The organism is Candidatus Binataceae bacterium, assembly GCA_035508495.1.
Classification (GTDB): Bacteria; Desulfobacterota; Binatia; order Binatales; family Binataceae; genus JASHPB01.
The window spans coordinates 1-53,576 of sequence record DATJMX010000065.1; the positions used below are offsets into that span (position 1 = coordinate 1).

Annotated in this window: 50 protein-coding genes, 1 tRNA gene and 1 riboswitch; of the genes, 26 read left to right on the forward strand and 25 right to left on the reverse strand. The window is 62.4% G+C overall.

All coding sequences use genetic code 11. The annotated features are described in order from the left end of the window. Window positions 1-237 precede the first annotated feature (237 nt). From fliD to VMA09_19405, 4 genes are read left to right on the forward strand one after another with little or no spacing between them, the layout of a single operon-like run. A complete protein-coding gene (fliD, locus tag VMA09_19390; GenBank protein HUA35783.1) occupies window positions 238-1,899 on the forward strand; it encodes a flagellar filament capping protein FliD in 1,662 nt (553 codons plus the stop codon). Window positions 1,900-1,920: 21 nt separating this feature from the next. After that, window positions 1,921-2,334 (forward strand): flagellar protein FliS, encoded by a 414-nt coding sequence (locus VMA09_19395; protein HUA35784.1) that lies wholly within the window; start codon window positions 1,921-1,923, stop codon window positions 2,332-2,334. A gap of 30 nt (window positions 2,335-2,364) precedes the next feature. Beyond that, window positions 2,365-4,482, forward strand: a complete 2,118-nt coding sequence (locus tag VMA09_19400) for a tetratricopeptide repeat protein (protein HUA35785.1) — start codon at window positions 2,365-2,367, stop codon at window positions 4,480-4,482. Then, window positions 4,479-5,780, forward strand: a complete 1,302-nt coding sequence (locus VMA09_19405) for a methyltransferase domain-containing protein (GenBank protein HUA35786.1) — start codon at window positions 4,479-4,481, stop codon at window positions 5,778-5,780. The genes VMA09_19400 and VMA09_19405 overlap by 4 nt, the downstream gene beginning before the upstream one ends. 58 nt (window positions 5,781-5,838) lie before the next feature. Here the strand turns inward: VMA09_19405 and VMA09_19410 are convergent, their stop codons facing one another. Further along, the gene (locus tag VMA09_19410) at window positions 5,839-6,627 is read right to left on the reverse strand and encodes a FecR family protein (protein ID HUA35787.1); all 789 of its coding nucleotides are present in this window, start codon (window positions 6,625-6,627) and stop codon (window positions 5,839-5,841) included. A gap of 138 nt (window positions 6,628-6,765) precedes the next feature. Beyond that, window positions 6,766-7,998 (reverse strand): AmmeMemoRadiSam system protein B, encoded by a 1,233-nt coding sequence (amrB, locus tag VMA09_19415; GenBank protein ID HUA35788.1) that lies wholly within the window; start codon window positions 7,996-7,998, stop codon window positions 6,766-6,768. A 123-nt stretch (window positions 7,999-8,121) separates the two neighbouring features. Between amrB and VMA09_19420 the strand changes: the two genes are divergently transcribed. Both VMA09_19420 and VMA09_19425 read left to right on the forward strand, forming a co-directional pair. After that, on the forward strand, window positions 8,122-8,886 hold the full coding sequence (locus VMA09_19420) for a fumarylacetoacetate hydrolase family protein (protein HUA35789.1): 765 nt from the start codon (window positions 8,122-8,124) through the stop codon (window positions 8,884-8,886). Further along, window positions 8,853-9,281: a Rieske 2Fe-2S domain-containing protein gene (locus VMA09_19425; protein HUA35790.1), complete on the forward strand. Its 429-nt coding sequence runs from the start codon at window positions 8,853-8,855 to the stop codon at window positions 9,279-9,281. Before VMA09_19420 ends, VMA09_19425 begins: the two co-directional genes overlap by 34 nt. A 31-nt stretch (window positions 9,282-9,312) precedes the next feature. Here VMA09_19425 and VMA09_19430 read toward each other — a convergent pair whose 3' ends face one another. Both VMA09_19430 and VMA09_19435 read right to left on the reverse strand, forming a co-directional pair. Then, window positions 9,313-9,564 (reverse strand): hypothetical protein, encoded by a 252-nt coding sequence (locus tag VMA09_19430; GenBank protein ID HUA35791.1) that lies wholly within the window; start codon window positions 9,562-9,564, stop codon window positions 9,313-9,315. Between the two features lie 74 nt (window positions 9,565-9,638). Continuing rightward, a complete protein-coding gene (locus VMA09_19435) occupies window positions 9,639-10,865 on the reverse strand; it encodes an RsmD family RNA methyltransferase (GenBank protein HUA35792.1) in 1,227 nt (408 codons plus the stop codon). A gap of 142 nt (window positions 10,866-11,007) precedes the next feature. On the opposite strand from VMA09_19435, the gene VMA09_19440 reads away from it, so the two are divergent. Next, on the forward strand, window positions 11,008-15,759 hold the full coding sequence (locus VMA09_19440; protein HUA35793.1) for an NAD-glutamate dehydrogenase domain-containing protein: 4,752 nt from the start codon (window positions 11,008-11,010) through the stop codon (window positions 15,757-15,759). Here the strand turns inward: VMA09_19440 and VMA09_19445 are convergent. Continuing rightward, window positions 15,734-16,831, reverse strand: coding sequence for a hypothetical protein (locus VMA09_19445; protein ID HUA35794.1), 1,098 nt, complete (start codon window positions 16,829-16,831; stop codon window positions 15,734-15,736). The genes VMA09_19440 and VMA09_19445 overlap by 26 nt on opposite strands. Between VMA09_19445 and VMA09_19450 the strand changes: the two genes are divergently transcribed. The 4 genes from VMA09_19450 to VMA09_19465 are packed head-to-tail and all read left to right on the forward strand — an operon-like array spanning window position 16,830 to window position 20,310. After that, window positions 16,830-17,081, forward strand: coding sequence for a hypothetical protein (locus VMA09_19450; GenBank protein ID HUA35795.1), 252 nt, complete (start codon window positions 16,830-16,832; stop codon window positions 17,079-17,081). The genes VMA09_19445 and VMA09_19450 overlap by 2 nt on opposite strands. 15 nt (window positions 17,082-17,096) lie before the next feature. Continuing rightward, window positions 17,097-18,197, forward strand: coding sequence for an N-acetylglucosamine-6-phosphate deacetylase (gene nagA, locus VMA09_19455; protein ID HUA35796.1), 1,101 nt, complete (start codon window positions 17,097-17,099; stop codon window positions 18,195-18,197). 34 nt (window positions 18,198-18,231) lie between these two features. After that, a complete protein-coding gene (locus VMA09_19460; GenBank protein ID HUA35797.1) occupies window positions 18,232-19,077 on the forward strand; it encodes a MaoC/PaaZ C-terminal domain-containing protein in 846 nt (281 codons plus the stop codon). 15 nt (window positions 19,078-19,092) lie between these two features. Next, a complete protein-coding gene (locus VMA09_19465; protein ID HUA35798.1) occupies window positions 19,093-20,310 on the forward strand; it encodes an ABC transporter substrate-binding protein in 1,218 nt (405 codons plus the stop codon). Window positions 20,311-20,451: 141 nt separating this feature from the next. On the opposite strand, the gene VMA09_19470 is transcribed toward VMA09_19465, so the two are convergent. Together VMA09_19470 and VMA09_19475 are read right to left on the reverse strand one after the other, a co-directional pair. Further along, on the reverse strand, window positions 20,452-21,735 hold the full coding sequence (locus tag VMA09_19470; protein ID HUA35799.1) for an alkyl sulfatase dimerization domain-containing protein: 1,284 nt from the start codon (window positions 21,733-21,735) through the stop codon (window positions 20,452-20,454). Window positions 21,736-21,790: 55 nt separating this feature from the next. After that, on the reverse strand, window positions 21,791-22,531 hold the full coding sequence (locus VMA09_19475; GenBank protein ID HUA35800.1) for an HAD family hydrolase: 741 nt from the start codon (window positions 22,529-22,531) through the stop codon (window positions 21,791-21,793). A gap of 132 nt (window positions 22,532-22,663) precedes the next feature. Between VMA09_19475 and VMA09_19480 the strand changes: the two genes are divergently transcribed. From VMA09_19480 to VMA09_19495, 4 genes are all read left to right on the forward strand, one after another. Then, complete coding sequence (locus VMA09_19480) at window positions 22,664-23,278, forward strand: riboflavin synthase (GenBank protein ID HUA35801.1); 615 nt, start codon at window positions 22,664-22,666, stop codon at window positions 23,276-23,278. Window positions 23,279-23,321: 43 nt separating this feature from the next. Next, window positions 23,322-23,792: an Rrf2 family transcriptional regulator gene (locus VMA09_19485; GenBank protein HUA35802.1), complete on the forward strand. Its 471-nt coding sequence runs from the start codon at window positions 23,322-23,324 to the stop codon at window positions 23,790-23,792. Window positions 23,793-23,885: 93 nt separating this feature from the next. After that, window positions 23,886-25,070, forward strand: a complete 1,185-nt coding sequence (locus VMA09_19490) for a GNAT family N-acetyltransferase (protein ID HUA35803.1) — start codon at window positions 23,886-23,888, stop codon at window positions 25,068-25,070. Window positions 25,071-25,081: 11 nt separating this feature from the next. After that, a complete protein-coding gene (locus VMA09_19495; GenBank protein HUA35804.1) occupies window positions 25,082-26,830 on the forward strand; it encodes a phospholipid carrier-dependent glycosyltransferase in 1,749 nt (582 codons plus the stop codon). Here the strand turns inward: VMA09_19495 and aroA are convergent. Next, entirely contained in the window at window positions 26,760-28,037 is a 1,278-nt protein-coding gene (gene aroA, locus VMA09_19500; GenBank protein ID HUA35805.1) for a 3-phosphoshikimate 1-carboxyvinyltransferase, read from the reverse strand. The genes VMA09_19495 and aroA overlap by 71 nt on opposite strands. A gap of 87 nt (window positions 28,038-28,124) precedes the next feature. Then, window positions 28,125-29,162: a BMP family protein gene (locus VMA09_19505; protein ID HUA35806.1), complete on the reverse strand. Its 1,038-nt coding sequence runs from the start codon at window positions 29,160-29,162 to the stop codon at window positions 28,125-28,127. A 125-nt stretch (window positions 29,163-29,287) separates the two neighbouring features. On the opposite strand from VMA09_19505, the gene VMA09_19510 reads away from it, so the two are divergent. After that, entirely contained in the window at window positions 29,288-30,382 is a 1,095-nt protein-coding gene (locus VMA09_19510; GenBank protein ID HUA35807.1) for a lytic transglycosylase domain-containing protein, read from the forward strand. Window positions 30,383-30,425: 43 nt separating this feature from the next. Here the strand turns inward: VMA09_19510 and VMA09_19515 are convergent, their stop codons facing one another. Then, a complete protein-coding gene (locus VMA09_19515) occupies window positions 30,426-31,097 on the reverse strand; it encodes a glutathione S-transferase family protein (GenBank protein HUA35808.1) in 672 nt (223 codons plus the stop codon). Window positions 31,098-31,182: 85 nt separating this feature from the next. On the opposite strand from VMA09_19515, the gene glnE reads away from it, so the two are divergent. Beyond that, complete coding sequence (gene glnE, locus VMA09_19520) at window positions 31,183-34,143, forward strand: bifunctional [glutamate--ammonia ligase]-adenylyl-L-tyrosine phosphorylase/[glutamate--ammonia-ligase] adenylyltransferase (GenBank protein HUA35809.1); 2,961 nt, start codon at window positions 31,183-31,185, stop codon at window positions 34,141-34,143. A 6-nt stretch (window positions 34,144-34,149) separates the two neighbouring features. Here the strand turns inward: glnE and VMA09_19525 are convergent, their stop codons facing one another. Beyond that, window positions 34,150-36,249 carry a TonB-dependent receptor gene (locus tag VMA09_19525; GenBank protein HUA35810.1) on the reverse strand — a complete coding sequence of 700 codons (2,100 nt, stop codon included), beginning with the start codon at window positions 36,247-36,249 and terminating at the stop codon, window positions 34,150-34,152. A 122-nt stretch (window positions 36,250-36,371) separates the two neighbouring features. Further along, a riboswitch (cobalamin riboswitch) is annotated at window positions 36,372-36,533 on the reverse strand. 83 nt (window positions 36,534-36,616) lie between these two features. Here VMA09_19525 and cobU point away from each other — a divergent pair. After that, window positions 36,617-37,138, forward strand: coding sequence for a bifunctional adenosylcobinamide kinase/adenosylcobinamide-phosphate guanylyltransferase (cobU, locus tag VMA09_19530; protein ID HUA35811.1), 522 nt, complete (start codon window positions 36,617-36,619; stop codon window positions 37,136-37,138). 6 nt (window positions 37,139-37,144) lie between these two features. On the opposite strand, the gene cobS is transcribed toward cobU, so the two are convergent. From cobS to VMA09_19600, 14 genes are all read right to left on the reverse strand, one after another. Then, entirely contained in the window at window positions 37,145-37,927 is a 783-nt protein-coding gene (gene cobS / locus VMA09_19535; GenBank protein ID HUA35812.1) for an adenosylcobinamide-GDP ribazoletransferase, read from the reverse strand. Continuing rightward, complete coding sequence (gene cobT, locus VMA09_19540) at window positions 37,924-39,066, reverse strand: nicotinate-nucleotide--dimethylbenzimidazole phosphoribosyltransferase (GenBank protein HUA35813.1); 1,143 nt, start codon at window positions 39,064-39,066, stop codon at window positions 37,924-37,926. Before cobT ends, cobS begins: the two co-directional genes overlap by 4 nt. After that, complete coding sequence (locus tag VMA09_19545; protein ID HUA35814.1) at window positions 39,011-40,081, reverse strand: histidinol-phosphate transaminase; 1,071 nt, start codon at window positions 40,079-40,081, stop codon at window positions 39,011-39,013. The genes cobT and VMA09_19545 overlap by 56 nt, the downstream gene beginning before the upstream one ends. Further along, window positions 40,078-41,040 carry an adenosylcobinamide-phosphate synthase CbiB gene (gene cbiB, locus VMA09_19550; protein HUA35815.1) on the reverse strand — a complete coding sequence of 321 codons (963 nt, stop codon included), beginning with the start codon at window positions 41,038-41,040 and terminating at the stop codon, window positions 40,078-40,080. The genes VMA09_19545 and cbiB overlap by 4 nt, the downstream gene beginning before the upstream one ends. 3 nt (window positions 41,041-41,043) lie before the next feature. Beyond that, on the reverse strand, window positions 41,044-41,709 hold the full coding sequence (locus VMA09_19555; GenBank protein HUA35816.1) for an adenosylcobinamide amidohydrolase: 666 nt from the start codon (window positions 41,707-41,709) through the stop codon (window positions 41,044-41,046). A gap of 4 nt (window positions 41,710-41,713) precedes the next feature. Further along, window positions 41,714-42,457: a 5,6-dimethylbenzimidazole synthase gene (bluB, locus tag VMA09_19560; GenBank protein HUA35817.1), complete on the reverse strand. Its 744-nt coding sequence runs from the start codon at window positions 42,455-42,457 to the stop codon at window positions 41,714-41,716. Between the two features lie 81 nt (window positions 42,458-42,538). Then, window positions 42,539-43,060: a thiol peroxidase gene (tpx, locus tag VMA09_19565; protein ID HUA35818.1), complete on the reverse strand. Its 522-nt coding sequence runs from the start codon at window positions 43,058-43,060 to the stop codon at window positions 42,539-42,541. Between the two features lie 135 nt (window positions 43,061-43,195). Beyond that, window positions 43,196-43,507, reverse strand: a complete 312-nt coding sequence (locus VMA09_19570) for a hypothetical protein (protein ID HUA35819.1) — start codon at window positions 43,505-43,507, stop codon at window positions 43,196-43,198. 69 nt (window positions 43,508-43,576) lie between these two features. After that, entirely contained in the window at window positions 43,577-44,044 is a 468-nt protein-coding gene (locus VMA09_19575; protein HUA35820.1) for a glycine/sarcosine/betaine reductase selenoprotein B family protein, read from the reverse strand. Between the two features lie 14 nt (window positions 44,045-44,058). After that, the gene (locus VMA09_19580) at window positions 44,059-45,069 is read right to left on the reverse strand and encodes an LLM class flavin-dependent oxidoreductase (GenBank protein ID HUA35821.1); all 1,011 of its coding nucleotides are present in this window, start codon (window positions 45,067-45,069) and stop codon (window positions 44,059-44,061) included. Window positions 45,070-45,088: 19 nt separating this feature from the next. Next, window positions 45,089-45,868 carry an SDR family NAD(P)-dependent oxidoreductase gene (locus VMA09_19585; protein HUA35822.1) on the reverse strand — a complete coding sequence of 260 codons (780 nt, stop codon included), beginning with the start codon at window positions 45,866-45,868 and terminating at the stop codon, window positions 45,089-45,091. A 105-nt stretch (window positions 45,869-45,973) separates the two neighbouring features. Beyond that, entirely contained in the window at window positions 45,974-46,504 is a 531-nt protein-coding gene (locus VMA09_19590) for a CBS domain-containing protein (protein ID HUA35823.1), read from the reverse strand. Window positions 46,505-46,583: 79 nt separating this feature from the next. Next, window positions 46,584-47,459 carry a G1 family glutamic endopeptidase gene (locus VMA09_19595; protein ID HUA35824.1) on the reverse strand — a complete coding sequence of 292 codons (876 nt, stop codon included), beginning with the start codon at window positions 47,457-47,459 and terminating at the stop codon, window positions 46,584-46,586. A gap of 507 nt (window positions 47,460-47,966) precedes the next feature. Then, a complete protein-coding gene (locus VMA09_19600; protein ID HUA35825.1) occupies window positions 47,967-48,209 on the reverse strand; it encodes a hypothetical protein in 243 nt (80 codons plus the stop codon). Between the two features lie 386 nt (window positions 48,210-48,595). On the opposite strand from VMA09_19600, the gene VMA09_19605 reads away from it, so the two are divergent. The 8 genes from VMA09_19605 to VMA09_19640 form a co-directional block, all read left to right on the forward strand. After that, window positions 48,596-48,976, forward strand: coding sequence for a hypothetical protein (locus tag VMA09_19605; protein ID HUA35826.1), 381 nt, complete (start codon window positions 48,596-48,598; stop codon window positions 48,974-48,976). A 367-nt stretch (window positions 48,977-49,343) separates the two neighbouring features. Next, a complete protein-coding gene (locus VMA09_19610; GenBank protein ID HUA35827.1) occupies window positions 49,344-49,598 on the forward strand; it encodes a hypothetical protein in 255 nt (84 codons plus the stop codon). Between the two features lie 4 nt (window positions 49,599-49,602). Further along, window positions 49,603-50,649: a radical SAM protein gene (locus VMA09_19615; protein HUA35828.1), complete on the forward strand. Its 1,047-nt coding sequence runs from the start codon at window positions 49,603-49,605 to the stop codon at window positions 50,647-50,649. 4 nt (window positions 50,650-50,653) lie between these two features. After that, window positions 50,654-51,382: a DUF6065 family protein gene (locus VMA09_19620; protein ID HUA35829.1), complete on the forward strand. Its 729-nt coding sequence runs from the start codon at window positions 50,654-50,656 to the stop codon at window positions 51,380-51,382. Continuing rightward, window positions 51,379-51,942, forward strand: a complete 564-nt coding sequence (locus VMA09_19625; protein HUA35830.1) for a 2OG-Fe(II) oxygenase — start codon at window positions 51,379-51,381, stop codon at window positions 51,940-51,942. Before VMA09_19620 ends, VMA09_19625 begins: the two co-directional genes overlap by 4 nt. A gap of 106 nt (window positions 51,943-52,048) precedes the next feature. Then, window positions 52,049-52,852 carry an acyl-ACP desaturase gene (locus VMA09_19630; protein HUA35831.1) on the forward strand — a complete coding sequence of 268 codons (804 nt, stop codon included), beginning with the start codon at window positions 52,049-52,051 and terminating at the stop codon, window positions 52,850-52,852. 47 nt (window positions 52,853-52,899) lie between these two features. Next, window positions 52,900-52,995: transfer RNA gene (locus VMA09_19635), tRNA-Sec, on the forward strand. A gap of 122 nt (window positions 52,996-53,117) precedes the next feature. Beyond that, window positions 53,118-53,576: hypothetical protein (locus tag VMA09_19640; protein ID HUA35832.1), on the forward strand; the 459-nt coding region annotated here is incomplete at its 3' end.

The window sequence follows — 53,576 nt, forward strand, 5'->3', positions numbered from 1 at the left end:
GCATTGTCGACGATTCAGGACGCAAATATCGCGCAGACCTACGCGACCTTCACCAAGGAGACGGTGCTCCAGCAGGCCGGCGTCCAGGTGCTGAAACAGGCGGATAACACGCCGTCGCAGCTCCTCGCGCTGTTCCAGTAGAGCGTCATCGACCGTTAGCCGGGTGAGGACCGCCTCACCCGGCCCGAGTGGAAGGAGCCGGGGGAACTGGCGAAGAGCTGAACCAAGGAAGAATCTATGTCGTCAACGTCGGCAACATCACCGGTCACTTTCTCCAACTTCACGGGCATCGATTTCAATCAGATCATCAGCGCGATCACGGCCGCGGACCAGGTTCCGATCAACAATCTTCAAAACCAGGTTGTGGCCGAGAACACGGCCATCAGCACGCTCGGCACGATCGGCGGCGATTTCACGTCGTTCCAGACCGCGCTCAACAACCTCAATACCAGCACCGCGATCGCGCCGATGGGCGTCACGGTTTCAAGTGGCGCGCCGTTCAGCGCCTCGGTAATCGGCGGCCCGACGGCGGGAACCTACAGCGTCAGCGTCAATCAGCTGGCCTCGGCAGAATCGCTCGCCTCGCAAGGTTACGCGAGCGACACCGATTCGGTCGGCAGCGGCACGATCACGATCACTTCGGGCGGCACGCCGTACCCGGTCACGATCGACTCGACGAACAACACCCTCGACGGCGTGGCCTCAGCCATCAACGCGGCCGGCGCGGGCGTGACCGCGCAGGTCGAAAATACCGGCATCACGGGCGCCCCTTATCGCCTCGTCATCACGAGCAACGAAACCGGAACCGCAAACGGCTTCACAGTCAGTCAATCGCTGAGCGGTGGCACCTCACCCGATTTCACCGACAACGAGATCGGCCCCGTCAGCTCGGCGATAACGGGAACTTCCACGGCCACTATCGGCGGCTCTTACACCGGCAGCCTCTCGCAAGGCTACCAGTTCACCGTGACCTCGGGCGGCACGCTCGGCACCGATCCGATAACGATCGCGTACACCTCGGACTCCGGCGAGCAAGGCTCGATCGTGGTCCCCGCCAATTATTCCGGCGGCGCGCTCACCGTCGCCGATGGACTCACGCTCTCGCTTGCCGGCGGCACGCTCAATACCGGCGATAGCTTCGCGGTGGGCGCCTTCGTTCCGCAGCTCAGCGCTGCGCAGAACGCGCAGGTCCAGATCGGTAATCAGATTGTCACATCGTCGACCAATGCGGTGAGCAACGCGATACCGGGGGTGATGCTCGCGCTCGGCAACACGGGAGGTCCCGCAACGGTCAGCGTTGCTCCGGATCAAGTGGCGCAGGGCAACGACATCAACGCGGCGGTGCAGGCGTACAACACTCTGGTCAATGACATCACCACCAATACGCAGGCGGTTCCAAATCAGACCGCGCCGCCGCTCGCCAGCGACGGCGGCCTGCGCGAGGTCCTGTTCAATCTGCAAATGCAGCTCGGGAACATCAACCTCTCCAACCTCGGCATCACGGTCAACCAGACCACCGGGCAGTTGAGTTTCAGCCAGGCGAGCTTCGCGACCGCGCAGGATTCCAACCCGAGCGCGGTGAGCTCGGCGACGCAGCAGCTCTATTCGGCGATGAATCCAATCGTCAGTGGGGCGCTGCAACCGAACGACGGCGTGATCGCGAGCGAGACTGCTTCGGATCAGACCCAGGTCACGAGTCTCGACGCCCAGATCACCAATATGAACAACGAGCTCAACCAGCAGACCGAGCAGCTGCAGGCACAATACGCGCTGCTCCAGGGCACCATCGCATCGTACCAAAGTCTCGCCGCGCTGTTCACCGACAGCTCGAGCAGCGACTCATCGACAACGTCGAGTTCGACCACCATACCGGGGACCAATCTCACGATGTCGGCCTAAATCAAGCAAGGAAACAGACTCATGCGACACATGGCAGCATACGCACAACTCCAGACCGTCACGCTCGGCGGCGAACAGGCGTTCGAGGAACTCTACACCCGCCTGGCGCGCTGGACGGGCGAGGCCGCCGACTGCCTGCGAGGCGGCGACGCAGCGACCGCGGAGACGCGCCTGGAGAAGTGCGTGTCGCTGCTCGGCTACATGGATCGCGTCATCGATCTCTCGCAGAACTACGAGATCGCCGCCGCCATCCTGAGCCTGCATCGTTTTGCAATCGGCGCGCTGGTGAAGGCCAAGGCGCAGCGCACTGCGAGCGATCTCGCCGGGCTGCCGCAGGTCTTCCTCGGACTCGCCGAGATCTTCGCGGCGATGGCGGCCAAGTGCATTCCACACCTGGAGAGCGAGTACGGCGTCAACGCGCCGGCGCTCGAGTAGCGCCCCCGCGTAGTCCGCGAGGTCCAGGTTATGAAGGCCGGTCAGCGCAAAGCAGAGGTCAGAGCCCGCGAGTGGCGCTCTCCCCTCGCACAGGCTCACACCCTCCCGGCCTTATGCGATGCGCGCCAGCCGGACCTCGCGGACACTTTCATCGCACGTGCGAATGCGGCGGCGGTGCGCAGCGATTTCGCGACCACGGTCAGATACTACAAGCGGGCGTTGGAGCGGCGGCCGCGCGACGCCGAATTGTGGTCCAATCTGGGCTGCGCACAGACCCGCCGCGGCCGCGCTCGCGATGCGCTCAAGTCGTTCGTGCGCGCGCTCGAAATCGACCCCGACTCGGCGCGCGCCAATTCGAATCTCGCCACCGCGCTGGAAGCCGCGGGCCGCGTTGACGACGCGATCGTGCTCTATCGACGCGCGGTCGCGCTCGATCCGCGCTACGCGCTCGCGCACTGCAACCTCGGCGGAGCCCTGCAGCGTGCGAACCGGCTCGACGAAGCAATCCGTCATTACCTCCTCGCACTCAAGATCGACCCGGAAATGGCCGACGCGTGCTCCAACCTCGGCTGCGCGATGCAGGCGCTCGGTCATATCGAAACCGCCGACGCATGCTTTCGACGCGCGCTGACGATCCGCCCCGATCATCACGAAGCGCTCATCAATCTAGGTGACGTGTGGCGTGAGCAGGGGCGCTTCAACGAAGCGCTCGGATGCTATCGGCGTGCGATTGCGCAGCGTCCGCAGGAGTGGGGCGTGCGGGTCAAGGAAGCGCTGACGCTGCCGGTGGTGCTCGAGTCGAGCGATCAAGCCGAACAACTGCGCGCGCGAATGGTCAGCACGCTCGAAGCGCTCGAACGCGAGGGCGCGCGGCTTGACGATCCGAACCGCGAAGTCGGGATGGCGAACTTCTATCTCGCGTACCAGGGTCACAACGACGCGCCCCTGCAGGCGCGGATCGCGCAATTCTATCTTCGAGCCTGCCCTGATCTCGCGTGGAGCGCGCCGCATTGTCACGTTCCGCGCGCGCCGCGCCGGCGGCTCAAAGTTGGCATCGTGTCCGCACACCTGGGCGATCACACGGTCGGCAAGCTCTATCTCGGCATCATTCAAAAGCTGTCGCGCGAGCGCTTCGAGGTCATCGTGATGCGCCCGGGGCGCAAGAACGAAGCGGCGGCGAAGGCGATCGGCGCGGCTGCCGATCGCGATGTCGAGCTGTCACTCGATCTGCGCACGGCGCGCCAGCAGATCGCGGCCGAAGAGCTCGACATCCTGTTCTACCCCGATATCGGGATGGGCTCGCTAACGTATTTTTTGGGCTTTGCGCGGCTGGCCCCGGTGCAATGCGTCAGTTGGGGGCACCCGGTTACGACCGGCATTCCGAACATCGACTATTTCCTCTCGGCGCGGGGCCTTGAGCCGGCCGCTGCGCAGGCGCACTACACCGAACAATTGGTGGAGCTCGATTCTCTGCCGGTTTACTACAGGCGTCCCGAGCGCGACGTCGAACCGCTGACGCGCGAGCAGCTCGGACTGCCGGCGGCGGCCACGCTCTACGTATGCCCGCAGAGCATCTTCAAGTTTCATCCCGCTTTCGACCTCGAGCTGGCGGCGCTTTTGCGGCGCGATCCAGACGGGCACCTGGTCCTGATCGCGGGCCAGCGCCCGTATTGGAGCAAGCTGCTCGGCGCGCGAATCGCGCGCAACTGCCCCGATATCGCGGGCCGGGTCGTATTTGTGCCGCGGGTCAGCCAGGCGCTCTTCCCACGATTGCTGAAAACCGCGGACGTCCTGCTCGATCCACCTTATTTCGGTGGTGGTAACACCAGCTTCGAGGCCTTCGCGGCGGGGCTTCCGATCATCACGTGGCCGGCGCCCTTCATGCGCGGCCGCGTCACCGCAGGCTGTTACGAGCGGATGGGCATCACGGAGTTGATCGCGGACAGCATGGAGTCATACGTCGAACTCGCGTACCGCGTCGCTCATGACCGCGAGTATCGCGAGCGTGTTTGCGCCGAGATCAAACGGCGCGCCGACGTGCTGTTCGAGGACAGGGCCGCGATCGCCGATCTTGAGCGCTTCTTCATCGCCGCGGCAGATGCCGCCGGCGAGGGCCGTAAAATCGCCACTCCGGGAGTCCAACCATGAACGAACATATCGATGATGCGCGCGAGGCGACCTGTCCGGCCTGCGGCTATCATATCGCGGTCGCTTTTTTTGATGGCGGAGTACAGCCGCTGGCGACCCTCGGATGGCCCGCCAACGCCGAGGCGGCGCTTACGATGACGCGTTTGCCGGTAAACTTCGTGCGCTGCGTCGAATGCGGTCATGTGTACAATCCCGATTTCCAATACGCGCAGGTGCCATACACCGACAAGCCGAATCTGATGTTCAATCGCGGCACGCGATGGTCGGAATTCGTGACCGAGACCGTCGACAACATTTTGGGCATGGTTCCGGAGCGGCCGGTGGTGGTCGAGATCGGTCATGGCGATGCGAGCCTGCTGGCGGCGATGTCCTCGCGATGCTCGCGGGGCCGCTTCGTCGGTTTCGATCCGCATGGCGCGCGCGGCACGCACAAGAACGTCGAATTGCGCGCCGAGCTGTTCAATCCGGGCGAGCACCTCGCCGAGCTGGCGCCCGATATTGTGGTCAGCCGCCACGTGCTGGAGCATCTGGCCAACCCGCTCGCCTTTCTCGAGCACATTGCGTTCGCCGCGGCGCGACTCCATCGCGCGCAGCTCTGCTACTTCGAGGTCCCATGCATCGACCGCGCGCTCGAGACGCGCCGCACCGTCGACTTTTACTATGAGCACAACTCGCAGTTTACGACAGAGTCGTTCAAGCGGATGCTGGGACGATGCGGCGCGGGATTGTCGAGCATCAGCCACGGCTACGACGGCGAGGTGATCTTCGCCTACGTCAGCCTGGGCGCGCCGCGCAGGCATCTGGCGTCCGCCGTTGAAGCGCGCGAGTTCCGCGTCGCAACCCACGAGGCGGCGGCGGGAATTCGCCGCAAGCTGAAAGAGCTGCTCGCTTCGGGACTTTCGATCGCGATCTGGGGTGGCACCGGCAAGTCCGCCGCTTTCATTAATCGCTTCGGCCTCGATGCCGCACGCTTTCCGATCGTGGTCGATTCAGACGCGGCCAAGGCCGGCACGTTCGTGCCGGGCACCGGACAGGAAATCCGGTCCGCGTCGTGGTTGAAGGATCGGCCGGTCGATGTCGTGATCATCCCACCCCAGTGGCGCGCCCGCGATATCATCGCCGAGATGGAAAGAACGGGCATCAGGTTCGATCGCGTTCTGATCGAGCATCAGGGTGAGCTGATCGACTTCTTCACCGATCCGCATCCATACCTCGAATACAAACCGCGCCAGGCACGCGGCCGATCACGCGAAGCGCATCGCGGCACGCCCGCGAGCGCTCTCAACGCCGTTCACTAGAAAGAAAAAGAGCGGTGGCCTTGTCAGCCACCGCTCCGTTCGATCCGGTCTGCGTCAGTTATTTCGAGGAACTCGGCGGTGGCGTGTTGTTGCTTCCACCACCAGTCGTGCCCGCGACTACCCCGCCAGCGATCGCACCACCGGCGGCAATCACGCCGAGAGTTGTAAGAGTTGCGGGTCCGAGTCCAGCTCCGGCCGCAGCCGCTTCGGCGCCAGTCGGAATGTAGCCGCAAGGAACGATCACATACTGACCCTTGCCCACGTCCTGACCGGGGTCGTTTGGCGTGGCCGGATTGGTCACGTGCACTACGCCGTCCTCGACCCAGACTTCCGTGATCTGCCGGCAATCGGGATATTTCTTGGATTTCGGCGTACCCTCTTCGTAGTCCTCATCCCACTCGGTGCCGCGGACCGCTCCAACTGCGTTGGGAGTGTGAACTTCGAAAGCGTTGGGCGACCCGGTGCGCATCGCCCCGACGATCAGAGTATGCAAACGTCCGCCGAGGAGGCCGACCTTGCTCGGCGCTTCGGCGCCGCCGATGTTCTGGCTTTCATCGATCGAGAGACTGCTGTTCGACGACAGTGTCATTGCGCTGCCGCCGAGCATCGAAATAGTCAAAAAGGAGTTGGCTCCCGTGTTCACCTTGTCATGAAGCTGAACCGGCATCGACAAGGTTGCGGGGGTCGTCGCGGCACCGCGAGTAACCGTCGCCGTGCCTTGCAGAAGTGAAATTGTGCCGACCGTCTGCGCGAATACCGCCGACGACGAAACAGCCAATCCTGCTGATATCAGCGCAGCTGTGACGAAACCGCGCGGCGTATTGCTCGGAAACCGGGGCAACCGCATGCTAAATCGACCTTCCTAAAGAATTTCCCGCCCGCTCGAACTTGTCACAATTTTCGAGCTAAAAGCAAACGTCGCGCTAGCTTAGCAACCGAAATCTATTGTTAGAAGGCCTAGACACAGCCACGCGCACTGTATCCCTCACTCTATAGCGAGGCTGGCAAACGACACCGCCGACTCGGTTTGCGGCTCCATCGCGATTCCATACTTGAGCAGGCGCGCGGATTTGCCTTTAAGCAGCTCCAGCTGGGTGTACATCGGCGCCAGCCCGCAGATCCGGCGCGCATCGCGATCCTTAGCGACATCGGCAAAGAATCCCTCGGGATCGCCACGCTTGATGTGCTCGATTAACTGGAAGTCTTCGCGCTGTACACGCGAGGCTACATCCTGGTCGACTGCGAATGGGTCGCCGAACTTCTTGCCGACGTGCGCGAAATCAACACCCGCGATCACGAGCGCCTGGCGTTCCTCGGCGGCGAGCTCCTCGCGCAGCGCGTTTATAAATGACGCGACGCGCTCGTCGCGCGCCGGAGCCTCACCGCGCGCGACCATTTCGTGAAACGAGCTGACGAGAATCGGCACCACTTTGTAGCCGCGCGTACCGAGGGTCCACGCCAGGAACAAGATCTGAAACTCGATCGAGTGCTCGCTGCGATGCAACAATTCGTCGGCAAAGAGATCACCGGCGGTATAGCGCTCGGAGAGGCGGTCGATGAAGGCGGCGTCGGTTTCGACGGGCCCGAATGGCGTCGCATAGTTCTTGCGCGTCGCGGTGAAAAGCTCCGGACCGCCGCCATAGTGCGAGGTGCCCAGGATCACGACCAGCTCGGGCAGCTCGTGCGACATCAGCTCGTGATAAGCGTGGGCATAGGCGGCGGCGCCGCGTCGCGGATCGATATGAGGTGAAATAAGCCCGGAAAGCGTGGCGCTCTTCTTGTCGGCCGGCGCACGTCCCGGTCCCTCCGGCGCATCGAAGAACGCTGCAAGCTCGAGTCGCAGCTTGGCCGGATCGCTCTCGTAACAAAGTCCGGCCAGCGCGGCTGGCCGATCGGGTGCGGCGAGAAATTCCTGGCGTACCTGCCGCATGCGCTCGGCGAACGCAGGCGAGTCGAGGAAAAATCCCTGGTCGAGCGCGTTTACCAGCTCTTCGAGCTTTTCGATCGGTATGATCTCGCCATTGAAGCGCCGCGCAAACGCCGTCTGGATGTCGCGCAGCGAATGCTCGCCGTCGAAAAGCGTGACCAGGTGATAGGCACCCATCCCGAGCAGTATCGGCTGCGGCGCGTAGCCCGCGGGATCGCGCAGACCGATAAACGTCTGACCCTGCTGTTCGACCGGAAAAGCTTCGAGCGGACGAATTTTGGGATTTTCCATTGTGGATCGCGCCCGCGTCTGGGCGTTGAAATCGATGCGCGTTTACAGATGCTAGGGGCTTTGGCAGACTGCGGCAAGCGTGCTCATCGCACGCGGCATGAAAATCCGCACGCAGGTCAGAGCATGAAGATTGTCCGCTATCTGCAGGATGGCTTCGCGCGTTACGGCGCGCTCGAAAACGAATCGATCGTCGCGCTCGAAGGTCCGCTCGAGGCACTCAGGAAGTCTCCCGACGCCAAACCGCTTCGGAGCGCCGACGTCAAGCTGCTCGCGCCCGTCGCGCCGAGCAAGATCGTCGCGGTCGGCGTCAACTATCGCGATCACGCCAAGGAGATGGGCCGCGAGCTGCCGGCCGAGCCGCTCATCTTTATAAAGCCCTCGACCTGCGTGATCGGACCCGCCGATCCGATCGTCTATCCGCCGCAGTCGCAGCTCGTTCACTACGAGGGCGAGCTCGCGATCGTGATCGCGCGCAAAGCCTCGAAGGTGAGTGAGAAAGACGCGCGCAAATACGTGCTCGGCTACACGATCCTCAACGATGTCACCGCGCGCGATCTCCAGCGCCGCGACGTCCAGTTCACACGCGGCAAGGGCTTCGACACCTTCGCGCCAGTCGGCCCCCTGATAGCGACGGACATCGATCCGCGCGACCTCGGGATCGAAACCCGCGTCGGCGGCGAGGTGCGCCAGCACGGCCGCACCTCCGATATGATCTTCGGGTGCGACTTCGTGTTGAGTTATATCTCGCACATTATGACGCTGCTGCCGGGCGACGTTGTCTCGACCGGAACACCGGCTGGAGTCGGCGCGATGAAACCGGGCGATTCCGTCGAAGTCGAAATCGAAAAGATCGGATGTCTGACCAACACCGTCATCGCGCCCAGCTGACGCGCTCGAGTCCGCGCCGCAACCCTTCCGCCGTGCGGCGCTTTCGCGTCGCGAACGCCGATGACCTCGCGCCGGGACAGTCACTCAAGTTCATGCTGCCGATTCGCGGCGCCGACGAGGAATGCTTCCTCATCAATTTCAATGGCGAGTTCCACGCCTACGTGAATCGATGCCGGCATGTGCCGATGGCGATGGACTGGGTCGACAACCAGTTTTTCACCGACGAGGGCAACTACCTGATGTGCCAGACGCACAACGCGTTCTACGAACCGGTCTCAGGTGAGTGCGTCGCCGGTCCGCCGAGCGCGTGCGGAAAGTTGCTCTATCGGGTGCCGTTGGAAGTCAAGGACGGCGTGATATACGCGCGTCCGAACGTCGAGGAATTCGAGGACTAGCTCTGCGCGGCGCGTGCCGCGCGATTTGATCTTATTCGTACTCGTCGCCGAAATGCGCGCGAACGATCCGCGCCTTCAGATACTCGAGCGTGCCAAGGTCTTCGACGATGTCGCCGCCGGTGTCGTAAAAGAACAGCTCACCATTCTTGGTGCGCCCAACGGCTATGATCCATTCCAGGTCGTCGCGGTCTTCGAGCAGATAATTGATCGTCTGCGCCACTCCGCGTCCCGGAATGATCGTAATCTTCGGCCGCGCGAGCTTTTCCTTTTCCTGCTTGGGCATCGCCTTGATTAACCCTCTGGCGGGGGAAGGTCCGTAAACCGACCACTGCTCTTACATTAAGAACGCCCCGTGATTTAAGTCAATAGTACCTGAGCCGCAACCTCAATGTGATGCGTGTTGGGAAAGAAATCATACGCGCGAACGCTGCCGATTTTGTAATCACTTTTCGTCAGCACGCGAAGATCGCGCGCCAACGTGCTCACGTCGCACGACACATATACGACCATGCGCGGCCGCATTCGAACAATTTGCTCCATCAACTCGGCCGCACCAGTTCGCGGTGGATCGAGGATCACTATATCAGGTTTGTAGCGCGCGCGGCGGAGGAACTCCGCGGTCTCCGACGCTTTCATCGCGATAAACTGGCTGTCGCGCAAGCCCAGACGCGATGCGTTGCGGGCGGCCGCCGCAATCGCCGGCGCGTCTGCATCGACGCCCGTCACCCGCGCGCCGCGCCGCGCCACCGGCAGACTGAAATTTCCCGCGCCGCAGAACAGATCGAGCACCGCAGCTCCTTCGAGCGGCGCCGCCATCGCGATCACCGCGGCAACGAGCTTCAAGTTCTGCGCCCGATTCACCTGGCTGAACAGGTCAGCATCAGCCTCGAGCCAGAGACCATCTTCGAGCTCGATCCTGGTCGTGGCGTCGCCGATCACGTCGCGCTTATCGCCGGAGCGCAGAACGATGCCCGCGATCCCGCGATCGTCGGCGAGAACCTTGCGCGCGCGCTGCAACTCCTCCGCGCCCGCCGGCTTCTTCAAATATCCCACCAGCACGTTGCGATCGCCCGCGCGCACGACTTCGATCTCGTCGAGCTTGCGCGCGAGCGTGCGCGCCAGATGCACCGGCATTTTCATCCCGGGCTCCGCCACCATGCACGATTCAATCTCGACCATCGCGTCCGAGCCTGACTCGCGAAAGCCGAGCGCTCCGTGCGCTGCGGCCTTGAGCCTGATCCGCGCGCGATAACCAAACTCCTCGGGCGCAGGCTCAATGAGATCACGCGGCTCGAGCTTGATGTCGAGGGCATGCCCGAGCGTGCTCGCAACCAGCTCGGCCTTGATGCGAACCTGCGCGGGATACGTCAGATGTTGCCAATCGCAGCCCCCGCATCGCGGAAGATACGGGCACGGCGCAACGCGACGATCCGGTCCTGGCGCAACGATCGCGCGAATCTTGCCCAGCGCACTTCCGCGCCGCTGCCCGGCGACCTCGACCTCCAGGCGATCGCCCGGCGCCGCATGCGGAACCATCACGGTTAGGCCGTCGAGATGGCCAACGCCATACGGTCCGAAACTCATCGCACTGATTTCGATCTCGGGCATCCCGCCAATTCTAACTGGTTAGGTCGGCTGATGCTGGCACTCCTACCCACCAATCGCGCGCACTATAATGTGACGCTGGCCCAGCGCCACCATCTCCAACCCGATCCTGGTGACTCAATTGGCGATTGAAACTGAAGCAGACCTTCGCAACCTCATCGAGAAAAACGGCGCCTCCGACGATTCGCGCCGCCTCGCGGAATTCGCCGAGCAGCTTTTCGCGCGCGAGACACCCGACACTCGCGATCGGATTTCGGCGGCCGACCGCCTGACGCTGGCGCGCTCCGCATACGAATTCTTCTCCCTGCGCACCGAGCCGATCGCGATTCGCGTGATGCCCGGGTCAAGTGGCGAAGACACCGTCGCGATCGAAACGATGATGGTCGATCGCTCGTTCATCATCGACAGCCTGCTCGAATACTTCCGCAGCCGCGGCATCGAAGTCCGCATGATGCTGCATCCGGTGTTCCACGTGACGCGCGACGCCGAGGGACGCATCGCAAGTTTCGAACAAACGCACGCATCCGAGCACGCCGAATCCTTCACGCACGCCGAAATCGAGCTGCCATACTCAGCGAAGGCGGGCGAAGAAATTCGCCGCGACATGCTCGCGGTTCTGCGCGAGGTCCTTCAGGCGACCGACGATTTCTACGCGATGCGGTCGCAGGCGCTGCGCATCTGCGAGGAAACGGCGCCAATGCGCGAGCTGGTCGAGGTGCGCGACTTCCTCAGATGGCTGGTGCAAGGCGGCTTCGTCTTCCTCGGCTATCGCCGTTATCGCATCACCGGAGCGGGCGCGGCAGCGCGGTTCTCGGTCGAGCCGGGCACTGAGCTCGGCATCATGCGGGCGCACGATGAATCGCGTTTTCGCGAATCGGGTCTGCTCGACGAAATTGAACCCGCGCGGCGCGAGCTGTTCTTCGACGGTCCGCCGCTCGTCGTCGGCAAAACACTCGCCGAATCGCACGTGCATCGCCGCCGCCCGATGGACACGATCACGATTCGCCGCGGCGATCGTTCCGGACGCGTCAATCACTTCGACAACTTCGTCGGGATGTTCACGTCGAAGGCATATGCGGAAGAGTCGGAACACATTCCGATCCTGCGCGCCAAGCTGCGCGAGCTGCTCGACGCCGAAGGGGCGCGCCCCGGCTCGCACGATTACAAGACGCTGGTCGCCGCCTTCAACAGTTTTCCGAAAGATGAATTGTTCCGCGCGCCGCTTGAAGAGCTGCGCGATCAGCTCCGCTTAGTGCTCGACGTTAAGAGCGAGGCCGCCGTGCGGGTTGCGACGATCGTCGATGAGCATCGCGGCCACGTTGTCGTACTGATCGTGATGCCGCGCGAGGCCTTCTCCGCCGAAGTGCGCCTGCGAATCCAGGAGATGCTCGCGAAACGGCTCGACGGTCCGCTGGTGTACTACTATCTCGCAATCGGCGACAGCTACACGGCGCGGCTCCATTTCGCATTCGCGGCGAAACCGCCGCGGCCCGCTCTTCTGCGCGAGCTCGACAACGAGATCTCGCGGATGGCGCGGCGATGGGAAGATCGACTGCGCGATCAACTGATTAAAAACTACGGCGCGCCCCGCGGCCGCGAAGTCGCGATGCGGTGGGGCACCGCGTTCGACGCGGAATACAAGGCCGCGATCGGCACGACTCGCGCCGCTGCCGATATCGAGCAGATCGAGAAACTCGCGAGCGAAGGAAAATGGTTCAGCGTCGAGGCCAACGCACCAAGCTCGACCACTGAAGGCCTTTCCGAGCTGCGTATTATCGGATTGGGCGAGCCGCCGATGCTTTCCGATCTGATGCCGACGCTGCAGGATTTTTCGATCGAGGTCGTCGCCGAGCATTCTCACGAGTTGAAACCCGAGCTCGGCGGCGAGCACACGCGCGCCTATGTGCAGGCCTTCACGGTGCGCGGCCCCGAGCGTCAGCCCTTCGCTGCGATGCGCGGCGCGGCGCTCGTTGCCGATGCGATCGTCGCGGTGCGAACGGGACTTTCAAGCGACGATCCGCTGAACGCGTTGACGCTGACCGCCGGTCTGAGCTGGCGCGAGGTCGCGCTCCTGCGCACCTATCTCGTCGTCGCCTTCCAGATGCGCCTGGCGCCGGCGCGACTCGGATTGCAGCGGCTGTTGCTCTCGAACCCTGAGCTGGCGCGGCTGGTTGTCGCGTTGTTCCAGGCCCGCCTCGATCCCACCGCGGATCGATCGATCGACAAGGTCGCCGAGCTACGCAAAAGCTACCTCGAACTCGTCGGCAAAATCGAAAACATCGTCGATGACCGCACGGCGCGCGCGCTACTCTCGATGGTCGAAGCGACCGTGCGCACCAACTTCTTCGCGCCGATGCCGGAGCCCGACCCCTACATCGCGCTCAAGTTCGACAGCGGCAAGATTCTCGGCCTGCCCGACACCGCGCCGCTCTACGAGATTCATGTGAACAGCCCGCGCATGGAGGGATGCCATCTGCGCGGCGGCCGCATCGCGCGCGGCGGAATTCGCTTCAGCGATCGCCACGACGACTACCGGACCGAAATTCTCGACCTCATGAAAACACAAACGGTCAAGAATTCGATCATCGTCCCGATGGGCTCGAAGGGCGGCTTCATCGTGAAACGCACCGGCATGGCCGGCGCCGGAATCGAAGCCTACAAGACGCTGATGAACGCGATGCTCGATCTCACCGACAACCTTAGCGAGCAGGGCGTCGTTCATCCGGAACACGTGAAGGTGCTCGACGACGACGGCGCCTACCTCGTCGTCGCAGCCGACAAAGGCACCGCGACCTTTTCGGATATCGCCAACGGAATCGCGATGGCGCGCGGCTTCTGGCTGGGCGACGCGTTCGCGTCGGGCGGCGAGCACGGCTACGACCACAAAGAGCTTGGCATCACGGCGCGAGGCGCGTGGGAATCGGCGCGGCGGCATCTGCGCGAGATGGGCCGCGACATCGAGCGCGGTGCGCCCGTGACGATCGCGGGAATCGGCGACATGTCGGGCGACGTTTTCGGCAACGGGCTTTTGCGTTCACACAATGTCAAGCTCGTTGCCGCCTTCGACCATCGCCATATCTTCATCGATCCGGATCCCGATCCCGAGGCGAGCTTCAACGAGCGCAGGCGCCTCTACGATCTGCCGCGCTCGTCATGGGCCGACTACGATTCCAGGCTCATCAGCGCGGGTGGGGGCGTGTTCCGCCGCGGCCAGAAGCAGATCGAGCTGAGCGAGCGCGCTCGCGCCGTGCTCGGATGCGACGCCAGCGAGCTCGACGGCGAGTCGCTGATAAGTGCGATCCTGCGCGCACCCGTCGAGCTGCTCTACAACGGCGGCATCGGCACCTACGTACGCGCGGCGTCGGAGACCGACGCCGCGGTCGGCGACCATGCCAACGACGCCTGCCGCATCACTGCATCGGAGCTGCGCGCCAAGGTTGTGGTCGAGGGCGGCAACCTCGGGTTCACGCAGCAGGCGCGCATCGAGTACGCGCTCGCGGGCGGACGGATCAACACCGATGCGATCGACAATTCGGCCGGCGTCGATATGTCGGACCACGAGGTAAATCTCAAGATTCTCTTGCAGCCGGCCGTCGCGCGCGGCGATCTGAAGCAAGACGATCGCAATGCGGCGCTCGCCTCATGCGGCGACGACGTGGCCGAGCGCGTCATCACCGACAATCGCGAGCAGGTGCTGTCGCTCAGCCTCGAGCAGGTGCGCAGCCGCACGGGAATATCGCTCTTCTACGATCTCATGAAGGCGATCGAGGAGCGCGGCCTGTTGCGCAATCACGACCCGGTCCTGCCGACGCGCGAGGCGCTCGACGAGCGTCGGCTTCAATATACCGGCCTCACGCGGCCCGAGCTCGCGATGGTCACGGCTTTCACCAAGATCGATCTCGTGCAGTCGCTCGAAACGACGCGGCTGGTCGATGACGCGTACCTGGTCGAACGCTTTCTGCGCCCGTATTTTCCCGTGACGATCGCAAACCGATTTGAGTCCGAGATTCCGGGCCATCGTCTGCGGCGCGAGCTGGTCGCGACCGAGATGGCCAATGAGCTCGTCGATTTGATGGGCTCGACGTTCGTGCACTCTCTGGTGCGAGAATACGGCGTAAGAGCGCCGCAGGCTGTGCGCGCGTGGCTGATAGCGGCCGATACGATCGGTATCAAAGACCGCGCGGCGGCTCTGAAAGCGGGCGCGGCCGCGATGTCCGCCGACGCCGAGCTCGAGGCGTTCCTCGCGCTGGAGCGGGCCTGCCGTGCCGCGACGGGCTGGGCGTTGGGCAATGTGGATTCCGCGACGCCAGTCGGCGACGCCCTCGCGCATTTCAAGCCACCCTTCGATGCGCTTCTCGAATCGTTCGAGGATTTCCTCGTTGGCAGCGAGCGCGCGCGCTTCGAGCTCGTCTATCGCGAGCTGCGCAATACGGTAGCCGATGGCGAGCTGGCCCATGCCCTCGCGCGGCTCGCATTCGCCGATCATCTGCTGACGATTTTAGGAATCGCCTTCGAGCGCCAGGTCACCCCGGCGCGCGTGATGGAAGCGTATTTCGGACTTTCCAATCAGCTCGACTTCGCGACACTGGAGCAGGGGATCATGTCCGTCGCCAGCGACGACCGCTGGATTCAGCGCGCCATGCAGGAACTCGGCGCTGAGCTGCGCGCCTCACGCGTGACGTTGTGCGGCGCGGTGCTCGACATCGACGGCACGAATGTCGACGATGCGATCAAGCAATTGAAGGCGGCGCGCGAAGAACGATTGGCCGAGGTCGAACGATTGTTTGCGGAGCTCGCCGCCTTGCAGCCGCTCACTCCCGCCGCGATGCACGTCACGGTACGGGCGCTTACACGGCTGGCGCGGGCTGAGTAGCAACGTTGCCGTCGCTCAGCGGCGCGGTGGCCTGAAGCTCGGCCCCTTCCGGAACGAGATCCTGGTAGAGCCTGAGGCCCGCGGCGGTGAAGAACGCTGAGGTGCCGAAGGCGATCACCACACCGAGCAGATAGAAAACAACAATCGCGCCGGAAATCGAACCCGTCAGCGCAAGCCCGATCGGAAAGAAGAGCTTGGCCGCCACGTCCGGCACGGTCCAGGCGAAGGAAAAATATCCCCACCACACGATGAGAAATACCGTTATCCGCAGCGATACCTGGAAGAACCGCTTGCGCAGCAAGTCGCGGCTGAAGAGCAGTGCATGGAAGCTGCGGCGCGCGCCGAAGATCAATGCGTACTGCGCGAAGTAGAGCCACATGTAGCTGAGCGCAACCCCCGCCGCCATCGCGATAAAAAACAGGTAGACAATAATCGCGCCGAAACCCGAAGCGTAAAAGTGAATCAGCCCGACCATCCAGAAGACAAAGATCGGGGTAAGCCGCAAAAGAGAGACCCACAGAAACGCCGGCGCCATCTCGGTCGAGCGCTTGAGTATCGCGACCGCCTCGCCCATGTCGGTGGCTTCGCGTTGTCCTGCGCGCATTCTCATCAGCGTGCACAAAGTGACGAGAATCGTTACCTCCAGGATGACAAGGCTCACCAGGTAGAGCGTCTCGATGAGCCACGGGGGATACTTGTCAGGCTTCTGATCTTTCTCGGGCGCGTAAGGTTCCTGCACCGGCCGCGCGTGATTGTAAATGACGCTCTGCCCGCCCGAGGGAGCGTTCTGCAGCACGCGTTCCTGGAAGTTGATCGCATCGGGGAGCAGGCACAGCGCCGAGGCGAGGATCAGCGGCGCCAGCACGATCGCCAGCACTTTCCAACTGCTGCGCAGATCGGTCACCGAATTCGCCAGGTAGATGAAGCTGCTCTTCAGACGCTGCTGAGCCATCGGGTACAAGAGGTTGGCATCACGTTGACCCGGAGACAAGTCCGGCCACTGCCCGGTTCCGCCAATCGTGCCTGATGCTATAATCGTGCGCAGCGACATCCGCTCTGACGAGGTAGTCATGGCTGACGACGACCGCGCAGCGAAAATCGAGCTCGAAAATAAACTCATGCGTCGCCTGCGCTTCCTGGTCGAGCTAACCTTCGCCACCATTGCACAAGACAACGACCTGACCCTCGAGCAGGCCTGGGAGCACGTCATCGCGCTCAAGGGTGCGGCGGTCGCGATGTTCCCCGGCAAGGAAGAAACCTTCGACCTCCTATATCTGCCGCGTTTTTCGCGCCTCCTCGCGGAACGTTGGGGCGCGAACTAGCGCGCGTCGAGCTGAATGCTAGAGCTGAGCGGCCTCCTTGCGCGTCCCGACGGCTCGCTCGTGCAGGGCCGGGTCTCGTTCAATGAGCGAATAGATTCGGTCGTAAGCGGCGGCGCGGGCGGCGACTTCATCCTGCCCGGCTTCATCGAGCTGCAGGTCAACGGCTCGCACGGTATCGACGTGATGACGGCGACGGCCGAGACGCTCGGCGCGCTTGCGCGTCATCTCGGGCGCGAAGGCACAACCGCGTGTCTGCCGACGGCGGTCACCTCGCCGATCGATCGCATCGAGAAGGTTCATTCCGCGATCACCGACGCGATCGAGCAGACGCCGCAAAACGACGCGGCTTCGATCCTCGGCATGCATCTCGAGGGACCATTCATTTCGCCCAAGCGCCTCGGCGCGCATCCTCACCTCAATCTGGAACCTCATGGCGATGCGTTCGAGCGAACGCTTACGATGCGCGCGCTCAAGCTGATCACGCTCGCACCCGAGCTGGAGGGCGCCCTCGATGCGATTCGCGCGCTCACCGCGCAAGGCGTTGTCGTTTCGATGGGACATACCGACGCGACGCTCGATGAGGCCAACGCGGCGATCGCAGCCGGCGCGCGGATGTTCACGCACCTGTTCAACGCGATGCGCCCGCTCAATCATCGCGATCCCGGCGTGATCGCAGCGGCGCTCGCACCGTCGCCGGCATATGCGGCGATCATTCCCGACGGCGTGCACGTGCATCCGGAGATGATCCGACTCGCGATCAGATCGCGCGGAGCCGCGGGAATTATTCTCACAACCGACAAAATCGTTTTCGCAGGCCTCGACACGGCGCAAAGCGAAACGATCGGCCGCGCAAGGATCGAAGGCGGCGCGGCGCGTCTTGCCGACGGCACGCTCGCGGGTGCGATTATCTCGATGCTCGACGGCGTGCGGCTCATAGTCGAGCGATGCGGCGTGAGTGTCGGTGAGGCGGCAATGATGGCATCGACGAATCCGGCGCGGGTCGTCGGCGCCGGCGATCGCGGCCGAATCGAAGCGGGCGCGCGCGCGGATTTGCTAGTACTAGGTCCGCAGCTAGACTTGAAAGCAGTTTTTATCGCGGGCCGCGAGCTCAAATGAATCGCGCCCGACTCGACTTCATCTGGAGCAGGCGATGCCGCTGAACAAGGAATGCATCGGGCGCGAATTTCCGCCCGTCACGACGACTGCGACCGCGGACGCGATGCAGAAATATGCGCGCGCGTACAATGACGACAATCCCGCGTTCTTCGACCCGAGCCGCCACGGCGGAATCGTCGCGCCGCCGATGTTCGGCGTCACGCTCATCTGGGAAGCCGTGATGGGCGCGGTAATGGACCCCGAAGTGAAAGCCGACCTGCTGCGCCTCGTCCACGGCGAGCAGGACATGGAGTTCATCCGCCCGATTCGCCCCGGCGATACGATTTCATCGCGCGCGAAGATTCTGTCGATCGAAACGAAAGCCACGGGCGAGACGATGACCGTGGCGCTCGACTCGACCGACGCGAGCGGCGCGCCCGTGATGCGCACGCTGTTCAGCGTCTTTATCCGCGGCAAGGGCGGCGGAGCGCCCGAGGCGCGCGTAGCGGAGCCCGAGCGCGGCGCACCGCTGATCGAAGTCGCGCAGACAATCGACAAGGATCAGACCTATCGCTACGCCGAAGCCTCGGGCGATCGCAATCCGATACATGTTGACGAGAATATCGCCAAGATGGCGGGGCTGCCCGGAATTATCGTGCACGGCCTGTGCACGATGGCGTTCACGTCGAAGGTTGCGATCGACAAATTGTGCGGCGGCGATCCGGCGCGGCTGAAGCGCCTGCACGTGCGCTTTTCGCGGCCGGTCTTGCCGGGACAGACGATCACAACGCGGGTGTGGGCCGAGGGCGAAAAGGACGCGCGCAAGATCTATGCATACGAAACGTTCAATCCCGCGGGCCAGGCGGTGATCAAGGGCGGTATCGCGGAGGTCGCGGCGTAGCGGGCGCGCGGTGCGGTGAAAATCTCCTTCGGCCTTTCGCTCTCGCTCAACGGCAAATACGCCGCGATGGGCCGGCAGGCCGAAGCCGGGTTGCGCTTCTTCGCCGCGAGCGCAAATCAGCGCGCCGGAATCAGGGTCGGCAACACGTGGCATGAAGTTGAGCTCGTCTGTATCGACGACCAGAGCTCGCCCGCGCGATGCGCCGAAATCTATCGCGAGCTCTGCCACGGCCGTCGCGCCGACATCGTGCTCGGACCATATTCGAGTGCGCTCGCTCGCGTAGCGGCGCCGATCGCGGAAGAGGCGGGCGTCGTTTTAATCAATCACGGCGGCGCCGACGACGATCTATACGCGCGCGGCTATCGCACGATCGTCGGCGTGCTCAGTCCCGCCAGCGACTACCTGCAAGGCTTCGTGCGGCTGCTTGCGACGCTCAAGTTCTGGCGCAAGCGCATCGCGATCGTGGCGGCGCTGTCGCCATTCGCGCGCGCGGTCGCCACTGGAGTCGAGCGCTCATGCAAGGAGCGCTTCGCACGGCGGCGCGGAGTGAAGGTGCGCGTCAAATGGAACGCGCCCTTCGATCCCGAGGCGTCGCCGACAAAGCTTTATCCGGCGCTCAAGCGCAATCGGGTCAACGCGCTCGTCAGCGCTGGAAGCTTCGCGCACGACGTCGCGGTGGTGCGCTCGATCGTTGCGGCCAATCTCAATATTCCCGTCGTCGCTTGCGTCGCGGCGGGCGTGAACGAGTTCGGCGCCGAGCTGAGGGACGAAGCGGAGGGGATCGTCGGTCCAGCACAGTGGGATGAAAACGTCGAGCTGACGCCGCAGCTCGGCATCGGCTCGCGCGAGTTCGCACGCGCGATGCGCGCGGTGATGGGTGGCGCGCCGCCCGATTACACTGCGGCGCAGGCCTACGCAGCCGCGACTCTTGCCACGGCTGCGTTGGAGCGCGCCGGCACCGTCGATCAAATTCGCATCCGCGAAGCATTTAACGATCTGACGACCTCGACGTTGTTCGGCGACTTCGCGATCGATCGCGCGACGGGCCGCCAGACCGGCCATCGCATGCTGCTGGTGCAATGGCACGGTGGCCGCAGGATCATCATCGAGCCCGAGTCCCACGTCGATCGCGGCAACCTCGAGTTTCCCTCCGGCTGGCGCCTGGTGCTCGCCGGCCTCGAGATGCTGAAGCTCAATCGCGACACCGACGAACCTCCCGAAGAACCGCGCTGACTCAAACCTCTGGCTCTGGATTCGCTGCCCGGAAATAGCCTTTCCCGCGGCTGACGCCGCAGGCGGAAGCCGCAAACCGGGAGAGGCTATTTAGAGAGTGAATCGGCGTGACTGGTGGTTAGCGCGAACATGAGTGAGCGCCTAGAAGCTGCGGACGTCGGATGGTGGCTCGAGGCCGGCCTTTTCTGCCGAGTCTCTGGCCGCGGCATGGTAGATACCGTGCGCCATCGTCGAGGACTCGGCGTGGGCGCGGGCGTGGTAGATTTTCATGCGCGCTTCGTGGGCGGCTTTATCGTCGGGCGCCGCGGCAACAGCCCAATCGGCGAGGTGGCAAGCGATTCTCACTTCGCCGGCCTCAAACTTCTGGAGCGCACGCGCGACGATAGTGCGGACTCCGCCGGCCATTTCTGCGATCTCGCGCGCCTGCTCCGCTTCCGTCGCAGGCTTAAGATGTGACGCCTGCCCGTCGTACCATCCGCCTTCGAGCCGCCAGATATTGCGCACGATGAACTCCGGCTCGTCATAAACCGGCTGCAGCCACGGCTTCTCCGCGAGCTGCGGCGGCGGTTTCACGGTATGAATGATGTCGTCGAGCGAAGCGCCCGCGTTCATCATCTCGGTCGTCTGGTCTGAGAGACTCTGCAAATAGTTGGCGGTGTCGTTCAGCACCTGGCGCACCTTGATCGCGCCGAACACGGGATAGCCGTGACCGGGTAGCAGGACCTCGGCCCCGGTCTTCGCCATCAGGCGCAGCGCCTCGGCCCATTCGCGCGCATAGCGTTGCACCTTCTGCGGATTGCCGGCGTTGGGCGCCGCCCAGATGATCAGATCGCCGGTGCACAGCACCTTGCGCTGTGGAATGTAAACCCAGCAGTGATCGTCGGTCTCGCCGCGCGCGTGATGGCATTCGAAACGCATATCGCCGGCGACAACATTGAACTGATGATCGAAGTAGGTATCGGGATAGACGTATTCGACGGGCCAGTGCGCGGGTCGATTGAATTGGCGCGTGTTGATGCAGGAGTTGTAGCCGGGGGTGCGCTTGTAGCGATCGAAGCGCGCCTGCACTGCGCGATGGCCGACGACGCGCGGACGCGCGACCTTGTTGTGCTGCGCCTCGTTGACGAGCGCCGGCATCCCGCACGCGTGATCGACGTGGCCGTGCGTGTAAACCGCAGTGTTGACGCGATCGTGCGAGAACCGCCGCAGCATCTCGATCGTGTGATGAAAGTTGAAGTAGGCGCCAGTGTCGATCAGCACCAGGCCGTCGCTGGTAGTCACCGCCGTGTAGTTCGCCATCCAGCGGTAGAACATCACGCCCTGGGCCAGTTCTTCATGCTCGGCGGTGGGTGCTACCGGATGGAACTCGCGGGTCGTTACTTCGCCGCTATAGAGCTTCTCGGCCGTGTCGCGGATCGATCCCATTTTTGCACTCCCAATGCCAATTTCTTGGCATCCTTAGGATAGTTCGTGTTGACTCTCAGTCAAGAGGATGAAGGTCCGCGACATGCCGGATTTTCCGCTTGTGATCGACCCAAGAGTAGCGATCGTGCTGATCGACCAGGGCCGCTTCGATTCCGGCCGCGTGCGCGCCGACGATATCGATCGAATAGATGTCGCCGGCGAAGCGCGCATCCTCGGGCGCGACGCCCAGGCGCTCGAGCGCGATTTGGAAGATGCGCGGGTCGGGCTTGGCGACGCCGACCACGTGCGAATCGATGATCACGTCGAAGAACGGATGCAGCCCGAAGCGTTTCGCGTCGGATTCGATTTGGCCTTCGGCGTTCGACACGATCGCGAGCTTGAAGCCCGCGCTCTTGAGCCTCTCCAGCGTTTCCATCGTGCCGGGCCGCACGACGCGCCACAGAGACGCCTCGCCGTGCAGGCGCCGGAAGTGATCGCCATAGGCAGCAATTTCTTCCGGCGGAATTCCCGCGGCTTCCATCCAGCCGCTGAAGAAATGCGTGTAGGCCTGGATAACGTCCTTCGCCCCGGCCATCAGATGACGATCGATCGCGGCGCGGCCCTGATACTCGGCGTGCTCGAGCGCGAGCGCATCGAGCTTGCGTGCATCGCGGGAAAACTCGCGCGCAAGCAAATCGTAATCGAGGAACGCGAGCGTGCCGCCGAAGTCGAACAATAGCGCCTTGGGCTTCGAATGGTGGCGCGCTTTTGCGTGAGAAACTTTCTTCGCGGGCCGTTTTGGTTTTGCAGATGCCATCGTCGCCGATCCTAGGCCACAGCGAATCGCGCATCCAGCCCGCGTGATCAGAGCCCGTTGCTTGGGGCGGCTCGCGAAAGATATGATTTTTCTGGATTTTTAGCCGCAGCTTGCCGCGATCGGAGCGTCAGCATGTTCACTGGAATTATCGAAGACCTCGGCACCGTCGAAAGTCTCAAGCCCGCCGAGAAGGGCTACGTCATCACTGTGCGCACGGCACTGCCGACCGCGAAGATGAAGATCGGCGATTCGATCGCTGTCAGCGGATGCTGCCTGACCGTCATCGCGAAGGGGCGCGGCAAGATTGCGATGGACGTGTCGGCGGAGTCGCTGCGCTGCACGACGCTCGGATCGTTCAAGCCGGGCGATCGCGTCAACCTCGAGCGATGCCTCACGCTCGACAAGCTGCTCGGCGGTCACCTGGTCGCGGGACACGTCGATGGCGTAGGCAAGGTCGTTTCGATCAAGCCCGAAGGCGAGTCGAGCCTTTTCACCTTCGAGGTTCCCGCGGCTCAAGCGCATTACCTGGTCGAGAAAGGCTCGGCGGCGGTCGATGGAATCAGCCTGACCGTGTTCGCGATCAAAGGACGCACTTTCAGCGTCGAAGTGATTCCGCATACGCTGAAAGTTACGACGCTTGGAACGAAACGCCCGGGCGACGCGGTTAATATCGAGAGCGATATGATGGTGAAGTACGTCGAGCGTATCCTCACCGCGCGCGGAGCAGCCGGCGCGCGCGCCGCTTGATGATGGCACGACGCAAGATCGAATCGTTCGGGAGAATTCGCCGATGAGCCTGATGCAGATACCGCGCAAGATCGAATACGCCTTGCGCGCGATGATCTATATGGCGGATCGGCCGGGCGGTATCGCGCGCGGCACCGAGATCGCGCATACCGAGCAGATTCCCAAGTACTACCTCGAGAAGGTGATTCGCGATCTGATGCGCCGCGGGCTGGTGCGCGCGCGCCGCGGTCCGGGCGGAGGCTACCAGCTTGCGCGCGGCGCGGATTCGATCACGTTCCGCGACATTATCGAGGCGGTCGAGGGTCCGATCACGCTCAACGTATGCACCGACGGCTCGAGCTCATGCGCGTTGCAGCCGAGTTGCCGGATGTATCGCGTGTGGGAGAAGGGGCAGCGCGTGCTGCTCGAAGTATTTTCTGAAACCTCGCTGCAGGAAATCGCCAACACCCGCGCTCCGCTGCCAACCGAAGCGGAGCTTCTGCGTCACGCAGTCGAAGCCTTGCCCAAGGCGTGACGCGCATAAAGAATTGAACATAGGAACCTCGCCCAGCAACGCATCGTGCCCGAGTGTCGCGCACGGCCCGCGTTTCATCCGGTAGATCACGAAGTGAGCGAAAACGGAATTACGATCGCGCCGAAGTTCGGCCTCCATCAGCGCCGCGCGTCGCGAACCTTCGTCGAGAAGGCTTTCTATCTCGAAGAGTTCTACGGCAAGAGCCTGATGTTCGCGCTGGTGCCGCCCGTAGGCCAACGCGTCTCCGATCTCGATTCGCTGGTGATGACGTTGCGCGAGCTGCGCCGCAATCAGACGCGGATGATCGTCGTCGTCTCTCCCACCGCACTGCCGAAGCTGATGCGCCGGCTCGGCAGGCTTGCGCCCAAGGAGCCGCCACCGGTTTTTAATCCGTCGCACGGGCTGCGCTCGCGGCCGTATCCTCCCGATTCAACGGTCGCGGAAATCTGGGAGCGCCTGCGCGCCGGATCGATAGTCGTGGTCTCGATGAGCCGCGACGATGCGGACGACTTGACGGTCTTCGCACGCGAGCTCGCCAGCCGCCTGCGCGTCTTCAAGTTGCTCTTCCTCGATCGCAACGACGGCCTCACCGACAGGAACGGCGAGCGCCTGCCCTTCGTCGAAGAAAAACGCATCCCAAGGATTCTGCGCACGATTCGCTCGAAGGCGCGCCGCGCAATCGTTCGCGCCGCCGACCTGGCGCTCAAGGACGGCGTCGGCTCGGTCAACGTGGTCGCGCCGCGCGACGTTTACGAGGAGCTGTTCAGCTTCATCGGCGCCGGCACGCTCTTCACCGAGATGCAGTATGGATGGGTGCGGCCGGTTTCGATCGACGATTTCGAGGAGGTCGAGGCGCTAATCGAGCGCGGCCAGGACGAGGGTTTCCTGCTCTATCGCAACGCCGAGCAGATCGCGGACATCCTGCCGTCGTGCTTCGGCTACCGAATCGGCGACGAGCATCTGGCGGGAATTTGCTCACTGCTCACCGAGCCGTATCGCGCTGAGCGCGTCGGCGAGATCACGGCGATGTACACTCTCACGCGCTTCCAGGGCGAAGGCGTGGCCGGCGAGCTCGTGAAAGAAGTCCTCGAAGAGGCGCGCGCGCGGCGGCTGAAATATGTCTTCGCCTGCACCAGCGAGGAGCGCGCGGCGCGATTTTTCTCGCGACTCAAGTTCCGTCGCGTGACAGCGAAAGATGTCCCGCGCAGCAAGTGGCGCGGCTACGACCGGGGCCGTATCGGACGGCTCTCAATTTTCCGGCTCAATCTGGACAGATAAACGCGGGCGCGATGACTGACGTATCGCTCACCGCACCTGACCGCTCGCGGCTCCCGACCATCGTCGCGATCGCGGCTATCGCGCTCGTGATCGCATTCCTGGCGCTGCATCGCATCGGCGCGTCCGACGTATGCGGCGGCGACGAAGCCGTCGAGGGAATCGTCGTGCAGCAGATGGTCGAAGGCGGACACCTCGTACCCACCGGCAACAGCGTTATCCCGATTTTCAAGCCCCCGCTGTTCCATTGGACTGCGACTGCGATCGATCGCGTGCTCGGGATCACCAAGGTCACGGCCGCTAACCTCCGTTATGCGTCTGCCTTCTACGCGGTCGCGGGCGCGATCCTCGCGATGGGCTTCGCCGCGAGCATCCTGGGATTCAATGGCGCGATCGTCGCGGGCCTCGCGCTTGCGGGCGCCTACCAGTACATCGGACTCGCGCGATTCGGCCGCGTCGACATGACGCTGACGTTCTACGAAACGCTGGCGCTGTTCGCATTCATATGGTGGATGCCGCGGCGCAGGCAGGGCGGCGAATTCGGAGCGCCACGCCTGGTGATGCTCTACCTGATGGCGATCGCCCTCGGCCTCGGCGTACTCGCCAAGGGCCCGGTGGGAGCTTTGCTCCCGGGCGCGGCGATCGTGATCTTCATGATCGCCCAGCGGCGCGCGCATCAGATCGTGGCGATGCTCGACCCTGGCGCGATCATCATCGGCGGCGTGATCGCATCGAGCTGGTATCTCATCTGCTATTTCGGCGGCCGCGACGCCGCGTTGAATCGCCAACTCGGCAGCGAAAACGTCGGCCGCTTTTTCGGCGCCTTAGGCGCGATGCCGCCCTGGTACTACCTGAAACCGCTCTTCCTGAATTCCGCGCCCCTGAGTCTCTTCGTCCCCGTGGCAGTAGCGCTGGCACTTTCTGAACCCCTCTCCCGTTACTTCACGGGAGAGGACGCCGCGCAAAGCGCGGCAGGTGAGGGTGCTGATGCCTCTCACGCCCGCGAATGCATCCGCCTGTTCGCGATCTTCTGGCTTGTCACCGTGATCTTCTTCACGCTCGCATCCTACAAACGCCGCAACTACCTGCTCCCGCTATGGCCGGCCTCATCGGTGATGCTTGCGTGGCTTATCGTCGCAATTCCACCCGCTCGTTATCGCGCGATCGCGCTCCGCGCCTTCGCCGCGATCTGCGCAGTGCTTATAGTCTTCAACTTCATCTATGTTCCGCGCCGCGAAGTGGCGACCTGCGGCGGCGATTCATTCCGGCCTGTGGTCGAAGAAATCGATCGTGTGGTCGGACCGGGCGATCCGCTCTATCTCTACGGCTTCAGCGACGACCTCGCGCCGCTGCTCTTCTATCTCGATCGCACCGCACCGATTCTCGACGGCCGCCTTGGCGACGCTCCCCCTGGCTACGTGCTCGTGCCTGAAGATGTGTGGAAAGAAAACCAGGCCCAGGCGCTCGACCTCGAACCCGTCATGACGTCCGAGCACGGAACCCGCAAGCTCGTCCTGCTGCGCCACGGCGCTTCGTACGCCGAGGCTCGCAGCATCAACGGGATAAAGTTCCCCGACTTGGCGGAGCGAGCGACTTCTTCCGTCATGGTGAACTTCGTTCGCGTTGCTCACTGCGCTCAGAATGACGGACTCGATAGCAGCCAATACATAGAAATGAGAATAAGCAGACGCCTCATCTTGAGAGCGATGCGAGCTTTTCGAAGAAGTCTGGGAATGTCTTTGCCACGCAGCCCGGATCTTTGATTGTGATGCCGGGTTGCTTGAGGCCCGTTACCGCGAAGGCCATTGCGATGCGATGGTCTTCGTAGGTTTCGATTTCTGCGCCGTGGAGCGATGACGGCTCGATCTCGAGGCCGTCTTCGGTGCCGTGGACGCTGGCGCCAAGCCGCTTCAATTCTGTCACGAGCGCGTGGAGGCGGTCGCTTTCGTGATGGCGGATGAAGCCGACGCCGCGAATCTTTGTTGGCGACGAGGCGAACGGCGCGATCGCGGCGAGCGTCGCCACCATGTCGGGCATCGAGTTCATGTCGATGTCGATGCCGCTGAGGGTGCCGCTGCCTTCGATCTCGACGACGTTGTCGAGCCACGTCAGATTCGCGCCCATCTTTTCGAGCACACTGAGAAAGCCCGTGTCGCCTTGCACCGAATTCTTCGTCAGATGCGGGAGGCGGACGCGGCCTCCGACGAGCGCTGCCGCTGCCGCGAAGTAACTCGCGCTCGAGGCGTCAGGCTCGACGACGTAGCGCTGCGCGCGATACCACTGCCCGCCCGGCACCGTGATCTGATCTCCCGCCACCGTGCTCGTTGCACCCCACGTCTCCATCACACGCAACGTCATGTCGATGAACGGCCGCGCCGCTTCGCCGATCACCGTGAGCTTGATGCCATGCGGCCACAGCGGGGCCGGCATCAGCATCGCGGACACGAACTGCGACGACAGGCGCGCATCGATCGTGGTTTGGCCGCCTTCGAAGCGATGCCGTGATGCGTCCACGATTATCGGCGGACAATTGTTGTCGCGTTCGCTGTAGATACTCGCGCCGAGCCGTTCCATTGCGTCGAGCAGCGGGCCGATCGGCCGCTGGCGCATCCGCTGATTGCCGTCGATTCGGTAGCGGCCTTCACCAAGTGTGAGCATCGCGACCAGGAAGCGCATCACGGTGCCCGCGCCGCCGATGTCGAGTTCGGCGCCGCGCGTTGGGATCATGCCGCCCTGGCCGCCGACCGTGATCCGCCGCGCCGCTTCGTCAATTTCGACGATGAAGCCGAGCGCGCGCAGCGCCGCCGCCATGTAGCGGGTGTCGTCGCTCAAAAGCGCGCGCTCGATCACGCTGCGGCCCTGCGCGATCGACGCAATCAGCATCGCGCGGTTGGTGATGCTTTTCGAGCCGGGTATTTCGACGGTTGCCGCGATCGGCCTGTTCAGCGGTATGACTTCGAATCGATCCAACTAAGAGATGTCTCGTGGCGTTATTAGACGTGGAATCTTCAAAGGCAATGGATAGCAGGCGCTGATCGTCGATGCCAGCGAAGCGCCTCAATTGCCCTGCGGCACCGGCGGAAACGTCACTCTTCCCGCGATGATATCCTGCTCGGCGGACGTCGCGCGATCGACGGCGGCGTGCGGAATCTTTGGCACGAGCGCATCGTTGAAGACGACGCGCACGAGGCCGTCCTTCATCCCATACTCGATCATCGCGGGATGAAATTTATGGTCGCGCACCTCGGCCGCGATCTTCAAGAACGAAGCGGGAATGTCGGTGACGGCGCTCGCGAGGATTGTCCCAGGCATCACGGAGTTTTGATTGCGATTGGTGCCGAAAGCAAAAATCTGCGACTGTGCGGCAGCCTGGAACACGCCGAGGCCGGCCGCGTCAGCCTCGTGATAGAGCAGATCGGCGCGCTGGCTTACCTCGGCGAGCGCCGCCTCTTTCGCCGCGCCGACATCCTCGAAGTTGCCGATATAACTGATGAGGACCTTGCCGTCGGGGCGAGCCGAGATGAAGCCGCGCTTGTAACCATCGAAGGTGAAGCGGATCGACGGCAACTGGATGCCGCCGACGGCGCCGATCACGCCGGTCTTGGTCACGCCTCCCGCCAGTACGCCGAGTACGTAGGCAGCCTCCTCGATCTTGAACGACAGCGACGCGACGTTGCTCGCCGAGCCGCTGCCTGACGTGATCACGAAGGTCGTATCGGGGAAAAGCTTCGCCACTTTCAGCGCCGTGTCGGTGTACTCGAAGCCGTGGGCGAAGATCAGGTTGAAGCCGCGCGAGCCGAAATCGCGAAACGCGTCCTCGAAGTCCGCCGGCGACGTGGTCTGCACCATCGCGGTTTCGGCGCCGAGATTCTTTTTGATCAATTGAAGACCTTCGAACGCCGATGCGTTCCATCCGGCGTCGCTGATCGGTCCTGGCGTGAGTAACGCGACTTTGAACGCCGCTGAAGAAGGCTGTGCGGGGGCCGTGCCGCTCGCGCGACATCCGGCGATAAAAAGCAACAGGAAGGAGAGCGCAGCCGCACAGAAAGCTGATTTTAGAGTCGGGAAATGCAACAAGTATCGCGCGTTAGCCAATCTGTGCCTCTTCCTACAGAGTTCGCATTTGTTGACTATCAGAGCAGACGGCTGTATTCGATATCTGGTCCTTCTATGCCGATGGGAAGGGATCCACGGCATTGGAGGTAGATCGTAAAGGTATGATGAGCTTGCGGGGCGTTTCGAATTATCGGGGCAGGTTGCTGAAGATCGCCGGAGCAATGGCGCTCGGCGCGGCTCTGGTATTGACGCGCGCGATTCCCGGCTCCGCAGAAACCAGTTTCCATTTCCCCGAACCGGTCGCGATTCAACCCAACGTACAATTCTGGGTTAACGTCTTCACCGAATACTCCGTTCGCGATTTTGTCCTCGTCGATCGCGATAACGTCACGCAGATTTACCAGGTCTTCCATCTGCCCGGCGACGGCCAGCCGACGCGCGACGATATCGACTGGGTGAACGCGTATCTCAAGTCCAAGTACGGCGACATGCTGACGCAGCTCGGCAGCGGTCATCAGCCGAACACGTATGATGAGCGCCGCGTCGCCGCGATGTTCCAGGGCAAGTCCGTAAGTGCGTACCTTGAAGCCGCGCAGAATCTCCGGGTGCAGGAAGGCCTCAAGGAAAATTTCCGCCACGGCCTGCTGCGCAGCCGTTACTACCTGCCCACGATGGAGCGCATCTTCAAGAGCGCAGGATTGCCGCCTGAGCTGGTGACGCTCGCGCAGGTTGAGTCGGGCTTCGAAGGCGGCGCGCGCTCGGGAGCCGGCGCGGTCGGTATCTGGCAGTTCACGCGCGCCACCGGCAAGCAATATCTGAAGATTGGACGTTACCGTGATGAGCGCCTGAATCCAGTGCGCGAGACGATGGCGGCGGCGAAGCTGTTGCGCTCCAACTACGATCTGCTCGGCGACTGGCCGCTCGCGATCACCGCTTACAATTACGGCACCGGCGGAGTGGCTCGCGCAGCCGACGAATGCAACGGCGATTACTGCAAGATCGTGAAGACCTACAGCGGGCCGCACTTCGGCTTCGCGGTTAAGAACTACTACGCGGAATTTCTCGCTGCCCTACAAGTGCATCAGCACGAAGAAGAGTTCTTTCCGGGCATCGAGGACGACGAAGCGGCGCCACCCAAGCCGATCAGCGAAGTGATCGCGCATCCTTCGAGTCATCACTCGAAGAAGTCGTCAGTGCATCGCGCCGCGTCGCATTCGCGGCATCATCACAAGAAGATCCAGACCGCGCAGAACACCTGAACTGCAGAGCCCCTCACCGTTCACTACAAATCGTCGATCGTTCTCAGCCGCGCGAACTCGCGTCGGCGACCCTGGTGTGCGGGCTGACCGCGCGATAGCTTGGGCGCTCGCGCAGCCGCTTCAGGTATGCCGCCGTGCGGGGAAAAGCCGTGAGATCGAAGTTATCGACCTCGAGCACCATCGCCAGCGGCGTGTATGCCGCATCGGCTAGCGAGTACTGTCCGCAGACGTACTCGCCGTCGTGCGCGAGAACCTTCTCGATGTAGGGCAGATCGCGATTGCGCAGCGTCTCGCGGCCTTTCTCCATCTGCTCGGCGTTGCGCTTCGCGGGCTCGCTCCAGTACGGCATCCAGATCGGAGGCAAGCTGCCCGCCAGCAGCGCCTCGTCGGCGAATTGCTCGGTGAGCCTCACCATCATCCGCTCGACGGGATCGGCAGGCAGCAAGCTCGGCGTCGGAAAGCGATCTTCGAGATATTCATCGATCACGGTCGAATCGAAAACCACGCGGCCGTCGTCGTCCTCGATATACGGCACCTTGCCCAGCGGATGCATCGCGAGCATCTCGGGCGGCTTCTTCCAAAGATTGCCCGGCGGAAGATTTTCGATGCGATACTTGAGACCCTTCTCCTCGAGCACGATCTTGGTCTTGCTGGCGTGCGTCGAGCGCAGCGTGCCCCAGGGATAGTCGCGTTCGGTAGTGTAGAGTACGATCATGTGATTTCTCCTCGCGCGGGCGCGCTCCGAGCTTAGCACCGTCGGATGGCGCCGAGAATTCGCTCGAGGCAGATTACTCTGATCGATGGCACAACGGGCGGCGATAGCATCCGATCTCAGCGGACTCGCGGATCGATTCCGCGGCGCGCTCGGCAACCAGCGGCTCGCGAGCCGCGCGATCGCGTCGGTTGCGTCGCGTGCGCCCGACGAGCGCCTTGCAATCGCATCGGGGCTTCGTCTGGGGGAGCAATCGCCCGCTGGTCTGAAAAAGCTCCTGCTCACGCGCCAGCTCGCCGACGATCTCTTCTTCTGCCTCGGCTCGTCGGAGCTCATTGGGGTCGAGCTAAGTTCGATAGGCTCGGAGTGGGCGACGGATTTTCTGCGGGCGAACGAAGAATCATGCGATTCGCTGATCGAATCGATCGTATTCGAACCTCCGCACTTTGACGACCGGCGCAGCGCGGCCCAGGCCATCGCGGCCTTCAAGCGGCGGATGTTTATTCGCATCGCGATCGGCGACTTGCTCGATCGTCTGACGGTCGCGGAGACGGCGCGTGCGATGTCGGCGCTGGCCGACGAATGTATCCGTGCGGCCTACGCCGCGGCGCTCGATTTGCTCGGCGATCGCGGCAAGACCGTGGGCAAATTCTGCGTGCTGGCGATGGGCAAGCTTGGCGCCTGCGAGCTCAACCTCAGCTCGGACATCGACCTGATCTATCTGCACGAGGCGACCGCCGATCAGAACGCGCTCGAAGCCGCCGCGCGCCTGGCCGAATTGATTACCGAGCTTCTTGCCGCTGGCTCCTTTCGCGTTGACATGCGGTTGCGCCCCGGCGGCCGTTATTCACCGCTTGTTACGACACTCAACGGCGCGCTGGAATTTTATGAGAGCCTTGGGCAAACCTGGGAACGCGCCGCGCTGCTCCGCACGCGGCCGGTCGCGGGCGCGCTCGACGTCGGCCGCGAGTTGCTCAAGGAGCTGACGCCGTTCATATATCGGCGCTACCTCGACTTCGACACGCTGCGCCAGCTTCGCGCGATGAAGCGGCAGATCGAGGCCGAGCTGCGCGATCCCGCCATGATCGAGCGCAACATCAAGCTCGGTCGCGGCGGAATTCGCGAGCTCGAGTTCATCGTGCAAGCGCTGATGCTGATCTACGGCGGCCGCGATCCGCGCCTTCGAACCGAGCAAACGTTCCTCGCGCTGCAACGGCTCGAGACCCACGGCTATGTCCCTGCCAACCGCGCGCGGCAACTTGCCGATGCCTACTCGTTTTTGCGCGATACGGAACACAAGCTGCAGGTGATCGCGGGATTGCAGACCCATGTGCTGCCCAGTGAACCGGCGGCGATGCGTGCGCTCGCGGCGCGGCTCGGGCTCGGCAAGGACTACGATGCGATCGCGCGGCTCAACGCGCGGCTCAAGCAGCATCGCGATTTCGTCGCGACGCAGTTCCGCGAGACTCTCGCTGGCGGCGAAGATATCGAGGTCTCGAGCGCGGTCTCGCCCACGGCGCGTGCGGCATGGGAAGCAGCGCTCGATCCCGCCTCCTCACGCCGTCAGCTCGAAGAGCTGGGATTCGCAGTGGCCAAGGAAAGCTCGCGTCATCTGCTGATGCTCGCGCGCGAGCCCGAGCATGTGCATTCGAGCCCGCGCCGCCGCGAGCTTGTCGATCAACTCGGGCCGCTGATGCTCGATGAAATCGCGCGGCTTCCCGACCCCGATCTAGCGCTGAAGAACCTGGCCGATTTCATCGCGTCAGTTGGCGCGCGCACCTCGTTCCTCGCGCTCTTGGAGCAGCATCCGGCGACACGGCGGATCCTGCTCCGGCTCTTCGCCTCGAGCGCGTACCTCTCGACGATTTTCATTCGTCATCCTGACATGCTCGACACTCTCGTCAGGTCGGATATCGCGCGCCCGCGGCGCACCACGCAGGAATTGCGCGACGAGGTGCGCGAGCTCACCGCGGCCAGCGCCGACTTCGAGAGCAAGCTCGATGCGCTGCGCGTCTTTCGCCATCAGGAATTTCTGCGAATTTCGATCGCCGATCTCGCCGGCGATCTCGACATCGAACAAGTCGAATGCGAGCTCACCGCGCTGGCCGAGGCGGTGCTGACTCAGGCGCTCGAAATCGCGCGTGCCGAAACCGCGCTCAGATTCGCCATCCCGCCGACGCTCAAGATGTGCACGATCGCGATGGGCCGGCTTGGTGCGAGCGAGATGTCGTATAACTCGGACCTCGATCTGATCTTCGTCTTCGACGATCGCGACGAGTCCGCCGACAGCCGCGAGGTCGCCGCGCGGCTCACGCAGAAGCTGATCGCGGTGCTCGAATCCCGCACGCGGGAGGGCTATGCCTACAAGCTCGATCTGCGGCTGAGACCTTCGGGCAACGCCGGCCCGCTTGTGACGTCGCTGGAAAGCTTCCGCGAGTATCATCGCAAGAGTTCCGCGGTGTGGGAGCGGCAGGCGCTGGTGCGCGCGCGCGTGGTCGCGGGCGACGATGAACTAGCTGCGGCAGTCGAAAGCGCGCGCGAGGAATTCGTCTTCGGCCACTCGCTCACTGATAGTGAAGTCACCGAGATCCACGCGATGCGCATTCGGATGGAGCGCGAAATCGGTTACGAGAACGGCAGCCATCTCAATATCAAGCAGGGTCCCGGCGGACTCGTCGATGTCGAGTTCCTGGCCCAGATGCTCGCGCTGCGCTACGGAGTACGCGATCCGGAACTGCGGCTGCGCGGCACGATTAAGATGATTTCGAAACTCGAGCAAGCCGGAATCATGGCAGCGCATGACGCGGGGATCCTGCGCGAGGGCTACCGGTTTTTATCGCGGCTCGAAAATCGGCTGCGCATCGAAAGCGATCAGCCGGCGTGGGCCGTTCCGACCGATCCTGCCGCGCTGGGACCGCTCGCGCGGCGCATGGGATTCGAAGGCGCCAATGGCGCCGACCAGTTACTTTCCGAGCTATTGCATCGCCGCGCGAGGATCCGTGCGATCTTCGAGCATCAGTTTGCCCGCGAACTGTCCGCGCAACACTAAAGGCCATCATTCGAACGTCAGTTTGATTCCGCCGGCGAAGGTGAAGCTCGGCGCGCGAAATCCGATGGCCTCGAAATAACTGCGATCGAGCATGTTCGTGAACTTGATGAAGGCCTCCTCGTTGTGAACGTGCCATGCCGGAACGCCGGCGGCGTACGACGCGACCGCGTCGACGCGGTTGTACGCCTGTAGATTTTGAACCATTCCCTCCTGATTGAGGTCGTCGCGATCGCCGACGAAGATGTAGCGTACGTTCGCGGTTACGCGATCGCGCGGCAGGAATCCCAGCGGGAACTGGTATTGGAGCACTGATGCCGCCGAGTACTTCGGCACCCGAAGCGGTTGCGCCGTCGAGCCGCTATTGTCGACGTGCGTCTCATCGAGGATCGTGACGTAGCCGCTGAAACTAAGGCCCTTCATCGGTGTGACCGCAGGAACGATCTCGACGCCCTGGGTATCGACGCGCGCAGCGTTGCCGGCGGTCGAGAAGTCCGGCGCGATGTTGGTTGGGATCGTGACAATCTCGTTGTGAATGCGCCGCGAGAAGTATGTTGAAGTCAACGATCCCCATTCACCGAAAGTTGTGGTGAATCCGCCATCATATTCGCTGGAAATTTCGGGCGACAAATTGGGATTTCCGAAACCCGGGAAGTACAGCTCGTCGAATGACGGCGCGCGAAACCCTTCACTGTAGCTGCCGCGCAGTGTCGTCCAGAATTTTGGCAGCGGAATCGCGACCGACCATGACGAACTTTCCTCGTCGCCGAACGAGCTGTTGCCGTCAACGCGAAATCCACCGGTGGCGAGCAGGTGACCGTCGAAGAAACTGCCCTCCTGTTCGAGGTAGCCCGCATATTCCTGGCGGCGCGCGTTGAAGTCACTTATCGACGGAGGCCCGAAGACAGGATCGTCGAATACGCTGGTGGATCGCGCCCATCGATCCTTGAAATCGAAACCGAGGAGCGTGCGAAAGCCCTCCAGATCGATCCCGAGGAACTTGCGAGAACTATCGAACCAGGTGATGAGCCCCTCGATATTGCCGCCGCGAATTTCTTCCGGGATGTGATCGACTTCGTTTTGTTGGTTGCCAAAATACGGCGTCGAGTTGTCGCGGATATCGTTGCGCACGAACGAGGTGAACGAGCGCAGCATGAAGTGCTCGTTGAAATGATGCTCGATCTCACCCTTGAAGAGCATGAACTCGCCGCGCTGATGCGCATTCGGATTGAGCGGCGATCCAAGCGCAATCGAAAACGTCGGCAGGCTTACGTTCGAGCGGATGTAGCGCGCAAAACCGCGGAACGTCGTCTTGTCGCTCAGGTGATAATCGAGCCTGAGCGATCCTGACAGGTTGTCTGAGTTATCGTTAACGAGACGGTAGCCCTCGGTCGAGAAGTATGAGATCGCCGCCGAGTAGCCGAGCTTCTCGTAGGACCCATTCAACGTCGCCTGCTGCAGCTCCGATGCGCGCGTGCCGCCTTCGGAAAGGAACGTTGCCTTGGCGGGACCCTCACCTTCCTGCGAAAGCACGTTCACTACGCCGCCGATCGCCTGCGAGCCATAGAGCGCGCCGCCCGCGCCGCGCAGCACTTCGATTCGATCGACGTTGTCCGTCGTCAGGTTCGCCATGTCGAAAGCGCCGGTGGTGCCGGTGTTAACTTCGACGCCATCGATCAGGATGAGCGTCTGCGAGGATGACGCGCCGCGAATCGACACGTCGCTTTCCGTTCCCGGCGATCCGAGCTGCGTGACGATTACGCCCGGAACCTCGCGCAACGCGTTCGCCGCCTGCTGGATCTTCTGATCGTTAATCTGCTTGTCGGTAACGACGCTGAGCGTGGTGCCGATATCGGCGAGCGGCTGCGCGATTCGCGTCGCCGTGACGACCAGCTGCGAGAGCTGCTTCTCGCCAGGCTTCGCCTGCGTGCTCGCTTTCTGACCGCCGCTGCTCTTCGAAGAGCCAACGGCTTTGCCTGCGGCTTTCGCATTGCCCGGTTGCGCGGGCGTTGTATTGCTCGCAGCGGGAGGATCGGCAAAAGCCCATCGTGCGCCCGCGCAAACAAGGAGTGAACCTAGAATAACTGCCAGAAATGATGATCGAGCCATGAACTCCTCCGCGTTCGTGCGCTTTCAACGCGGCGGAGTGATCGGGCGAAAAAAATCCGACCCCTCGCGGATGAGGAATCGGGTTTCGAGGGGCATCGCGCCCGCGCAACCCTCCCCGCGGAAGGCGACACCTAAAGCACGGCCGGTCTCCTGACTTGGGGATCATCCTCGGGTCCGCCTTCCCGCCGAAGCAGTGGCTTGATGGACCTTCGTCTCCCGTTACAGTTGCGGGGCAGCGCCGGATTCTCACCGGCTTCCCGTACACCGTGCGAGGCAATAGTTACGTTCAACCGCGCCATCAGTCAATGAGCAGCAAGCGACGCGCGAAATTTTCACGCGCAATCGCTATCGCGTATGCTGAATCGCGATGGCGAAAATCACACTGCTCACGGGCGGCGCACGCAGCGGCAAAAGCACGCGCGCTCTCGAGATCGCGGACGCCGCCGGCGCGGGTCGCCGCTTCTTTATCGCATCCGGCGAAGCGCTCGACGACGAGATGGCCGTGCGCATCGCGCGGCACAAGGAAAACCGCTCGAAGGAATTCGAAACCATCGAGGCGCCGCTCAAGGTCGCCGAAGCGATCGCATCGCTCGATGTTCCCGCCGCGATCGCGATTTTCGACTGCCTGACCTTGTGGGTTTCAAACTTGATGGGCAGCGGCGCAAGCGACGCGGAAATCCTGGGCGAAGCAGATCGACTCGCGAAGACGCTCACGGCTGCGCCGTTTCCAGTCGTGGTCGTCACCGACGAAGTCGGGATGGGGATCGTGCCCGACAACGCGATGAGCCGGCGCTATCGCGATCTGCTCGGATGGACGAATCAGAAAATCGCGGCCGCGGCCGACCAAGTGATCCTGATGGTCGCGGGTTGTTCGCTAAGAGTTAAGTAGCCGCGCTCACGCCGCCATCACGATCAGCGCAAGCACTTCGACCAGTTCGCCGCATGCGCCGATCAGATCGCCCGTCACGCCGCCGAGCCAGCTTCGATAGAACGCCCGCATCAGCATCGGCACGATCATCGCCGCAAAGGTCGCCGCGATCGTGCGCTCGGAAAGCACCAGTGCCAGTGCGATCGCCACTGTCAGCCCCGCGATAAAAGAACGGCGCGTGCTCCGCGAGCCAACGAGCGAAGTGCCTGCGCCGCCGGGTCTGACGTAATCGATTCCCGACGCGACCGAGATCATCGCCCAGCGCGCGAGACCCGGCACGAAAAAAAGCGCCGCATACCGGCGCCATCCGGCGAGTGTCGCCAGCGCGAGGAACTTCAGCGTAAGATCGAAGATCAGCGCGATCGCGCCGAAGCTGCCGATCCTGCTGTCGCGCAAAATTTCGAGCGCGCGCGTGCGATCGCCTCGCGCGCCGAGCGCGTCCGCCGTGTCTGCGAGCGCATCGAGATGAATCGCGCCGGTGATGAGCGTGAGCGAGAGCACATCGAGCACCGACCGCAGTGTCTGCCCCAGACGAATCGCGAGAAAGCGATCCTCGACACAGAGCGCGGCGCCGAGCACAAAACCCACCAGCGGAAACCACGCGAAGGACGCGGCAACGGTTTCCTCGGCAGCGCGCCTTTCGTCGAGGACCGGAACTATTGTCAGGAAGCTGAGAGCAAGCTGGAACTCTTGGCGGAAGCCGGCCCCCGGCGGAGCTGTCGTGCCGGCATGCGAGTCTTCGTCGTTCATCGCACTTTGCCCGATACGCCGGCCGCCGCGAAGGTCGCCATGTTGTGAAACAGGTCAAGCGCCGACTCGATCACGTTCATCGCAAGTGCCGCTCCGGTCCCCTCGCCCAGGCGCAGATCCAGATTGAGCACCGGCCGGACCCGCAGATGCTCAAGCACCAGCGCGTGGCCACCTTCGGCCGAGCGATGGCTGAAAATCAAATGGTCGGCGACGCGCGGGCAAATTTTGATCGCGGACGCGGCCGCTGCGGTCGAGATGAAACCGTTCACTACTACGGGTACGTTCGCCGCCGCGCCGCCGATGCAGAATCCTGCCAGCGCAGCGATCTCGAATCCGCCGATAGCGGCGAGTATCGAGACGCCGTCGCCGAACGCGCTGCGATGGAGTTCGAGCGCGCGCACAACGACTTCGACCTTGCGCCTGAGTCCGAGGTCGTCGAGTCCCGTGCCGCGCCCGACGATTGAAGCGGGTTCGATGCCGGTCAGCACCGCGAGAATTGCGGCAGCGGGCGTGCTGTTTGCGATCCCCATCTCGCCGGTACCGAGAATCGTCGCACCTTTATCAGCGAGCTCGCGCGCGACCTCGATTCCGATTTCAAGCGCGCGGCACGTCTCGTCGATCGTCATCGCGGGGCCGCTGAGAAGATTACGCGTGCCGGCGCCGACGCGTCTGTAAGTCACGCCCGCGAGCGGCGCGGCGCTGGTGTCGATTTTGACGCCGACATCGATTGTGCGCAGCTCGTAGCCGAAGCGGCGCGCGAGCACGCTGATCGCGGCGCCACCGCCCGCGATGTTCTTCAGCATCTCGACTGTGACCGCTTGCGGAAACGCGCTGACGTTCGCCTCAGCGACGCCGTGATCCGCGACGAAGACCGCGATCGCGCCGCCGCCCCATCGCGCGTTGCCGTCGCGGCGGATCGCGGCGTAGCGGCGCACCAACTCCTCGAGATAACCGAGGCTGCCGGGAGGCTTGGTGAGCGAGCCGAGCCGCGCGTCTGCGGCCCAGGCCTCTTCTTCGTCGAGCGGGCGAACGGCTGCGATAGTGTCATCGATTAAGTTCATCGTAGTTGAGAGCAGGATCGCATCACGGACCGCGAAATCGAGCAAGCGCGTCGCGCGCGGCAGCGACGAGGCATTCATTATCAGCCCGCATGCTGACCGCGACGCGATACATGCCGGAGCGGCATCCCGGCATCGCAGCCAAGTCGCGCACGACGATCTGGTGGCGCAGCACCTGAGCGGCGAACGCGCTCGGCGATGGTTCGTGGGCAACTTCGAACATCAGGAAGTTAGCGGAGGAGGGGAAGACTCGAATGCCGTCGATCGCCGATAGCTCGCGCGTAAGGAAATCACGCTCGCGCGATACCACTTCGCGAGTTCGATCGAGATATTCGGGCGGCGCATCGAGGCAAGCGAGACCAACGGCCAGAGCGGCGGAATTAACCGACCACGGTTCGATACTGTCGCGCAGCATCCCGATAAATTCGGGCTCCGCGATCACGAAACCGAGCCGCAGGCCTGCGATCGAAAAACTCTTTGTGAGCGAGCGAAGGACAACGACTCGATGCGTCGAAACGAGGCGCGCCACGGATTTCGCACGAGCTGCAAAATCGATAAACGCTTCGTCGATCACGAGCCGTGCGTGATTGCGCGCGCATCGATCCGCGATTGCTGCGATCAGCGCGTCGCTGAGCATCGCGCCCGTCGGGCTGTTGGGACGTCCGATCCAGATTGCGTCAGTGCCCGTTTCGAGCGCGGCATCGATTTCGGAAAGATCGAGTTTGAAGTTGTTCTCGGCGCGCAGCGTGATCGAACAGGCTTCGGAGCCGGCGAGTGCCAGTCCATTTGCGATCTCGCTGAAGGTCGGAATCACGACGTGCGCGCGACGCGCCTTCATCACGCGCGCGGCGAGATAGATCAACTGAATCGATCCGTTGCCGGCCAGAACATTGCTCGGCGTCACGCCGACTCTTTCGGCGAACTTTGCCTCAAGCTCGAACGGATGAGCGGGCGGATATGCCGCGATCTTTTTGGCGGCCGCGTGGTAGGCATCGATCGCTTCCCGAGGCGGACCGAGAGGATTGAGACTCGCGCTGAAATCCAGCAACCCTTCCGGCGCGGCGCCGCCATGCGAGCGATCGAGCGCTATCTTCATCCGAAGATCCAGCGGCAGAGCGCGATGGCGAGAAATGCGATTAGCGTCGCGTAATGCAGAATCGTGCGCGATTTCTGAATCGTCTCGACGTCGATCGGGTTGAGGGCGTCGCCGAGCGTCGCGCGATCCTCGACCTGGCCCGCGTAAGCTGCGGCGCCGCCGAGCTGCACGCCCAGCGCACCGGCCATTGCGGCCTCGGGATAACCGGCATTCACGCTCGCGTGCCGGTACGCATCGCGCGCGCACATTCGCAGCGCTTCGCGTCCAGTCGCGAAAAGAATCGAAGCCGCGCCCGCGATGCAGAGTGCCGACAGCCGGGCCGGAACATAGTTAGCGATATCGTCGATCCGCGCGGCGGCGCGGCCGAAGTTCAGATAGCGCTCGTCACGATAACCGATCATGGAATCGAGAGTATTGGCAGCCTTGTATGCGATCGCGCCGACCGGACCGGCGATGAAAAGAAACAGCAGCGGCGCGATCACGGCATCGCTGGAATTTTCCGCCACCGACTCGACCGTCGCGCGCGCGATACCTTCGCGATCGAGCGCGTCGGGATCGCGGCCGACCAATGCCGGCAAAGCAGTTCGCGCGGCGGCGAGATCATTGAGGATCAGCGCGCGTTCGACCGCGAGTGCAGAGTCGTCGAGCCCGCGCATCGCGAGCGTGGTCCATGCCAAGGCGACCGCAGCCACGGCGCCAAGGAACGGGCTCCCGCGATCGATCACCGAAATGACGAAATAGGCGACGATGGCTGTGAGGCCAATTACGCCGAGCGCGAGCAGGCGGCCGTTGCGCCGATCGCGACGCCGGTCCCCGGTGCGCAGGCCGCGCTCGCCGCTCGCGATCGCGGCGCCGATTAGGCGCACCGGATGCGGCAGCCACGCCGGATCGCCGAGCAGCAGGTCGGCGCCGAGCGCGAGCGCGATCAGCGGAGTCGAAAGATGGGTTGCGTGAGTCATCGATCAAAGACCGTTCTTCGCAAGCGCGCGTGAACAACTCGTCATCGCTGCACGTCCGATCAATTCGCCGAGCCGAGTGTGTTTGCCGCAATAGTCGTGCGCTGGAAGACGATCCGGGCAAGCGACGATGATGCAATCGGTGCCGGTGCCGGTCGCGGGCTTGCGTGACACGGTGCTGCGCACGTGCGCGTCAAGCACGGCGGCGACGCGGCCTTCGGTTGCGATCTGGATCGCCTCGACCATCGCCGCTTCGCTGAGCGGCTGATTGATCGCGACGATGAGATTGATCGTCCCGGGCAGCATCGATTCAACCGTAGCTGAATCGCCAACGCGAAGCGCGTTCGAGCATCCCGCGGTACACCAGGCGCTGACGACTAGATCGCCGCGGGTCAGCGTGAACGTCGCAACCCGCCGCACTTTCGCGCCGGTCATCATCGCGACGGTGCGCCGCGGATCATGACCGAGCGATCGCGCGACGCGCGAGAGGTGACGGCGCGGCGCTTCGGTGGCGGCGCGCTCGCCGATCTCGACCTGGTGATTGATGATCAGACTTGCACGCGAGCGGCCTCCACCGAGCGGCGCCCATCCGAGGATGCGATAAACCTCGGGCAAATGGACGACGAGATTGCGGCCAGCGATTTCGGATCGCCACGGCGCGGAGCGCTGCAAGTGTTTATCGGCGGCGATCGCCCGGCAGGATGTCACGCCAGATTGACGGATTGTCGATCGCGTTCTTGAGTTCATCGCCGCGCGCACTATCTCCCTTCCACGAGTCGAAGTGCAACAGCGATCGCGGCGGCATCCGCGCCGCCCACTCCGCGGTTTCGAGCAAGGGGCGGTCAGGAAATTCGCGCACGTAGCCGAGGCAGAGATACGCGACGGGAATGACGCCGCGCGGGATGTCGAAAATCTCCGCCAGTGCGTCGTTGCGCAGGATACTCACCCATCCCATGCCGAGGCCCTCGGCGCGCGCCGCGAGCCACATGTTCTCGATCGCGAGGCACGCCGAATAAATCTCGACGTCGTCGATGCTGCTCTTGCCGAGCACGCCGGGGCCGAAGCGGTCGGGCGTGCAGGTCACGATGAGGTTGAGCGGCGCCTCGAGGATTCCCTCGAGCTTGAGCGACAGGAACTTTTCGCGGCGCGCGCCTGAAAATGAATCGGCGTTCTTGATTCGTTCGCGCTCGAAGATTTCCTTGACGCGCCGGCGACGCTCGATGTCGCGCACGACTATGAAATCCCACGGTTGCGTAAATCCCACGCTGGCCGCGTGATGCGCCGCGATCAGGATGCGCGCGAGCACATCGTCGGGAACCGGATCGGCGATGAACTCCCGGATATCGCGGCGCCGGAAGATCGCCTCGTAGAGACCGCGCCTGAGCGCTGCCTCGAAGGCGTGATGATTCCGATCAGCCATGCTGCACTGACTTTGCGAGCGGGCGAATTGCGATTGGAGAGCGGGCGAAGCTCGGTGCCTCGCCCGCTTGAGATGCGTTTTTCAGGAGGCGGCCTTTTTCGCGGCCTCGAGGGCGGCCGCGTAGTTGGGCTCGCTCGCGACTTCCTTGACGTATTCGACGTAGGTCACGTTGTCGTTCTTGTCGACGACGAATACCGCGCGCGCCAGCAGGTAAAGCTCCTTGATGAGCGCGCCGTATTTGTGGCCGAAGTCCGCGCCGCGATAGTCGCTGATCGTCGTCACCTTGTCGACGCCGGCCGCGCCGCACCAGCGCGCCTGCGCGAACGGCAGGTCCATCGAGATCGTGACGATCTCGACGCCGCCGGGAAGCTTGGCCGCTTCCTCGTTGAACTTGCGCGTTTCGGTATCGCAGACGGGAGTGTCGAGCGACGGAAGCGCGGAAATGATTTTGACCTTGCCTTTGAAAGTCTCGAGGCTGGCGGGCGCCATGCCCTTGCCGACCGCGTTGAAGTTGGGAGCTTTCTGGCCGACCTTCAATTCGGGGCCAACCAGCGTCATCGGATTACCGCGCATCGTTACTGCGCCTGAACGTTCTTCGGCCATGAGCAAAACTCTCCTTCGAGAATGCGGAAATGAGGTTCTCTCGACTCTATCCAGTCAGGCGATCTGCGTAAACATCGCGAAACCGCCGGTACTGGCGTCAGACGCCAGTGCCAAACCGCCGGCGCGTGGCTCTGACTAGGAGCTGCGATATCGCGAGCGGCGCTCGGCTTCGAGGATATCGGCGACGTCGCGCGGCGGACGCTCCGGCATCCAGCCCTTGGTGTAGTCGCGGGTCTCCCAGGTGCGATCGGTCGCGTCCCATACATAAGGAAGTTGCACGATCGTTCCGGGCTCTTTGATCGTGTCGAACGCGCGCATCGCGTCGCGCACGATTTGGCGCTGCAACTCGGGCTCGTTCGGTTTGCCGGTCTGATGACCGAGCGGAAAGTTCACGAACACCGCGCGCGGCGCCTTCACCGCCTGCGTGATGTCGAGCGCCGAGGTCATACAAAGGGTAGGAATTCCAGCCTCTTCGACCACTCGGGCAATCAGTCCAACGGACTGATGGCATACGGGTCAGGCAGGCACCAGGTAGAAAGCGTCGGCGTGCGCGGCCTTGAGCTCGTCGACGATCTGCGGCGCCAGCTCGTCGCGCACTTTGCGCGAGGAATAGATTCCGCCCATGAACGTGAACGCCGGATCGCAGAGCGCGCCGATCACGCCCGCGGTCTCGAGCTCGCGCATCCGCTCGAGCGGAAAAACGCAGTTCGGATCCTGTTCGGCATCGGCGGTCGGATAGCCGAAGTGCCAGATGTTGAGATCGTCGCGGTTCGCGTCTTTCGGGATGCGCCGATAAGAGGCGTCCTCGCGATGAAAGCGCGGCTGGTCGCGATACATTACGCCGCCCGAGCTCATCAGCGCGACGCGGCACTCGGCGATCGGCTTGGTCAGCGGAGTGAACGGAACGTTATCGTTCACGACCCAGCGATACGGCTTGAAGTCGCTGTAGAGCTCTTTGGTGCGGGGAATGTATTCGACCGGCATCGTGACAAACTCCTTCAGCGCAGATGCGGCATCACTTCGGCGGTGAAGCGCTCGAGTGAGCGGCGCGCCTTTCCGGGCGCGAGACCCGGCAATTGCGTTACCGTGATCAGCTCCGTCATCCGCCCCGATGCTATCACCTCGCGCAGCTTGGCGACGACCTCGCACGGAGAGCCGAGCACGCTGGTGCGGCGGAGCCGTTCCGGATCGGGGCGAATCAGGATCTTCGTCGGGTCGTTGGTTTTGGCCGCCGCCGAAAGCCACTTGCCGTAGAGCTCGGCCTGGTACATCAGCGCGTCGCGCGTGTCGTCCCAGGCTCGCTGTTCGCTGTCGGCGACGTAGACGACGCGGCTGTTGACGAGACTGTAGCGCGAAGGATCCTTGCCCGCGGCCTTCATCGCCTCGACATAGATTCCCATCTCCTTACGGCCGCCGACGCATGCGAACGACATGTCGAGCTTGGCCGCGCGGCGAATACCGGCGGGCGCGCCCGCGCCCCACAGCAACTCAGGATGCGGTTTGCTGGCGGGAGGCGGCAGTACGCGCACGTCGCGCAGCTTGAAATATTTGCCATCGAAGCTGAAACGCTCGCCCGTCCATGCGCGCTTCAGGATTTCGATCGTCTCGATCGTACGGCCGAACCGCTCGTCGCGCGGAATTCCAAAGCCATCGAACTCCTCGGCGCGATAGCCGAGGCCGAGACCGAGCCGCAGCCGTCCACCGGAAATCACGTCGACGACGGCCGCATCCTCGGCGAGTTTGAGCGGATGGAAAAATGGCACGAGCAGCACGAACGTTCCGATCGTGACGCGCCGGGTGCGTGCGGCGATTGCAGCCGCCATCGGCAGCATCGAGGGCAGATAGCCGTCGTCGGTGAAGTGATGCTCGGTCAGCCAGATCGAATCGAAGCCGGCGCGATCGCAATACTCGACCTGGCTGAGGGTATCGCCGTAAAGATCGGTGAACGAGATCGGCGAGTCGGGCGGGTTCCTGAAATCAACCTGGTATCCGATTTTGATTCGCGCCATTGCTCCTCGCAGGCGACGCTCAGCGGCAGCTCAGGCCGCCGTCAACGATAAGTTCGGTTCCGGTGATGTACGAGGCATCGTCGGAGAGCAGAAATACGATCGCGCTCGCGATCTCCCATGGCGTGCCCTGCCGGCGCATGGGAATTCGCGGCGCGACCTGCGCCTCGCGATCGCCGATCTCGCGCCGCACCATCGACGAATTGATGAGCCCCGGCAGAATCGTGTTGACGCGAACGTTGGAGCGCGCCGCGGTGACCGCGGCGGATCGACCGAGGCCAAGCAGCGCGGCTTTCGTCGCCTCATATGGAATCATCGAGTTGCTGCGCAACGCGGCGAGCGAAGAAACGTTGACGATCGCGCCGCCGCCGGACTTTTCGATCTCGGGAAGCGCATGGCGCATCGCGAGAAAATGGCTACGCACGTTGACCACGTGCATCTTGTCGAATTGCTCGGTCGAGGTTTTGAGCAGGTTGCCGCCGATCCCGATTCCGACGTTGTTGACCAGCAGATGAAGCGCGCCAAAGCTTTTCACCGTCGCTTCGATCGCTGATTTGATCTGCGCTTCGTCACTGACATCAGCGGCGATCGCTTGCGCGCGCCCACCTTCGGCGCGAATTGCGGCGGCAGTTTCCTCGGCGAGGGCAAGTGATTTGTCGGAAACCATCACCGTCGCGCCTTCGCGGGCGCATACGATCGCGGTTGCGCGCCCATTTCCGATCGAGAGCTTCTCGCCGGTATTCGGCGGGCCGTCGGCGCCGCCACCGAAAATCAACGCGACCTTGTTCTGAAGCCGTGCCATGATGCGCCTCCGGATGGGAATTCCAGCCGAGAAATAGCGCAATCAGGCAAAGCTTGCACGCGCGGCGCGATGGCTCGCCGCGCTCATGATGCGGGGAAGTTCGCGCTAAGCGCCGTCGCGATTCTGAAACCTGCCGATCCCGGGCTCCGGTGCGATGTTAAGAATCTCGCGCCCGTAGATTTCGCCCAGGTACTCAATCAAGTTGCGCATCGAGATCACTTTGGTCGCTTTGCCGCTCTCATCGATGATCGGGATATGCCGAAAGCCCTCGAGCACCATGCGGTTGAGCGCAAACGCGACCGTGGCATCAGCGGGCAGCGTGTAGGGATCAGGCGTCATGAAGGATTCGATCGTGGTGTTCTCCACGTCGATCGGATTGGCGGCAACTTTCATCAGGATGTCGCGCTCGGTGAAAATTCCCGCGAGCTCGCCGGCGCGATTGATCAGCACGCATGCGCGCCGCTCCGCGCGCATCGTGCGGATCACATCGGCGAGAGAAGTGGTTATTTCGAGAACCAGCGGCGCGAGCGCCGCAACATCAGCCAGCTTGTCGTGAGCGAGCGCTGACTCAAGCTCGCTCGGCCCGGGGCATTCCTCGTCGAACATCTGTTCGCGATCGTCATCGGCATCCCGCATAAGAGAGCCTCCCGGTCGTGATTTGCACCTCGCAAGCTATTGCTTTGCCACAGTTACAGCAAAGGCCGCATTGGCGGCGTCAGATGGCTGCCTCCCAGACAACCTCGACCTGGTCTTCGGAACTGATGATCTCGCCCTTGGCGAGCGTCTTGCCGCTCGACACCGTACTGACGGTAAAGGCTTTGGAGAGATCGATCGTATGATGCTGCGTTCCGGCGCTTATGCTCTGAAATGTGACGCTGCCGAAGTTAGGCTCCTCGCTCTCGATCGACTCGACGATCCACTCGACGCTGGTTCCGTCGTAGGGATTGGTTCCCGACGGATCGGCGACGCCGACGCTGATCGCGACGTTGGTGCTCTGGTTCATCATGCTGACAAAGCCGTGGTCGGATTCCGGCGCGCAGACGAGAACGCTTACGACGTCACCGGGCTGAATCGCTAGATTGTCGATGACGTAGCCTGCCGGAAACCATTCGGTCCACGCCCAATAGCTCACGCTGCTGCCGGATAACGTTGCCGCGGTGCCGGCTTGAAGCACCTGGCCCGAATTCCATCCGCCGAGGCCGACCCAGAATCCGACGATCTGCGTACCCGGCTCGCTCGGCTTGGTACTTATCGCCGGTACCTTCCACTCGGCGTAAACCATATTCGCCGGCTCAGGAGGACTCAGGTTGAGCGACGGTACATTGACGACGGCGCCGGCCCAGTCTCCTTCGAGACTGAACTTGTTAGTTTTGGGCAAAGCGCGAGGCCGGGTATGCCACGCCGTGGTTTCGACGAGATGCGCTTTCTGGAAAATGGGTTTTCGCGCGAAGGCGCGGTCCCAGAGCTTGCGCAGGCCCGGCTCTTTTGCGGGATCGGGACGGCGTGGCAATCCATACAGTGCTAGACTACGATCCGATGCAGTGGCGGGATCGAAATTGCGTGGTGGCGCCTCAAAAATAGTCACTTTCATTTTTCTTTCTCCTTTCAATTGAAATGTGAATTCAGTGCATCGGCTCGAATGTCGAAGCATCGCAACGCTTTCCGATATACAGACGTTCAAATTCGATGAACCGGGATGTTCAGCGGCAGCCGAATCGAAGCGATTCGCCGTTCGGGGTGGTACTTCGCGATGCCGCTGCCTGATCGAGAGTAGTACAAGGTGCGACGGCGAATTACTGCGGAGAACTACGCGGTTAACCTTGCATCCGTACAATACGATTCACTTCAAGGATGTCCTGTCGATATCTGGAAGCAATGAAAGAGATTAAAACGCAACTTGAGTACGCAGTTGAGAGGGGCCGAACCCAACTTGCGCAATTTACGAGTGACTACTACGTAAAATTAATTTCTTCGCATTACTGATCGCATTATTCGTTCTTTTCCCTGTGAGTAACTCGTCGCGAATATTGTACTAAGTGAGGCACAAGCGGAATGTGATCGCGGGTAAGTTATGTTCCAGGAACGCAAGCTTGCGGATTCATTGCGCGAAGCGGCCGACGCCTTGCGGGCGATGGCAGAAGCGGGATGCGACGATCGCGAACGCGAGCATCGCGGCCAAGAGCCTCACCGGGAGCATCACTGTTGTTTCGATCAGCATGGCGAGCTCGCGAGATTGGGCAAGGCCTTGCTCGAAGCCGTCGAGGTAGTGAGAGAAGCGGCGACGCACGAATGCTCGAATGAGTGCGATCATGATCACGAGCCGTGCGATCATCACGAGCATTGCGCTCCGCCGCCGCCGTACCCGCCGTATCCCGCCAACCCGCCCTACGCGCCGTATCCTCCGTATCCGCCATATCCACCCGTCGTTGTGATCGGAGGCGGTGGATGCGGTTGCGGATGCGCCGGCAAGGCTACGGTTGCATTGCCGTCAATGGCCGCGGCTTCGTCGCCGTCGGTGGGATCGACCCCGGCCAATGGTATAGCTATCGGCCAGCCGACGCCGTTCGGGAATCAAGCTGCGATTTTATCCGCCGTAGCGCCAATGCTCAGTGCAAGAGCTGAATTTCCCGATCCTGCGGGAATCCACGATATGGAAGCGCTACTGGATATTGGTGAATCTGCCGCCGCGCTGGTCAAACGCACATTGCCTTCCGGAGGATCGTCCGCATGAGCGAGCCTCACTCAGCAAGTGCATTATGGCCGACGCATGCGTTGCGCGCCTGGCTCGAGGCTTTGTCTGGCCAGATTCACCGCGCGCGCGACGATCTGGAGAGGCGAATCAATTCTGCTGAAAAAGAGCTTGCCAGGATGCGCCGGCTGCAGGAGCGCGCCAGCCACGTGTTGCAGTCGCTTCACGACTCGATCGGCAAAGTGGACGCGCGATTGCATCAAGCAGCAACTGCTCTGGTACACGAATCTGCAGGTGCGCAAACCGGAGTGCATAAGAGTCCGGAGCAAACCGACTCTGAAATAGAATCCGCGAAGAAAAAGGAAAGCAGCCGTAAAGAAGAGAATCGCCCGGCCGGTGGCCGTGGAACGAGAGGATAGCCACTCGCGCTAAATCCAACCAGGAGTTTGGACGCAATGTCTTACCATCCACCATACCCACCGTATCCGCCATATCCTGCGAACGCGCCGTTTCCGCCTTTTCCACCGTTTCCAGCCTATCCACCTTATCCGGCGCAGTGCTGTTGCCCGTGTCCGTCCGCGCAGCCTCAAGCGGGCGCACCCTCACAGCCTTCTCAGGCAGCTCCCCCGCCGCCCCCTCCGCCGCCTCCCACTGCAGCGCCGCCACCACCGCCTCCGCCGCCCCCTCCACCGCCGCCCTCGAACGGCTCAAACCCGATCGGCACGATTCTGGGTATTGGGATAGGCTTACTAGGTTTCCTCTAAAATCCAGAGATGAGGGACAATTATGCCTTCGCGCGAAGAAGTAATCGATCATATTGAACGACTGTTGCGCTCGGTCCTGGACGTCGTCGAGCGGGCAAACGCGCCGCACGAGCGGCAAATGGCTGCTGCCTACAAGGCGCAAATACGCAGTGCGCTCGAAGAGGTTGAGCGGCGGCGAAAGAGCGAGCCGGCTGCCCATCTAACTGAAGAGCAACTGAAGAATATTGATCATATTGTGCGAGTCACCAGCGTCATGGCGCAATCCTTACGAATGTGATCGCATGGAAACGGACAGTGTATCGTGGGTCTGCGCGAACCGCTATGTGCAGATCCATCCGACGCGATACTGCAACTTGCGCTGCCAGCATTGCTACACTCTTTCTTCGCCTGATGAGCGGGAAGAGATCGACGCCTGGATACTGCAGGAAGCCCTGAGCGACGCGGCCAGGGAGGGATTTAATATTGCCAACTTCTCGGGCGGCGAACCGACCTTGTATAGTTGGCTTCCTATTACACTCGATCATGCGCATGGCTGTGGTCTCAGCACGGTAATCGTATCGAATGGCACCGTCCTGACGCGGCCGCGCCTTGCGATGCTGCGGGACAAAACCGACTTACTGGCGATCAGCCTCGACGGTGTGCCGGCCTCGCACAACTCAATCAGAGGCTCCGCGCGCGCATTTGATATGATGCGTGCGCGTCTGGACGATGTCAGGAGTTCCGGAATCCCATTCGGATTTATTTTCCTGCTGACGCGAGAAAATATTCATGAACTCGACTGGGTAGCGCAGTTCGCCCTCGATCAGGGCGCCAGGCTTCTGCAGGTGCATCCCCTGGAAGATGTTGGCCGGGCCAGCGATGAAATGCAGGGTCGCGGACCCAGTGATCGTGATTGTGAGTACACTCAATTGGTGCTGGATCGGATCCGGCGGCTCGCGGGCAACAGGATGATCGTGCACCTCGACGCGGCGCATCGGGCGATCCTGCGGCTCAACGGGGCGATGACAATGGCCGATAGTGACGGAAGCGCGGATGTTACGCGACCGCTCGCGGAACTGCTTCCCACGCTCGTTATTGAGGCGGACGGAACGGTTACACCGCTCGTATATGGACTGTCGCGCCGTTACGCACTGGGTAATCTCAAGCAAGCGCCGCTGCGCGACTTGATCGCGGCATGGCGCGGCGAGGGATGCCTTGAGCTGCGCGATCTATGCCGTACGGTCTTCGCGGAGGTGACCGAGTCCTGTCTCGTACCATATGTCAATTGGTGGGAAGTCCTGCGGCGCCGATCCCTTCAGATCGGAAATGCCCAATTGGCGCATCAGTAGGGCAATGCTTCTTGAAGCCTTCGCACTTTCTGAAGAACCGCAGCCTCTGATCCCGGCGCCGGTCGAACGAGACTGGATGGACACCGGAGTTGGAAAACACGGATACCGATGTCTCCCACTTACTATTGCCAACACCTATGGATGGCAGCTTCTGCTCGCAGCCGACGTTACGGCGTCGTGGAACGGTGGCCCCGCTACTTCCGACATAACCGTCTATTGCTCGCGCCCGGATCAGGCGATTAGCAACTTCGGAAATGGCGTCCTCACATTCGATGTCTCGTACATTTTTCGGACGCAAATGGATTTTCATCTGCTGGTCAGTGGACCGGCTAATCAGTTCAAAGATGGAATCGCGCCGATGACCGCGGTGATTGAGACTGACTGGCTGCCGTACACATTTACGATGAACTATAGATTTACCCGGCCAGGAGAGGTGTATTGGCGGGCGGGCGAGGCCTATGCGCAGATTTGCCTTGTGCGCGCCGGTATTCAGCAAAGCGTCCAACCAGTAGTTCGCCGCCTCGAGGACGACGCAAAGTTGGCCGCGGATCATGGCGCGTGGCGTGAGCGGCGGACCAGGATGCGCGAGCGGCTTGCCGCGGGAGATGCGAACGCCCTGAGCGTGCCGTGGGACAAGGATTACTTCGCCGGCCGCTATGCCGACGGGCGTGCTACTGATGCGGAGCATACCAGCAAGTTGCGTCTGCAACCGCCGCTCGATAAACGGCGATGAGCGCCCTGCTCGAGGTTCACAAGTTCGCCGACCGCGATGACTGTCTGTCAGTGATCGGCGCGTACGAACGCAGCCAGCCGGGTCACGGAGCGGTGGTTGGCGATCCGTTCTTCGATCGCCGGGTGATGTGGATCAGCAGTTTTCCCGATTCTGAGAACGACGTGCGAAGGACATTGCAGCGCTGGCGCCATCGCGCGACCGCGATCGCATCGGCATGGGCTGGCGAGAGATTGTTTTCCGACACGATCCAGGTGGTGCGATGGGACGGCCAAACCATGCCTCCGCATCGCGACCACTGCAATATGGACGGCACGCCCAACCCCACGCCGTGGCGCGAATGGGCCGGAATCATCTATCTCAACGATGACTTCTTAGACGGACGACTCTTGTTTCCCGAAACGGGTGAAGGCTATCGCCCGATGGCCGGTTCTTTCCTGCTGTTTCCCGGTGCCTTGCTGCACAGTCTCGAGAGCTCGGCTGGCGGTCCGCGATACACGGCGCCAATGTGGTTCAGCCGCTCTTCGGTTCACGAAGACCCTTGGGCTGCGGTTCAGTTCTGATCAATATGACGCCGCCTTCATAGCCAGCGTCGGCTTGCGAAAACCCCCTGCCGCGACGATAAATTGTGATAGCCAAAACTCGCGGAGTAACTTCGGAGCGGGGTTTTTGAAGGATTCAGTCTATCGCGAGAAGATCCACCGCATTTACGTTGATTTCCTCAAGTCGGCGGAAAGCAAGCGGCGATGGAATCCCTTCGATGACGTTCCGTGGGATTCGCTCGAACCCGCGAAGGCGTCGCCGCAAACGATCCGCGCCGTTGAGCATACCTGTACCGAGGAAATGTACCTGCCCGACTACGGGGCACAGGTGATGCCTTTGTTGCGCAAGACTTTCGGGCTCTCGTGGTTCTGGGCGAACTGGACCTACGAAGAGTCGATGCACGCGTTGGCGTTGCGTGAATATCTGATCCGCTCGGGAAATCATTCGGTCGAGTCGATGATCGCATTCGAAGACCGTCTGTACACCAAAGAATGGACGCTGCCATTTGAGCGTGTCCGCCAGATGTCTTTCTACGGAGCGTTGCAGGAAGCCGCGACCCATCTTGGATACAAACTGCTGCGCGAGCGGGCCGCGGCAGTCGGCGACCGCATTCTGGATAGAATCTTCTTTCTAATCGGTCGCGACGAAGCCAGTCACGCGGGCTTTTATCGCGGCGTCATGGAAGTCGAATTAGAACGCGATCGCGAGGGCACGCTGGCTGACATGGCTCATGTGATACCGCGCTTCAAGATGCCTGGCGAGGGCTTGTTCCCCGACTATCACGCGAGCCTGGTTGCGGCGGGTCTGCCTGATGACAGTGCGTGGTATATGGAAAGGGTCGTGATGCCCACCCTGAAAGCCTCGGGCACCAGCTGGGAAGAGCTGCGCGAATCGTCGCGCAAGATCCGCCGTGACCGCGAATCTATCTGAGGCGCAGGCGATCGTTCGACGCCTCCAATCAACGTGTAAGTGGCGATGGAGGAGGAAGGGGCCCGGTGGCCCCACCGGTCTTCAAAACCGGCTTGGCGGCTAATATTGTCGCCGGAGGGTTCGACTCCCTCCCCCCTCCGCCAGTTAAAATCTTCAAATAAATCAAAGTAATTATGACTTCGCACGCGCAAAGCGATTATGGCATGTATAGTCGACCTCGCTGTGGACATTGACTTTTCCCACAATCTTCCCACAATTAGTGTGCGTGGCAACATTCCGCCGAAATCGCTCGGGAAATTGGGAAGTTGCGATTCGCCGACGAAACTACCCTTCCCAATACGGCACATTTGACACTCGCGCCGAAGCAGAGCGCTGGGCATCCGTGATTGAAGGGGAAATGGCGCGCGGCCGTTTTGTCCCAAGCACCGAAGCAGAACGAACTTCCTTGGCGCAAGCTCTGGAACGCTATGAACGCGAAGTCAGCGTTAGAAAGAAAGGATATTCACAAGAGCGAAGCCGTCTAAACAGATTCAAGCGTCATGCTCTTTCACTCAGATCGCTGGCATCGATTCGACCCAAAGACATTGCTCAATACATATCGGAGAGGGAAGGCGTTGTCGGCGGACAGACGATTCGGCTGGATCTGGAGTTGATTTCCCATTTGTTCACTGTGGCAAGACGTCGGTGGGGAATGGAGTCGTTGTCTAACCCTGTTCAGTTGACA

Coding starts and splice junctions, on each gene's coding strand:
- fliD (HUA35783.1), top strand. CDS start 238: ATGTCGTCAACGTCGGCAACATCACCGGTCACTTTCTCCAACTTCACG.
- VMA09_19395 (HUA35784.1), top strand. CDS start 1,921: ATGCGACACATGGCAGCATACGCACAACTCCAGACCGTCACGCTCGGC.
- VMA09_19400 (HUA35785.1), top strand. CDS start 2,365: ATGAAGGCCGGTCAGCGCAAAGCAGAGGTCAGAGCCCGCGAGTGGCGC.
- VMA09_19405 (HUA35786.1), top strand. CDS start 4,479: ATGAACGAACATATCGATGATGCGCGCGAGGCGACCTGTCCGGCCTGC.
- VMA09_19410 (HUA35787.1), bottom strand. CDS start 6,627: ATGCGGTTGCCCCGGTTTCCGAGCAATACGCCGCGCGGTTTCGTCACA.
- amrB (HUA35788.1), bottom strand. CDS start 7,998: ATGGAAAATCCCAAAATTCGTCCGCTCGAAGCTTTTCCGGTCGAACAG.
- VMA09_19420 (HUA35789.1), top strand. CDS start 8,122: ATGAAGATTGTCCGCTATCTGCAGGATGGCTTCGCGCGTTACGGCGCG.
- VMA09_19425 (HUA35790.1), top strand. CDS start 8,853: ATGTCTGACCAACACCGTCATCGCGCCCAGCTGACGCGCTCGAGTCCG.
- VMA09_19430 (HUA35791.1), bottom strand. CDS start 9,564: ATGCCCAAGCAGGAAAAGGAAAAGCTCGCGCGGCCGAAGATTACGATC.
- VMA09_19435 (HUA35792.1), bottom strand. CDS start 10,865: ATGAGTTTCGGACCGTATGGCGTTGGCCATCTCGACGGCCTAACCGTG.
- VMA09_19450 (HUA35795.1), top strand. CDS start 16,830: ATGGCTGACGACGACCGCGCAGCGAAAATCGAGCTCGAAAATAAACTC.
- VMA09_19445 (HUA35794.1), bottom strand. CDS start 16,831: ATGACTACCTCGTCAGAGCGGATGTCGCTGCGCACGATTATAGCATCA.
- nagA (HUA35796.1), top strand. CDS start 17,097: ATGCTAGAGCTGAGCGGCCTCCTTGCGCGTCCCGACGGCTCGCTCGTG.
- VMA09_19460 (HUA35797.1), top strand. CDS start 18,232: ATGCCGCTGAACAAGGAATGCATCGGGCGCGAATTTCCGCCCGTCACG.
- VMA09_19470 (HUA35799.1), bottom strand. CDS start 21,735: ATGGGATCGATCCGCGACACGGCCGAGAAGCTCTATAGCGGCGAAGTA.
- VMA09_19475 (HUA35800.1), bottom strand. CDS start 22,531: ATGGCATCTGCAAAACCAAAACGGCCCGCGAAGAAAGTTTCTCACGCA.
- VMA09_19480 (HUA35801.1), top strand. CDS start 22,664: ATGTTCACTGGAATTATCGAAGACCTCGGCACCGTCGAAAGTCTCAAG.
- VMA09_19485 (HUA35802.1), top strand. CDS start 23,322: ATGAGCCTGATGCAGATACCGCGCAAGATCGAATACGCCTTGCGCGCG.
- VMA09_19495 (HUA35804.1), top strand. CDS start 25,082: ATGACTGACGTATCGCTCACCGCACCTGACCGCTCGCGGCTCCCGACC.
- VMA09_19510 (HUA35807.1), top strand. CDS start 29,288: ATGAGCTTGCGGGGCGTTTCGAATTATCGGGGCAGGTTGCTGAAGATC.
- VMA09_19515 (HUA35808.1), bottom strand. CDS start 31,097: ATGATCGTACTCTACACTACCGAACGCGACTATCCCTGGGGCACGCTG.
- glnE (HUA35809.1), top strand. CDS start 31,183: ATGGCACAACGGGCGGCGATAGCATCCGATCTCAGCGGACTCGCGGAT.
- VMA09_19525 (HUA35810.1), bottom strand. CDS start 36,249: ATGGCTCGATCATCATTTCTGGCAGTTATTCTAGGTTCACTCCTTGTT.
- cobU (HUA35811.1), top strand. CDS start 36,617: ATGGCGAAAATCACACTGCTCACGGGCGGCGCACGCAGCGGCAAAAGC.
- cobS (HUA35812.1), bottom strand. CDS start 37,927: ATGAACGACGAAGACTCGCATGCCGGCACGACAGCTCCGCCGGGGGCC.
- cobT (HUA35813.1), bottom strand. CDS start 39,066: ATGAATGCCTCGTCGCTGCCGCGCGCGACGCGCTTGCTCGATTTCGCG.
- VMA09_19545 (HUA35814.1), bottom strand. CDS start 40,081: ATGAAGATAGCGCTCGATCGCTCGCATGGCGGCGCCGCGCCGGAAGGG.
- cbiB (HUA35815.1), bottom strand. CDS start 41,040: ATGACTCACGCAACCCATCTTTCGACTCCGCTGATCGCGCTCGCGCTC.
- bluB (HUA35817.1), bottom strand. CDS start 42,457: ATGGCTGATCGGAATCATCACGCCTTCGAGGCAGCGCTCAGGCGCGGT.
- tpx (HUA35818.1), bottom strand. CDS start 43,060: ATGGCCGAAGAACGTTCAGGCGCAGTAACGATGCGCGGTAATCCGATG.
- VMA09_19570 (HUA35819.1), bottom strand. CDS start 43,507: ATGACCTCGGCGCTCGACATCACGCAGGCGGTGAAGGCGCCGCGCGCG.
- VMA09_19575 (HUA35820.1), bottom strand. CDS start 44,044: ATGCCGGTCGAATACATTCCCCGCACCAAAGAGCTCTACAGCGACTTC.
- VMA09_19580 (HUA35821.1), bottom strand. CDS start 45,069: ATGGCGCGAATCAAAATCGGATACCAGGTTGATTTCAGGAACCCGCCC.
- VMA09_19585 (HUA35822.1), bottom strand. CDS start 45,868: ATGGCACGGCTTCAGAACAAGGTCGCGTTGATTTTCGGTGGCGGCGCC.
- VMA09_19590 (HUA35823.1), bottom strand. CDS start 46,504: ATGCGGGATGCCGATGACGATCGCGAACAGATGTTCGACGAGGAATGC.
- VMA09_19595 (HUA35824.1), bottom strand. CDS start 47,459: ATGAAAGTGACTATTTTTGAGGCGCCACCACGCAATTTCGATCCCGCC.
- VMA09_19600 (HUA35825.1), bottom strand. CDS start 48,209: ATGCTCGTGATGATCGCACGGCTCGTGATCATGATCGCACTCATTCGA.
- VMA09_19605 (HUA35826.1), top strand. CDS start 48,596: ATGAGCGAGCCTCACTCAGCAAGTGCATTATGGCCGACGCATGCGTTG.
- VMA09_19610 (HUA35827.1), top strand. CDS start 49,344: ATGCCTTCGCGCGAAGAAGTAATCGATCATATTGAACGACTGTTGCGC.
- VMA09_19615 (HUA35828.1), top strand. CDS start 49,603: ATGGAAACGGACAGTGTATCGTGGGTCTGCGCGAACCGCTATGTGCAG.
- VMA09_19620 (HUA35829.1), top strand. CDS start 50,654: ATGCTTCTTGAAGCCTTCGCACTTTCTGAAGAACCGCAGCCTCTGATC.
- VMA09_19625 (HUA35830.1), top strand. CDS start 51,379: ATGAGCGCCCTGCTCGAGGTTCACAAGTTCGCCGACCGCGATGACTGT.